Here is a 57,671-nt window from a genome sequence, read left to right as displayed (position 1 = left end):
GCATCGTCGATGCCTGCGACAGTATTCACTATTCCCTGCGCCCAGTTGTGGCACGTGATCTCCAAGACCCGCTGACGCTGGATATTAACACCGCTTTTGCCGCGATGAAGGCAACCTCGAAGCCAATTGGCACCAGCTTCTTTGAGCCAGACAATGTAGAACCCGTCGTCGGGATGTTCGACCAAGCCCTGGGGGGCGAAGGCGCGTTTCGCACGCAACCTTTCTGCTTTGCCTCAGTCTGCCACGTGGTGCCGCCCCTGACACTGGCCGAAGAGGCCTGCGGCGTGATGCGAGAATGCGTGCGGCTGGGGATGCCGTTGCAAATCTGCTCGGCGGCACAAGCGGGCGCGACCAGCCCAGCCTCACTGGCCGGTGCGCTGGCCCAAGGTCTGGCAGAGTCTCTGGCTGGTCTGGTGCTGGTCAACATGATGCAACCGGGCTTTCCCTGCATTCTAGCTTTCCTGCCTTTCATCTCGGACCTGCGCACCGGTGCGATGACCGGCGGGTCGGGCGAGGCAGCGGTGGCCAATGCCGCCGCCGCGCAGTTGCTGCTGAACCTTGATCTGCCGTCGACAGTATCGGCGGGCATGACCGACGCCAAAACAGTCGATGCGCAGTCGGGTTACGAAAAGGGATATACTATCGCACTGGCCGCCCAAGGCGGGGCTGACATGATCAATCTGTCAGTCGGAATGCTGGGGTCGATCATGGCCGCCAGTAAAGAGGCTTTGGTAATCGACAATGATATGTGCGGGGCCATCCTGCGCACGGTGCGTGGGGTCGAGATGTTTGAAGACTCTATCGATCTGGACATGATTGAAAAAGTGGTGACCGGTGAAGGGCATTTCCTGGGCACTGCTCAGACGCTGGACCTGATGACGAAAGAATACGTCTATCCCTCACTTGGCGACCGTCAGAGTGTCAATGATTGGCTTGAAAGCGGCGCACAAACGGTTTGGGATCGCGCCATCGCCCGCGTTGCAGAGATCGAAGCGCAGCCTACACCCTCTCATCTGCCCACCGGGGTCGAAACCGCCCTGCGCGCACGCCTGCCCATTCATCTGGAAAATTAAGTCGATGAAAAATCAAGCCAAAGTAGTAATCATCGGGGGCGGCGCTGTTGGTGTCTCCACCCTGTACCATCTGGCCAAGGCAGGCGTCGCCGATACTTTGCTAATCGAAAAGAACGAATTGACCAGTGGCTCGACCTGGCATGCAGCGGGCAATATCCCGACTTACGCCAACAGCTGGAGCGGGATGCGGGCGGGCAATTATGCATGGCGACTCTACAAGGATCTGGCTTCAGAGGTCGATTACCCGATCACCTACCGTCATACCGGCGCGTTCTGGCCTGCCCATACGCCGGAACGGATGGACTTGTTCCTGCATCTGGTCGGCATTTCCAAAGGGCTGGGCTATGACATGGCGATGCTGACCCCGTCCGAAATGGATGACATGCACCCTTACTTCAGTTCGGGCGACAGCATCATCGGCGGCATCCTCGACCCCTACGAGGGTGACGTGGACCCGTCGCAGCTGACACAGGCATTGGCAAAGGGAGCTCGTGATCGGGGCGCACAGATTGCGCGGTTCACCAAGGTCACCGACATCCGACGCCGCGCTTCCGGAGAGTGGCTGGTCCAAACAGACAAGGGTGATGTGACCTGCGAAATCGTCATCAATGCCGGGGGTTATTACGGTCGCCAAATCGGGGAAATGGTCGGCCAGAAGCTGCCCGTCGTCACGTTGGAACACCAATATCTGGTCACCGAGAACCTACCAGAGCTTGAAGCCAACCCCGAGAACTTCCCTCTTATCCGCGACCCGGACATCATGTACTATCTGCGGCGCGAGCGGAACGGATTGCTCTTGGGTTCTTACGGTCACGAAGGTCGCCCGGCGTGGCTGGACGGGCTGCCGGATTGCTTTGCCAATCAACTCTATCCCGACAGTGTCGATGACATCGCCGAAATTCTCGAGGCCGCGTTGGAACATGTGCCGTTGCTGGGTGAAGCTGGGGTCAGCCGATTCGTGAACGGCCCGATCCCATACAGCCCGGATGGCGCGCCGCTTTGCGGTCCGGCTTTTGGCCTGCCGAACTTCTATCACGCCTGTTGTTTCCCGGTAGGTATCACCCACTCGGCGGCGGCAGCCAAAACGTTGACCGAATGGATCACGGAAGGCGAACCCGAATGGGACATGTCGATGTGGGACCCGCGTCGTTTCAGCGAGGAATGGGCGACCTTCGACTATACCGTCAAACGGGCCAGCGAGCTCTATGAGCATCAGTATGCGATCCCCTACCCTCATCGCCTGTGGAAAGCGGGACGCCCGGTACAATCCACACCGCTTTATGACAGGCTCAAGGCCAAAGGCGCGGTTTTCGGTCAGATCGCAGGGTGGGAACGCGCATTCTGGTTCCAGACGGACCAGATCAAGCATGACGGCCAGCTGAGTTTCCATCACGAGGCTTGGCACGATGCCGTCAAAGCCGAATGTGAAGGCGTGCGCGACAATGTGGGCGTGATGGACCACGGTGGGTTCACACGGTATGAGGTTGAAGGACCAAAGGCGACTGAGTTCCTCGACCATGTATTCTGTGGCGCGATGCCTCCGGTTGGCCGGGTCAAACTGTCCTATATGTTGACGCCCAAGGGTAAAATCTGGTCCGAGGCAACCATCGCGCGGCTGGACGAATACAAATATCTGCTTTGCGGACCCACACTGGCCGATCAACGCGACCATGACTGGTTATCACAATACCTGCCCGATGAGGGCTTGACCCTGATCCGTGGCTCTGAATTTGACGCCGCATTGATGGTCATGGGTCCGAAATCCCGCGAGGTGTTGCAGCCACTCACACAGGACGACCTGTCGAAAGACGCTGCCCCCTGGATGTCGGTGCGTAAAATCACCGTCGCCGGTGTGCCAGCCGTTGCCCTTCGGGTGTCCTATGTTGGCGAACTGGGATGGGAACTGCACATTCGCAGCGCCGATTTGGTTTCGGTCTACACCGCAATCATGGAACAGGGGGTTGAAAAGGGTATGGTCGAATTCGGCTCCTATGCACTGAACGCCATGCGGCTTGAGAAGGGTTATCATGGTTGGGGCGCGGATTTCGGCATCGAATACACCACGTTTGATGCAGGGCTGGACCGATTTGTCAGCAAGAAGAAAAACCATTTTGTCGGCCGCGAAGCGTTTTTGGAGCAAGCCAAACGGCCTAAGGTCTATCACTTCACCGCCTTTGTTTTGGATGGTCACGGCGCGGATACGCTATCTTCGGACCCGATCTGCCGCGAAGGCAAACCTGTGGGCTATGTCAGTTCCGGTGGAACCGGATTCCGCATCGGCAAACGCATCGCACTTGGTTATCTGACCGAGGCGGCACAGCCAGGAGATGTGTACCAGATCGAAGTGCTGGGCGTACAAATCAATGCGACTGTGACCGCTGTGCCATTTTATGATCCCGAAAACGAGCGGCTGAGGGGGTAGCTCCATGGCAAAACCTCATCCCAACCACGTTCAGGTTGCGGTCATAGGTGGTGGCATCGTCGGTTGCGCCATCGCCTATCATCTGGCGAAAGCAGGCTGTTCAGCAGCCCTGTTCGAACGCAAGAAATTGACATCAGGCACCACATGGCATGCCGCCGGGCTGGTCAGCGAAACACAGGGCGTGCCGGTCATGTCTGCCCTGGCGAAATACGGCCTCGACTTGATGGAGAGCCTTGAGGACGAGACCGGCCAGAGCACAGGTTTCAAGCGCAACGGTTCGATGACGCTGGCGTTGACCCAAGCCCGAATGGAAGAGCTGCGCCGCAAGGTGGATTATGCCCATGGCTGCGGCCTGCGCGCGGAAGAGATCAGCCTGGCCGAGGCTCAGGATCGATGGCCGCTTTTGTCGACCCAAAACGCGAAAGGCGCATTCTGGTTTCCTGGTGATGGCTATACCAACCCCATCGACACGACAATAGCGCTGGCCAAGGGCGCGCGGATGCATGGTGTGCAGGTTTTTGAAGACACGCAGGTGACCCGTGTGGTTATCGAAAATGGCCGCGCTACCGGTGTGGAAACCGAACAGGGCTTGGTCCGGGCAGAGCATGTGGTCAATGCAACCGGCATGTGGGCGCGTGAATTTGGTTTGACCCATGGCGTGCAAATTCCTTTGCACTACACCAACCACTATTATGTAGTGACGGACCCGATTGAAGGCGTGACCGGCGACCTGCCGGTTCTGCGGGTGTTGGACGAATACGCCTATTACAAAGAAGACGCAGGCAAACTGCTGATCGGCTGCTCTGAACCCAATGCCACTCCGTGGTTGCCCAAGGGCGGCTTGCCCGAAGCTTTCGAATTCGATGAGTTGCCCTGCGATGAAGAACACCTTCACCCGATACTCGAAGCAGCGATGGAGCGAGTTCCAGCGCTGGCGAGCTCGGGCATTCGCAAGTTCTTCAACGGACCGGAGTGCTTTACCCCGGATGCCAAGCCCTATCTGGGGCCGGTCCCGGAAGTGTCAGGTTACTGGGTCGCTGCCGGTTTCAACTCGACCGGTATTCAGAATGGACCGGGAGCCGGAAAAGCGCTGGCCGAGTGGATCTTGAACGGTCACATGACAACGGACCTGACCGATGTGGACAGCCGCCGCATCGTGCCGGGTCTGAATGCACGCAGTTATACGGCCACTAAAGCGGCGGAAACGCTGGGCCATGCCTATGCGATGCATTGGCCTTATCTGCGCAAAACCAAGGCGCGGCGGCTGCGCCGGACGCCCTATTATGCCCATTTAAGAGGCGCAGGCGCACAGTTCGGCAGCGCCAATGGATGGGAACGCCCCCTTTATTACGGGCGCGAAATGACGGATGGTTTCGGGAACGAGCCCTGGTTCGACGATTGGAAGACCGAGCATTTGACGCTGCGCGGGGATCTTGGCTTGATCGACCTGACCTTTGGTCGTTTCATTGTCGACGGGCAAGACGCGCAGACACAGATGCAACGGCTATGCGGTGCCAACATGGCCGTTGCGCCGGGCGTTTTACTCTATACCCACATGTTCAACCGACAAGGCGGGATCGAGGCGGATGTGACTGTCGCCCGCCTGACCGATACACGTTACATGATCATGGCCTCTGCCAGTGCCGAGCCGCAAACCGAATACTGGCTGAAAACGCAGTTACTTGGCTCTGGAACTTCGGTCGTGAACGCAACGTCGGCCGAGACGACGCTGGCGGTGATGGGTCCACGCGCGAGAGAGTTTTTGACGGACCTGACCGATACTGACCTGTCGAACGACGTCTTCCCGTTTGGTACCTGGCAGGCGCTGCATATCGGGCACGCGCCGATTCGGGCGCAGCGGATCACCTATGTCGGTGAGTTGGGATGGGAATTGCATGTGCCTTCCGAGTATGCCCAGCATGCATTCGAGACGATCATGGCTGCACCGAATGCACCGCGTTTGTGCGGCGGGATGGCAGTGGATAGTTGTCGGATCGAAAAGGGTTTCCGGCACTGGGGACATGATATTGGCCCCTTTGACAGCCCAGTGGAGAGCGGCCTGACTTTCGCCTGCGATTTTTCGACCGAATTTATCGGCAAAAGCGCAATCGAGGCCCGCAAAGCGACAGGAGCTTCAAGCCGCTTGCTTTCCTTCAGGCTGGACGACCCTGAACCGCTGGTCTTCGGGAAAGAGCCGATCTTGTGTGACGGTCAGATCGTCGGACGCCTGACCTCGGCCAGCTATGGCTGGAGCGTTGGTGGAGCCGTGGGTTTAGGATATGTAACCCGACCTGAAGGAATGGCGATGACCGCGCTTGCCGCGCGATACTACCGAGTGATTGTCGCCGGACAAGCTGTTCAGGCACAGGCAAGCCTGCGTCCGCTATACGATCCGGGCAATGAACGGATGCGCGGCTGAGGTCTACAAGCCTTGAACAACGTGTCAGCATTCCTTACCCAGCTCCTTGATCGCAGCCAGCAGACGAGCAATTTCCTGTTCGGTGTTGTAATGGCAAAACGAGATGCGGATGCAATCCAGCAGACCTAACGGATCAAGAACGTTACCCGAGTAATGATCGGCCTTGCGGGTATGTGTGCGGATGCCTTGCTGATTCAGAACGTCGACCACGTCTTCGGATGCTCTGCCCTCGACCACGATGGACACCAGCCCTTCTCGCGCAGGGTTGTCAGCACCAGCCAGAATAGTGACATGATCCATGTCGCACAGCCCAGGCAGGTTGCCGGTGCCATTGATGGCGGTATTGGTCAGGTGTGTCTCATAGGCGTGAATGGCGCGACCTGCCGCCTCGATCCGTTTGCGGTGATCGGTCTCGTCGGACACTTCTCCGCCCAGCCAGTCGAAATAAGACACCACATCCGACGCGGTCGCGTAAGACCCGGCGTCGCGCGTGCCGAATTCCCAACCCGTCGCAGGGGCGTTGATCAGCATATCATGCGGCAAAGCGCTTAGCTTATCCGATATCCACGCGATGCCGTAGCCATGGCGCGAAAACACCTTATAGGGCGAGATTGCATAACCATCGACGTCATAGGCATCGATATCCATCTGTCCGTGGGCCGCGTGTTGGATGCCATCCACGATGATAAGGCAATCCGGTGCAACAGCGCGGATTGCCGCCGAAATTGCTGCCACATCCATGCCCATGCCCGTCACGGGTGAGGCATGAAGAATCGTCGCCACCGCGACATCCGGGGTCATCAGCTCGGCATAGTCCTCGGCCGTGACCAAGCCTGTGTCATCATCATGGGGAACGTTCACATAGTCCAACTCTGCAATCTCGGCCCAGCGGCGCGCGGCACTGCGAGTCGCCGGGTGTTCGATGGACGACCCGATCACCTTGGTGCTTTTGGGGGCAACTAGGCAAGCTGTGCGGATCATGCGGAACAAAAGCTCGGTGCCGCTTTCGCCCGCAAAAAATTGCCCGCTTGAGGCGTTCATGAAAACGGCCAGGTCCTGCTTGGCCTTGTTGATCACGTTCTGTGTGCCTTGTCCTGCCGGGTTGACGCGCCCCGGATTGTCCGGGATCGCGGCATAGAAGGCCGAAGTTTCGGCAACCGACTTCAACGTCAGTGCGCCGCCAGCGTTTTCGAAAAAGATACGCTCGCCCTGAAACGGGCAGTTGTCCACATGCGCGAACCGGTCACGGATGGCGTCTATCAGGGCGGAGTTATTCTGGATCATTGGGGTGTCCTGTACTTAGTCAGAGCGCGCGGCTTACAATCGTGCGGCAAAGCTCGGTCACCGCAATATGGCTTTGGCGCGGGAAACCGTCGACGCTGTCGTCGACGATGCCATGCGTGGAATTGATCAGGCCATTGGCGACCATAGTGTCCAGCAACAGAGCCTCGCGTTCCGGAGTGTGAAGCAGTTTTTCGTCACCAGCACGGGCGGCCATGGCTGCCGCAATTGCGGTGCAGCCCCAATTGGAACAGGCCGCCGTCACCAGCACGTCACAACCGGTTACCGCGCCTATCCCACCACCGCATCCGCATTGGCAAACATCGCCATAAGGCACATGGGTTTTAACATGGTCAGCAACCCTGCCCATGCCGATCTCATTGCCGCCGTCCCCGACGGCAATAACGGGAACGCCGCGTTTCATTGCCAAATCGAACAGGGCATCGACACGCGCGCGTCCCATCCCATAATCGATACCACGCATGGAGTGATAAACACCGAGCTCATTGCGCCCCACCCTTTCGGTCGAAAACAACAGGTCAGGTTTCAGGTTTGACAGAAGTGCTTTGGCCTGCTCCTGCCCACTTTCATCCTCCGTAGCAAAAGGCAGCATGACAATCGTAGCGAGGCTTTTGTCCGTCTTCGCGACGGTAGCCTGCTCCAGCGTCACCGGGAACAGCCCGGCTGCCTGACAGGTGTTGCGGATGGCGGGCAACAATGTCTCTTCGCACAGCATCACGCAAGTTGCGTTACGCGCCAGAACCAAAGCCCGCGCTATCGCCGCCGCACCTGAAGGGCCATCATTCTCGCCCAGTTCAGGCGTGATCCATGCGCGCGAAACCGAGCCGGTGGTCATTACCACCATCCCGCCTTCGGGAACAGCCAGTAATGCGTCAGCCGCCGCGCCGACCAGCGACTCGCCCTGCAAGGCGCGGGCGGCCTCAAACAAATGCTCGACACCGCGTTCGCCGATATCAATATTCACTAAATGGTCCAGCCGGTTGTCCAACCGCAAAATCAAGGCAGAGTTGGTCATTCACAATTCTCCAAACAGAGTTGCTGAGATCCAAGCTTTGTCATGCAGATGATCCGCTGTTTCTTGCATCGCCGACACCAGACAATCTGCCAACGCAGCAGCGCCCCCCGCCCGTGCCACCGCGCCCGAGGTCGGTTTCAGCCGGATCGAGACCCGCCCGCCAGGTTGGCCATGGGTGTTGACCGTCACAATCCCTTTGTCACGCAACATCAGCATACCGATTACCGCGGTCACCTCGGCCGGGACCAGATTTGTATTGTCAGCGGCAGCCATACTCAGAACCACCTCCGTCGCGTCCTGTTCGTCAATCTTCGGACCTAAAGCCGAACGCGTGATACGCGAGACCCCAAGCGCGACCTCAAGCGCATCAGCCAGATCCCGACCATCCTGGGCCTCTTGCAGCAACAGATCGGGCGTGAAGCCCTGCAGACTGCGCATTGCGCCAACGGCAACAGGGGCGCGGGCTTCCATTCCCAACTCACTGGCTTTGGCTTGTACCGGGATCAGCGCCTCGGTTTCCCCGCAGAGCACCCCAGCGCGCGGACCAGACAGTCCGGCCTTGTCGGCGTTTGTTATGACCAGATCCGCGCCAAGCGACAGCGACGGCGCACCGCCCATCAATACCGGACGGAATCGCGCACCATAGGCGTCGTCGAGAAACACCACACACCCCGAGTTCTTTCCTGCTGCGGCGGCATTTCTGATCAGGTCATCGTTCAGCACAGAAAGCTCCGAAGTCACCGGGGTGATCACGAACAGCGCCGGGTTGTCCTCAACCAATGCCTTTTTCACTGCGGCCAGATCATAAACCTCACGCACTGACACGCCCGCCAATCGCGCTCCGCGCAAAACCGAAGCATGGCTGCGATCACCTGGTGCCACAAGGGACAGAACTGGCGTGGCATCACTGTGGGCCAGAACCGTTGCCACGATACCCGCACTTGTTCTGTTGATCACTGCCGCCGCCTCGTGCCCTTGCCCGCCTAGATGAAAAATTGCCGCCTGACGTAGCTCTTCACCAAACAGGCCCGGACCGATCCATTCTTCACACAACACGGTCAAATCGTCCGGCTTGGCGGGATAGAACCGCAGATTACCTGTGCAGATGGCGATCTTGTCAACGCCGTTTTGGGCGACGAAATCGGCAGCAACGCGGCCAGCCTGGGCCAGCCTGCGCACTTCATCCGCTGAACCTCTCAGCAGTGTGCCACGGGCATAACCCACGCTTGGATCTATTGCATTACCGAAACGGTCCGAACTCACGTGCCATCCTCGATATTGATGGTGACGCATTTGCGGTACGTATAAGACTCAAGCGCGCCTTCGATTGAGTATTCGCTGCCCATACCAGATTGCTTGGTGCCGCCATAAGACATGCCGGGGATCTGCCCGCCGCCTTGGTTAACCTGAATCCAACCAGCGTCGATGGCGCGGGTCAAGCGGGTGACCCGGCTGATGTCACGGGTAAACAAAAACGCGGCCAGCCCGTAGTGAGTATCGTTGGCCATGGCAATCACTTCCTCTTCGGTCTCGAAAGGGATGGCGACCATGACCGGCCCGAATACTTCTTCCCGCGCGATCCGCCAATTGTTGCCGATTCCAGTGAGAATAGTAGGATTGGGACAGAAACCATCCGGGTCTTCGTTCGGGGTTTCTCCGATCAGGAATGTCGCACCTTGTGCTTCCGCCTCGGCCACATAAGCGCGGATTTCGCCATACCGTTCGGCATTAACGACCGCACCCATGTCCACGTCGGGATCCAGCGCATCGCCGACCTTCAATGCCGCTGACTTCTCAGCCACTTTGGGCATTAATACATCCCAGATATCCTTGTGTACGAACAAACGCGACCCGGCGGTGCAGCTTTGACCCTGACGGGCAAAGCGCATGGCGTTGGCCACCTGTTGCGCGGTGCCATCCAGGCGTCCATCCGTGATGGCGTCCGGGAAGACGATGGTCGGAGATTTACCGCCCAGCTCCAGAGTCAACTTGGCGATACGGTCGGCAGTGGCCTTGCCAATCAGCTTGCCAACTTCGCTTGAGCCGGTGAAAGACACCTTGTCCACGCCGGGATGTGCAGCCAAGGCCGCACCCGCCTCTTCGCCCAGTCCGGTGACAACGTTGAACACACCCGGCGGGACCAGCCCATCAGCCAACTCAGCCAGTTTCAGGATCGCCAGCGGCGCATCTTCAGCCGGTTTCAGCACCAGGCAATTACCGGTCGCCAGTGCCATCGAAATCTTCACTGCACCCAGCTGCAGGGGCGAATTCCACGGGATGATCGAGCCCACAACACCATGTGGTTCTCGGGTGGAATAGCTGAACAGGCCGGGTCCAAGCGGCAGGGTCTCGCCTTTTTGCTCGACCGCGACACCCCCATAATATTTCAAAACCCCGGCAGCCCCCATTGCCTCGCCCCGCGACTGGGTCTTGATGGCATTTCCACTTTCCGCTGCCAAAACGCGGGCCACTTCTTCGGCGTTTTCTACCAGACGACGGCCGAGTTCCGTCAACAGCTTGCCACGCTCGCTCGCGGCCAATGCGCGCCACGCTGGCAGCGCGGCTCGGGCGGCAGCAACGGCAAGGTCCACTTCGGTTGACGTGCCGCGACCGACCTCACAAATCGGAACGCGGCGCGAGGGGTTTTCGACCACCAGCCGCCCTTGGGGCCAATGCCAGGTACCGTTTATGTAACTTCCAGCCAGACCCGCATCGGGCAGTTTCGGTTCCAGGTGTGTTGTCATCCCTGTTCTCCTCGGCGAACTACAGGTCCAAAAAACGCGCCGCCTGAGAGGGGGCCTGCGACGCTGGGATGGGATGAGAGCGTCAGCCCGACCCCAAAAAAACGATCAGATCTTCGTGCGAACCACCGCCCAGGCATCATCCAACGCACCTTTGAAGCGTTCAGTCGCGATATCGATCTCATCCTCGTTGATGATCAGCGGCGGCATAAAGCTCATCCGGTCGCCAATCGCCCGCAGGTAGAGACCCCGATCATGAGCAAAGTTCTGCACAAGCTCACCCACTTTCCAAGAGGGATCGAACGGTTCACGGTTTTTTGCGCCCTTCATCAACTCAAATCCACAGAACAGCCCGACACCGCGCACTTCGGCCACAAGCGGGTGGTCAGCCATAGAGTGGCATTTTTCGAGGAACCGCGTGGAAACCTTGCGGACATGGCCGACCAGATCGATCTCATCATAGATATCCAGCGCTTCCAATCCCACAGCGGCCCCGACCGGGTGGCCCGCATATGTATAGCCGTGACCAAAAGTACCGACCTCGTCCGAGTTCTTCATCATGTCGGCATACATCTCGTCCTTGAACATCAGGGCCGAGATCGGGAAGAACGCGGCCGACAGAGCCTTGGCGCAGGAAATCATGTCGGGTTCGAGTCCCCAGGTCTGCGACCCCCACATGTTACCGGTCCGGCCAAAACCGCAAACAACCTCGTCGGCCAGAAACTTGATGTCGTATTTGCGCAGAACCGCCTGCATCTCGCGCCAGTAGCCTTCGGGAGGCATCAACGCGCCACCCCCTGAAATCGCTGGTTCGGCAAAGAAGGCCGCCACGGTCTCAGGGCCTTCGGCGAGGATCAATTCCTCAAACTTTTCCGCCATCCGGGCCGAGAATTCTTCTTCGCTCTCGCCATCGATATGAAAGCGATAATAGTTTGGTAGCTCGGTGTGTTTGAAATCTGGCAAAGGAAGTCCAAATTTCGCATGCATATGGGGCTGACCCGACAGCGACACAGTCGCAACCGTGTTCCCATGATAGCCCCGCACCCGACCAATGATCTTGCGTCGGTCCGGCTCGCCACGAGCGGTATTTGTATACCACAACAACTTGATCGCGGTGTCATTCGCCTCGGACCCCGAGCATTGGAACATCACCCGGTTCATGTCGCTGCCATCTTTCGCCTTGGGCGCCATGCCGATCAGGCGCTCACCCAGTTCCGCGACGCGCGGGTGAGAGCGGTTGTAGAAGGTGGGCGCAAAGGGCAACACATCCATCTGCCGTTTCGCAACATTTGACAGCCGCTCATTGTGATAGCCCAGCGACACACAGCCCAGGCCAGAAAATCCGTCAATGATCTCACGCCCTTCACTGTCGTAGATGAAGACCCCGTTGCCATGGGTGATCATGATCGGACCGTTCTCGGAATGCTGTCGCAAATTCGATTGAGGATGCACGTGATGTGCCTTGTCCTGTTCGATGGCGCGTCTGGCGTCAACGTTCATAAAGAGTGCTCCACCTAAAAACCTGGTGCGATTTCACATTTATATTGACTGAATTTCAATTTCGAAGTTTTTTCGATTTCGTGAATTTCCTTCAGGCTAAAATCCCATGAAACCTCTGCTTGACCTGCGTCACCTGCAACTGATTCAGGCGATCAATGAAACCGGTCGTATCACCGATGCGGCCAAGAAGCTTGGGGTGACGCCCTCGGCCTTGTCCCACCGCCTGCGCGAAGCGGAACGTCGGCTGGATGTGCCTTTGTACACCCGGATGCACAAGAAACTGCGCAAGACGCCGGCGGCCGATTACATGGCTGTTGTGGCCGAGCGTATTCTGACTGATCTTCATCGCGCCGAAGAGGACGTGCGCCGCATGAATGCCAATGTGCAGCACGTCGTGCGCCTGTCCGTCGAAGCCTACAGCAATTACCGCTGGTTGCCGTCTTTCATCAAGTTCATGAAATCACATACCGACGGGATCGACATTCAGATCATGGCCGGTGCGCGAAGCGATCCACTGACCGGATTGCTGAACCGGCATCTCGACATTGCGATCACGTCCGGCAACGTTTCGCAGGCCGGGTTGAAAACCATGAAACTGTTCGAAGACCCATTGCTTTACATCATGCCGCCCACACACCGACTGGCGGGACGAGAATACGTTGAAGGCACCGATGTCGCTGGTGAGCCCTTCATCACCTATACAAAAGTGCCCGAACCGGATCGCGAATTCGCGCTGCTGTACCGCCCCACTGACAGCTATCCGAAATGGGCGGCCACAGTCGAACTGCCCGAAGCGATCGTTGAACTGGTTGCCTCAGACCTTGGCACAAGTGTTCTGTCAAGCTGGGCCGTTCAGTCCGCGCTGAAGGAAGGTCGTATCGTTGGGGCCAGTGTGACAAAAGACGGAATCTCAGTTCCATGGCATGCTGTTCTCAGGTCTGAGGATGTGGAGGAAGGCGATCCAATCTTTCAGGTTGCGCAATTGCTGTCAGAATGGTGCAAACTGCCCGAAAGCGGGTTTCACATAACATAGCCGCAAATCCCGAATTGGGATCTGCGGCCATGAACTTAACTTGTGATTAAGCGCACTCAATTCACGCCTTCATTTCAACAACGCAGCCTTCCGCCCTTAGGATCGAAGGGCGGTTCAGCCAGCACCCGTGCTTTATGTGGTTTGCCGATCACCTGGATCACCACTTCATCGCCGGGCTGTGCCACTTCGGGGTTCGCGTAACCGATGGCCAGCGACTTACCCACCGAATAGCCATAGGCGCCCGAAGTCACGCGGCCCACTGATTTGCCATCGGAGGTAAAGATCGGCTCGCCACCTGTGGCGTCGGCATCCTCGGTCACCTCAATCTCGAAGATCGACAGCACCTCGCGCGGGGCGTTGTCTTTGACGGACAGATAGGCGTCCTTGTGCAGGAAATCCTTGTCCAGCTTGATCAGACCGGCCAGACCGACCTCTTGCGGCCAGTACTCCTGAGAATATTCCCGCCCCCAGGAGCCATAGCCCTTTTCGATGCGAAGAGACCCCAGCGCCCGGCCACCGACCGGGCCACCATTCAGTTGCTTCGCCGCATCCAGCAGTGCGGTATACAGCCGGGTCTGATCCGCTTCTGCACAATGCAGTTCCCACCCCAGATCACCGGTAAAGGAGACACGGATGGCCAGGCAGGTCACGCCAGCGACGTCGATAGTGGCCGAGCGCATGAAACGGAACGCTTCGTTCGACAGGTCGGCATTTGTCAGGCGTTGCAACAGATCACGCGCTTTCGGGCCCGCGACGTTGAAGCCTGCGATGCGGTCGGTCGCAACCTCCAGCGTAGCGCCTCCAGGCATCTCGACCATGTTGAAGAAGCGCTGATGATAGCGCTCGGCCATGCCCGAGCCAATCATCATGTACTCGTCATCGGCAACCTTGGTGATGGTGAAATCACCCGCTACGCCCCCGCGCACCGAAATCAGCGGTGTCAGGCAGGACCGTCCGATTTCGACGGGCACACGATTGGCGACCAGCCGGTCCAGCCAGTCATACGCGCCCGGCCCCTTGATCACGTAATTGGCGAAGTTCGAGATATCGATCACGCCTACATGCTCGCGCAGCATCTTCACCTCGCGGCCCACCGGATCAAACCAGTTCTGGCGGGTAAAGCCAGCGGTCTCTTCGATGCCGGGTTGGTCGGCGAACCACAGCGGGTGTTCCCAACCGCAGTTCAGGCCAAAGACACAGCCCATCTCTTTCTGCATCTCATAGGCGGGGCGAACACGGGCGGGACGACCCGCGCTGCGCTCTTCGTTCGGGAAATGGATGGCGAAACGGTGGGTATAGGCATCCTCGACCCGGGCCTTGGTGAATTTCTTGTCGGCCCAGTCGCCAAAGCGCGCCAGATCCCAGGCGAACATGTCATATTGCGGCTCGCCTTCGATCATCCATTGCGCCGCCAGCAGACCCAGCCCCCCTGATTGCGAGAAGCCGGGGATCAGACCGCCGCACAGGAAATAGTTCTTCAGTTCGGGCACCGGCCCCCACAGCATGTTGGCATCGGGCGACCAGATCATCGGCCCGTTGATCACCCGTTTCACCCCGGCTGTGGCGGCAACCGGCACGCGCTCGGTCGCGCGGATCACGTTTTCCATGATACGGTCCAGATCGTCGGGGAACAGATCATGGGCAAAGTCCAGCGGCGTGCCTTCTTCGGCCCAGAACTTCATGTCTTTCTCATAAGCTCCGATCAGCAGCCCGTTGCCTTCCTGTCGGAAGTAGTATTCACCGTCGCGGTCGGCGATCGAGGGCAAACGGCGGCCCAGATTGGCCACTTCGTCGATCGTTTCAGTCACGAAATACTGGTGTTCCGTCGGTTGCAGCGGCAGGGTCAAATCCGCCAGCGCCGCCACTTCGCGGCCCCAAAGGCCGGCAGCATTTACCACCCATTGGGTGTGAATGTCGCCCTTGGGTGTGCGCACGATCCAGCTGCCGTCAGGCTGTTGTTCTGTCCCTGTAACCGGGCAGAACCGTTCGATCGTGGCACCCATTGCGCGAGCCCCTGCGGCATAAGCATGAGGCACGCCGGATGGGTCCACATTGCCGCCATCGGGTTCGTACATGATGCATCGGATGTCATCGAACTGCGCCAATGGATGCAGTTCCTTGGCCTGTTCACGGCTGACCTCGTGGAAGTTCAGGCCATAGAAACGCGCCTTTGCCTCCTGCAGGCGCAGCTGCTGCTCGCGCTCTTCGGTTTGCGCCAGATAGAGCGAGCCGGGCTGGAACACGCCACAGCTTTGGCCGGTTTCCTGCTCCAGCTCTTTATACAGGTTCATCGTATAGTGCTGGATGCGGGTGATGTTGTTGTTGTCGTGCAGCCCGTGAATATTGGCGGCCGCGTGCCAGGTCGAGCCGCTGGTCAGTTCGTCGCGCTCCAGCAAGATGCTGTCGGTCCAGCCCAGCTTGGCCAGATGATAAAGGATCGAACAACCGGCAAGCCCGCCGCCGATCACAACTGCCTGTGCATGCGTTTTCATGAGGGAGTCCTCTTCCTGTGAACGCCTTAGGCGGCGATGGTTTTCATTGCGCCCAGAAACTGCGCAACTTCGGCGACGCTGTTGTAGTGACACATCGAAACGCGTACGCAGCTGTCCATACCAAGCGGCGTCAGGACGTTGCCGGAATAGTGATCCGCCTTGCGCAGATGGGTGCGGATGCACTGTTCGTTGAGCTGTTTGACCACATCCACCGAAGGCACGCCGGCAACACGCAGCGATACCAGGCCTTCGCGCGCCGGGTTGTCGACGCCGCCCAGAATGGTCACTTTCTCCATCTCGGCCAGACCCGGCAGGTTGCCGGTGCCATGAATCATCGCATCGGTCAGCGCCTTTTCCTGCGCATGGATTGCCTCACCCGCCGCCACGAATTTGGCACGGCGGTCAGTGGCGTCGCTGACCTGACTGCCTAGCCATTCAAAATAGCCGACCACGTCCGACATTGTGGCATAAGCCCCGGTATCGCGGGTGCCCATTTCCCAATTATCCGCCGGGCCGTCGATCAGGGCATTATGCTCCAGCCCGGTCAACCGGCCGGAGATCCACGCAACGCCGTACCCATGGCGCGAAAATACTTTGTAAGGCGAGACCACGTACCCGTCGACGTTATAGGCCGTCAGGTCGATCCGACCATGCGCTGCGTGCTGGATGCCATCAACGATAATGAAACAGTCCGGAGCCACCGCGCGAATGGCCTGAGAAACGGCTGCGACATCCACACCCATGCCGGTCACCGGCGAGGTGTGCAGGATCGTAGCCACCTTGGTATCGGGCGTGACAGCAGCGGTATACGCCTCGGCGGTGACCGTGCCGGTCGCATCATCGTGCGGTATCAACACATGGGTCTGCCCGGAAATGCGCGCCCAACGGTCACAAGCCGAACGTGTGGCCGGATGTTCCAGAGTTGATCCCAGAACAACGCCCGCACCCGCTCCCAGACAGGCGTTCATGATCAACCGGAACAACAACTCGGTGCCGCTTTCACCGACAAAGAACTGCCCTCCCGGCGCATTCATGAACACCGCCATGTCTTCTTTGGCCTTGTTGATCACGCGCACCAGCTCGTGACTGCCGGAATTCTCGCGCCCCTGATTGTCAGGGATCGCGGCATAAGCCTGCGACGTGTCTACGACTGTGTTCAGCGTCAGCGCACCGCCTGCGTTTTCGAAGAAGATACGCGGGCCCTGCTGCGGGCAGTGATCGACCTGAGCAAACCGGTCGCGGACTTGCTCGAGCAGTAGAGAGTTGATTTGGGCCATCTAGTACCGTTCATGCAGATGTGTCAGTTCGCCAAGATATATGCGGCTCGCTGCAAAATTTCTCACAAAAAAAACGGGGGCATTGCGGCAGAAATTTACACGGATCTGAGGTTATGTCGCAAAATTCCAGAATGGTTGAGAATTGCTCACTCTTTGGCGCACGTATCCAGCAAGTGTTTTCACCTTAACCATCTCTTTGTTGTTCGGATGCAGATTTGGACGCAGATTACATTGATGAATTCATCGTCAGTCAGTTCAATACGCCACTGGTTTCGTCCCGGGATCATCGCATACGCAGCGCGGGATTGAAAGCTCTTGCGAAATTCCCCGGTAGTGGCCCATCAAATTCCGGCTGCTGATCGCTTGAATCGTGCGGCAGCGGCACCGCCGTCTAAGCGGAGTCTGACATCGGGATGATGTTGTCGCGAAAATCTCTGGTCGCACATATTGGCCGTTGCGCTACCGGATAAATCGTCTTGGCCTAATTCCCAGGCGGATCATCACGGACAAGTTGCGCTTGAATGGTATTGCCAAACGAAATGTTGCCCCGGACCTGGATCTTTGACTGCACAATGCCTCAATAACTGCATCGCAAACAGCCACTTTCCGTTTCGAAAGCGGAAATGGTCGATGCAGGGATATCGGTCTCCGGACGGTTTACAGCGGAGGAAATTTGCTCGTCAGCGGCGTTCCGGTCAGGATACCGGCATTTCTTACCAGAACCGAGGGGTACCGAAGTCTTCTTGTGCCATATGAACCAAATCCGCGCCCGAAATCGCATCCGGGACGTCCAGCTTTAGCCAGTGAAACCGGTCATCCCTGCCCGACTGACGGTCATCAGTCACAAAGCACGCGCCTGTCACTTGCATGCACCCTGCGATGGCATTGGCAATTTCAAACGACTGAGGCAACCGCCCCGGCGGAATCGAGGTGCGGGTGAGGTTCACCACCTCGCCCTTGCTGGCACAACAGGCAGCAAGACCTGCGCGCCCGACCAACCTAACAGTGGACCCCAGATTTGATGATACTGCCGCCACCCGTCCGCCGCAGGGCAGGAAATGCCGCGCGGGACATGAAAAAACCCGCCAGAGGCACTGACCGACACCACCAAGTTCCAATCGGTGTCCGAGGCTCGTCTGCGTTCCCCCGGGGTAGTGGCCCCGGCTACATTGGCCAGGATGTTCAGCGCACCCAATACCTTTTCACGAGCGGTCACCTTTACAGGTGTGACGCCAGCTGTCCCACAGGCCAAGGATATCCTGGCGCAGATCGCTTGCGCGGCCTCTTTCCTCTGCCCGGCCGCCGTCACCTACTGGTTTTGAATCCCGACCCTGGAAAATCTGCCCGCCAATTCCCTACTTGGTACACTCAATTTTGCTTGCAATAGAAACTTTCAAGGTCGCAGGGGTCTGACCTCGGACAGATCTGGGGCAATCAATATCATTTGTGAGAGCATCAGCTTTTGCTTTTCGCTCTTACCTGAAATTATCCGATTTGGGGCGATCGTTGCCGCAGCAAGCGCCTCCTGAAACGGGATCCCCACATGTTCCGAAAGAACCCTTACTGCTTGGGTCAGGCACAAGTCTGCCCCTGCCAAAGTCCCATCCTGTAAAGTCAGCATGCCGTTTTCCCGCCGGATCGGGCGGCCTTCCAACTGAAACTCAGTCTGCGAGGTTCCGGCGACTGCCATTGCGTCGCTGACAAGAAAGATTTGCCCCGGTCCGCGCTTGGCCGCCCAGGCGGCTCGCATTGTGTCGGGATGAACGTGGATGCCATCGGCGATCAACCCTGCCGATAGCGATCCGCAGGATAGTGCCGCGCCGACCAATCCCGGTTCGCGGCTTCCAAGTTGGCTCATCGCATTGAACAAATGCGTTACACACTGCGCCCCTGCTTTGGCAAACGCCAAGCAAGTCTCAAACGACGCGTCCGTGTGGCCCAGAGAGACGATCACTCCTGCGCGTTTCAAGACTTCGACCTGTTTCAGAGTGATATTCTCCGGCGCCAGCGTGACCATCAAGGCAGGCAGGTGTTTTGCGGCGTTAGTTATAATTTCCAGATCGGTTTGCTGCATCGGGCGGATCAAATCGGCATCATGCGCCCCTTTGCGTCGCTCGGACAGGTGCGGACCTTCCAGATGCAGACCCGCGATACCTGGAATACCTGATTGAACAGCTTCCATCGCGGCATCAACAGCAGCCTTGGTTTTCTCGACCGTATCCGTGATCAGCGTTGGCAGAATGCTAGTCGCACCCATCGCCCGGTGTGCCCTGGCGATCCGCGTCAGAGTTTGAACGGATGGGTCGTCGTTAAACATAACGCCACCGCCGCCATTCACCTGCAGATCAACATAGCCAGGGCTAAGGATATTCCCCGACAGATCTTTGATCTGGTCATCTCTCTTTGTCTGAAGCTCGGGCACTATCGCATCCAACACTCCGTTTTTGAACCGCGCGGCGTATCCGTCGCGCAGTTCTGCGCCATCAAAGATCGGACCGCCTGTAAAGGTGATCGAGGAACCGGTCATACCGTTTCCGTCACTTTTTTCAGATGGCGCGGTGTGTCGGGGTCAACCCCGCGTTGCGTGGCCACTTTCTCTACCATTCCATAAAATGAGGCGATTGTTGGTATGGGGTCTGTCATCCAATGCGACGTCCGTACATGCGGAAGAACCGTCGCGCGTTTCACACGGCTGGTCGTGGCAAAAACATCGGCCCCTTTGGAAGTCAGTTCATCTGCAACCTCGGCCAGATTGGCCTCTGCTGCATCCCCGGACGACAGAGTAAGCACAGGAAAGCCGTGATCCACGATGGAAACAGGGCCGTGCAGAACCTCGGCCGCCGAAAAACTTTCCGCGTGAATCTGGCAGGTTTCCTTGAATTTTAATGCGGCTTCGTTGGAGATCGCCAAAGACATGCCGCGCCCCAATGTAAAAAGCGAGCGCCCATCAACGGCATCTGCAACGGCGCTCCAGTCACAGGCGATTGCCTCTGACAGACTGTCTGGCAAGTCATGGATTGAGCGCAACAAAAGATCATCACGCTTCACTTGCGCAATCAACCATAGCCCTGCGACCAGAGAGGTTACGAATGTCTTGGTCGCTGCCACGCTCAGTTCAGGACCCGCATGAATTGGCAGTGTCGCGGTCGCCGCTTCGGCCAAGGCCGAGTCTGTATTGTTCGTGATGGCAACCGAATATGCTCCACCGGATGTAAGCGACTGAACCAGCTGTACAATATCCGGGCTCTGCCCCGATTGCGAAACCGAGATACAGATTGCGTCCTCGCATCGCATATCGACGCCATAGATGGATTTCACCGACGGCCCGACCGACGCCATCGGCAAACCAAGCAGAAGCTCGGATGCGTATTTCAAGAAGCTGCAGGCATGGTCCGAGGATCCCCGCGCCACCGAGATCAGGAACCGCGGATCGCGGGTCCGGATTTCGTCTGCGGTTTGCGCAATCAAACCTGCGCCCTCAGTCAACAGGCGATCTACGGCGTCAGGTATCTCATTGATCTCTTGCCGCATTTGGGTGGTTTTGTCAGACATTTTCCAGGCTTTCAATTTGACAGACGCAGCTCAGCCACAAAATCGTAGGCATCGCCGCGATAGATTGACCGGGTCAATTCAGCGACCCGCCCGCTTTCCAGATAAGATGTGCGTTGAATCCGAAGCCCGGCCGTACCTTCGGCAACATCCAGAAGCTCCGCTTCAGGTGCTTCTAGGTTGATGGCCGAAATTTTCTGGATCGCACGCACAGGTCTGAAACCGGTTTGTTCGAGAACAGAATAAAGCGAACCTGTAACTTCCGTCGGGTTAGGCAGGATATCGAGCGGCAGAGCGGCCCTTTCCAATGCCATAGGGCGACCTCCGGCCTGACGCAAGCGGTGGATTCGGGCGACCTGTTCGTTAGCCGACAATCCCAATGCCATCATTTCCTCCGGCGATGGCAGAAAAATTCCACGCTCCAACCATGTAGAGGTCGTATTGAGGCCACGCCGCTCCATATCTTCGGTGAACGAAGTAAGGTGGGATAACGACTGTTCGACTTTCGCCACAGGCTCCCGAACAAAAGAACCAGAGCCCTGCCTCTGCTCGATCGCGCCCTTGCGCACCAATTCCTGAATGGCCTTGCGCACGGTCACGCGCGACAGGTCGGTTAATTCAGCGATTTCTCTCTCGGGAGGCAGCGAACTGTTGGGCGCGAGGATACCGTCCTCGATCCCTTGTTCAAGGCGCTGACGAAGCTGCACGTACCGTGGCCCTGAGTTTTGCCCTAACCATCCTTCAGGTCGCAGGAAATCAGTTACGTTCATGTTCGACTTCCTCCCGAAAAGCTTGTGCCAATGCAAGTGCGCCGGACAGTGGATCGCCTGCAGGCTGGACCAAAACAGATTGCATGTCCAAAGGCAGATACGGTGCGTAAAGGGGCCCAATTCCCCCTGTCAGACAAATCGGCAATTCAGCTCCCCACCCCATTTTTTTCATCATGTCAGCAAGATAGTCTGCGCCATTCTGCAGAATGGTCATGGCCAGTTTATCACCGCGACCGGAAAACCTGGTAACCAGCGGAGCGAGGGTTCCAAATTCAGAAGGAGTCATCTCAGCGGCCGATCGTACAACTCCGGCGGCGCCGCCATATCGGGACAACAGATCTTGCGCCAATTGCGAAGGTTCGGTCACGTCATCCGTGAACTCCAGCGCTTTGGACAGCGCACGCTTGCCAACCCATTGCGCAGATGCCTGATCGCCGAGAACCGGGCCCCAGCCACCGGCAAGCCGTATCAATCCGCCCTTTTGCATCGCAACAAAAGACCCGGTGCCGCAGTGAGCGACAAACCCGTCCTGTGGCCCTAATGCACCGCGCAACGCTGCCGCCCGATCATCTTCGATCCGAACATGTTGAAACGGCAAGGCCGCCGCGAGCTTTTTGGCAATCGCGTCGCCCGTGATCCCGGCCAAGCCCAGATAAGCGGGCGTTTGCGCTAGCTCGCCCGCAGAAATACCCGACTGAGAAGCAAGAGCTTCCAGGCCGCGTTGCAATTCGATGCAAGCAGCCTCGAAATCAGTAGACACGTTTGCCGCGCCAACCTCGACCCTATGTGTTCCGCTGCCAACATAAACGGCAACGCGGCAACGCGTTCCTCCCCCATCGGCAGCCAGAATCAGAGGTTTTGATGACTTAACCATGTAGAGACCTTTATAATACCTTTTCCGAATTTAGAAGTCCTAAATATAACCAAATCGCAGATTTCCGCGTCAATATCTCGAAAAATAGGGCGAAAAAATAAATGGTAGACTAATGGTATTTAAAAGGTATGATATCGAAAGCTCTTGGGGGAGAATCACGTGATCACGCCAGCGACAGAACAACTGCATCAAGAAGCGATCGGGCTCGATACCCGCCCGCTGACAGAAGTAGCGAACCTGCTGGCACAGTCACAGGCGTCAGCAGCAAGGGCTGCGTTTGGCGCTCTTGCGCCAATCTGCAGCGGAGCGACCGCTATGGCCAACACGATCCGGACAGGCGGCAAGCTTCGATACCTTGCGGCCGGGTCTTCCGGGCTCATGGCTGCATCCGACGCATTGGAGCTTGGCGGGACATTCTCTATTTCCTCAGAACAGATCCGCATTCATATGGCGGGCGGATTGCCGACCACTGCAGAAATGCCTGGCGATGTAGAGGACGCAATTGATGGCCTTGCGCAGGAATTGGCGGATATGCTCACAACCGATACGCTCATCGCAGTCTCTGCCAGCGGCACCACACCCTATACTGTTGCCGCCGCGAAATTGGCCCGCAGCAAAGGAACGCCTGTTATTGGAATAGCAAACAACGCGGATTCGCAATTGTTGCAGCTAGCGGATCATGCCGTGCTGCTGTCCACTCCTCCTGAATTGATTTCGGGCTCAACCCGGATGGGCGCAGGCACCGCCCAGAAAATTGCTCTCAACATGTTGTCGACGCTGATGGCAGTAGAGCTTGGCCATATTCAGGATGGCATGATGATCAATCTGCGGGCAGATAACGACAAGCTACGCGCGCGCGCCAACGGAATTGTTTGCCAACTGACCGGTGTGACACCTGAGCATGCAGATGGTGCATTGAAGGCTGCGAACGGTAACCTCAAATGCGCAGCGCTTGTCGCCGCAGGTGCCAAGTCAGCAAGTGACGCGCAAGCGCTACTGAATGAAACGAGTGATCATCTGCGCCCTGCGATGAACCGGCTGAAACAAAACAACGAAACTATCAACCTGGGAGAAAACGAATGAAACGCAATGTCCTGAGCCTTGCCCTGATGAGCACGGCGTTGGTCGCAAGTGGTGCATATGCACAAGACGCCACCCTGACAATTGAAAGCTGGCGCAACGATGACCTCGCCCTCTGGCAGGACAAGATCATCCCGGCCTTCGAGGCGGCAAATCCCGGTATCAAGGTTGTTTTTTCTCCGTCGGCTCCCGCGGAATACAATGCCGTCCTGAACTCTAAACTTGAAGCAGGATCAGCCGGTGATCTGATCACCTGCCGCCCGTTTGATGCCTCGCTGGCGCTTTTCGAGGCTGGCCATCTGACCGACCTGACCGATTTGGATGCAATGAGTAACTTCTCGGATGTTGCCAAATCCGCATGGCAGACCGACGATTCATCTGCCAGCTTCTGTGTTCCGATGGCGTCGGTGATCCACGGCTTCATCTACAACAAGGACGCGTTCAATGAGTTGGGCATCGAGGTTCCCGCCACCGAGGCCGAGTTCTTCGCCGCACTGGACAAGATTAAGGAAGACGGCACCTATATCCCCATGGCGATGGGCACCAATGACCAATGGGAAGCCGCGACTATGGGCTACAACAACATCGGCCCGAACTACTGGAAGGGTGAAGAAGGCCGTCAGGCTCTGATAAAGGGCGAGCAGAAACTGACCGACCCTCAGTGGGTTGCGCCTTATGCCACTTTGGCGAAATGGGCCGACTACTTGGGTGACGGATATGAGGCGCAGACTTATCCTGACAGCCAGAACCTTTTCACATTGGGCCGCGCCGCAATTTACCCGGCAGGCAGCTGGGAGATCGCCGGCTTCAATACACAGGCCGATTTTGAGATGGGTGCCTTTAAGCCGCCGGTCCAGAATGCCGGTGATACTTGCTATATCTCGGACCACACTGACATTGGAATCGGTCTGAACGCGGCCAGTGAAAACCAAGAGGCCGCCCGAACCTTCCTGGCCTGGGTCGCCAGCCCGGAATTCGCCAGCATCTTTGGCAACGCTGTTCCCGGGTTCTTCCCTCTCTCCAACACGCCGGTCGAGCTGGAAGATCCGCTGGCCAAGGAAATCGTCGGTTGGCGGGATGAGTGCGAAAGCACGATCCGATCGACCTATCAGATCCTGTCACGCGGCACGCCAAATCTCGAAAACGAGACTTGGGGTGCGTCGGTTGCAGCCATTAAGGGCACCGAGGCCCCAGAGGATTTGGGCCAGGAGCTGCAGAACGGTCTGGCCAGCTGGTACGCCCCGCATCAGTAAAGCCTGATACTTGAACACTTCCGGACGCGCCTTGCGTCGCGTCCGGCACTTTATCCCCGGAGATTCCCATGCAAACCCGCCGCATACGCTGGCACATTGCCGTTTTCCTCGCCCCTGCGGTGCTGGTCTACACGGCAGTGATGATCTTCCCCTTGTTCAACACGCTGCGTCTCGCGCTATTCACCGAGGTCGATCAAAACCGCATCTATGTGGGTTTGCAGAATTTCCGCACCCTGTTCTTCGATCCGATCTGGTCTGAGCAATTCTGGAATGCCTTGGGCAACAACTTCTGGTTCTTCCTGGTCCATATGCTGGTGCAAAATCCAATCGGCGTTGCTCTGGCCGCGATCTTGTCACATCCCAGGCTGCGCTTTGCCGCGCTTTATCGGTCGGCGATTTTCATCCCAACGATCCTGAGCTTTGTGATCGTGGGCTTTGCCTGGAAACTGATCCTGTCTCCACTTTGGGGGATTGCACCTTCGATGCTGGATGCGGTTGGCCTGAAGTCGCTGTTCGCGCCGTGGCTGGGAAAGGAAGAATACGCACTGACCACACTGGCACTTGTTTCGGTCTGGCAATTCGTTGGCATCCCGATGATGCTGATCTATGCCGCCCTGCTTTCAATCCCCGAGGAAATCCTTGAGGCCGGAGAGATCGACGGGATCACCGGGGCTTCCGCCTTCTGGAAGATCAAACTGCCTCTGATCCTGCCGTCGATCGGGATCATATCGATTCTGACATTCGTGGGTAATTTCAATGCGTTCGACCTGATTTACGTGTCTCAGGGTGCACTTGCAGGCCCGGACTTCTCAACTGATATCCTCGGCACCTTCATGTATCGCACTTTCTTCGGTTTCCAGTTGCAACTGGGCGACCCGCACATGGGGTCCGCCATCGCTGGTGCCATGTTCGCCATCATCCTTGTAGGTGTCTGCATCTACCTCTTCGGCATCCAAACCCGGATGCGCCGGTATCAGATGTGAGGGTCTGACGATGAACAAAGCTCGCTCAAACCCGTTGAACACCGCCGCCATGCACGGGGCGCTGATACTCTATACGCTGATCGCGCTGTTCCCGGTCTTCGTGATCATCATCAACAGCTTCAAGACACGCCGCGCTATCTTTCGCGAACCGCTCGCTTTACCCGACGCCGAGAGCTTTTCTCTGATCGGTTACCAAACGGTGATGAAGCAGGGGGACTTTTTCCTCTATTTCCAGAACTCACTGATTGTCACCGTAGTTTCGCTGGCGTTCGTCCTGCTTTTCGGTGCCATGGCCGCTTATGCGTTGAGTGAATACAAGTTCAAGGGCAACACTTTGATGGGCCTCTATCTGGCGCTTGGTATCATGATCCCGATCCGCATCGGCACGGTCGCGATTCTGGAAATGATGGTCGCCACTGGTCTGGTGAACACGCTCTGGGCCTTGATCTTCGTCTACACGGCACAAGGGTTACCATTGGCTGTGTTCATCTTGTCTGAATTCATGCGGCAGGTCTCGGACGATCTGAAAAACGCGGGCCGTGTCGACGGATTGTCGGAATACACGATCTTCTTCCGGCTGGTCCTGCCCCTTGTCCGCCCTGCCATGGCGACGGTTGCCGTATTCAACATGATCCCGATCTGGAACGACCTCTGGTTCCCACTGATCCTCGCCCCGGCTGAGGAAACCAAGACCCTGACGCTGGGCAGTCAGGTCTTCATCGGTCAGTTCGTGACCGACTGGAACGCGGTACTGTCGGCGCTCAGCATGGCGATCCTGCCGGTGTTGGTGCTCTACGTCATCTTCTCGCGTCAATTGATTCGCGGCATCACGTCAGGAGCAGTCAAATGACCCGTGTTCTGATCGCTGGGCTTGGCAATATGGGCTTGAGCCATGCACTGGCCCACCACCACCACCCGGACGCGCAGATTGCAGGGCTGGTCAACCGGTCCGGTCACGTGGATCATCCTGATCTGTCGGGCTACCCGGCCTATTCGGATTTTCAGGCTGCATTGGCAGAGACGAACCCGGATATGGTGGTCGTCGCAACCTATTCCGACAGCCACGCCGACTTTGCATGCGCCGCGATGGAAGCAGGCGCGCATGTGTTCGTCGAAAAACCACTCGCTACGACTGTGGCAGACGCCAAACGCGTGGTGGCAAAGGCAGTCGAGACAAACCGCAAACTGGTGATCGGGTACATTCTGCGCCACCATCCCTCGTGGATGCGACTGATTTCTGAAGCGCGCGACCTCGGTGGGCCGTATGTCTTCCGTCTGAACCTGAACCAGCAAAGCAGCGGAGCTGAGTGGAAGACGCACAAGGCCTTGATGCAGACGACGTCCCCGATCGTCGATTGCGGTGTGCACTATGTCGACGTAATGTGCCAGATCGCGGACTCGGACCCTGTGCGCGTGCACGGCATGGGCCTGCGTCTGAGCGATGAGATCGCCGAAGATATGTATAACTACGGCCAGTTTCAGGTGATCTTCGAGGACGGCTCGGTCGGCTGGTACGAGGCGGGTTGGGGTCCGATGATGTCCGAGACAGCGTTCTTCGTGAAAGACGTCGTGTCGCCCAACGGTTCGGTCTCAATCACAGACGGCAACAAAGGCGCGTCAGCGGATATCGATGGGCACACCAAGGTCGGCGGCCTTCTGGTCCATCGCCTTGATGGTGATCAGCAGATCGACATGCCCGATGAACCTGGCCATCAGGAACTCTGTGACGCCGAACAGGCCTACATGCTGCGCGCCATCGCCGAGGATATCGATTTGACCCGCCATATGAACGACGCCGTGCAATCGCTCGCCATCTGTCTGGCTGCTGACGAGAGTATCCGCACCGGCCATCCCATTTCGCTGAACGAGGCTCGCACATGACCGCCCTGACGCTTACGAACGTGAACAAATCCTTCGGCACCGTTGAGGTTCTCAAGGATATCAACATCGAAGTTGACGAAGGTGAGTTCGTCGTCTTCGTCGGCCCCTCGGGTTGCGGCAAATCCACCCTTCTGCGCGTGATCGCGGGGCTGGAGGATGTGACTTCAGGTGAGGTACGTATTGGCGGAGAGCTGATGAACCTCACACCACCCTCCAAACGCGGTATCGCGATGGTGTTCCAGAGCTACGCTCTCTATCCCCATCTAAACGTGCGCAAGAACATGTCACTGGCTCTGAAACAGGAGGGCCAGAGCAAGCAGGTCATCCAAGAGCGTGTTGCCAAAGCCAGCAAGATGCTGAACCTTGAGCCCTATATTGACCGCTTTCCTTCCGAGCTGTCAGGCGGTCAGCGCCAGCGCGTTGCCATCGGTCGCGCCATCGTACGCGAACCAAAACTTTTTCTGTTCGACGAACCCTTGTCTAACCTGGATGCGGCCCTGCGTATGAACACTCGGCTTGAGATAGCTAACCTGCATCAACAGCTCGATGCTTCGATGATCTACGTCACCCATGACCAAACCGAGGCTATGACGCTTGCTGACAAAATCGTGGTGCTGCGCGACGGGCGCGTGGAGCAAGTCGGCAGTCCGATGGACCTTTATAACAATCCCGCCAACCAGTTTGTGGCTGGCTTCCTCGGTGCGCCGTCGATGAATTTCTTTCCCGCCAGTATGATTGGCGAAGGCGCAAACATTACCACCGGCATCCGCCCCGAGGATCTGTTTCTGTCTGATGACGGCCCGGTTACCGCAAACGTCACCCATGTCGAGCATTTGGGCGGCGACACCAATGTGATTGCCATGATGCAGGATCACCAGATCACCGCGCGCCTGTTCGGTCAGCATCAGGTGGATGCAGGTCAGGCCATCCGGTTTGGATATTCACCAAGCAGACTCTATCGCTTCGATCCCCAAGGGACGCGTCTGGAGTAACAACAGGTGAACCCCGTCTTCGTTTGCCCGTCCTTGAATTGGAAAACAGCCTAACTCTAAATCAAGGGATTTCAGAGAGACATGTCATATTCAGAGTCGAAGCACCGCCTATTCAGATCCCATCATTCGATTGTGTCTGGTGAACATGAATTGTTCGGACGGTATATCTGATCTGAAATCAGCCGCGCGACCAGGCAGAGCGCGATAAAACTGGCGTAATCCCGGCTCGACATCCTCGACCACATTTTGGCAGCGCTGACACAAATGCTCGATGCTGCTCTGAGATTGTCGAGTTGCCATCGCCGAAATCAACTCACTATGTCGAGCAACGAGTTCCTGAAAGGCCACACTTTTGAGTAAGGAATGATCTCCCACAAGAACAAAAACGGGTTCCGGGTTGGCTTTACCTTTCAGGTCGACAAAGCCGGCCTCTAAAAGAGCCAGGTCATCTTGCCCGGATTGATGGACTCCGTTTGAGACGACAATGTCATAGTCAACCGTTCGACAGCATTGTTCGATCCGCGCCGAGACATTCACGACATCGCCGATAACTGTATAGTTGAACCGTTTCTGCGAACCGATGTTACCGACGCAAGCCTGACCCGTGGCAATCCCTGTTGCCAGCGCGATGGGCTGACGGTTCAGCATAATGTCTGATGCGTTGAATTCTGCCAAAGCATGCCGCATCCTGAGCGCCGCAAGCGCCGCGCGGCATGGATGGTCTTCAACGGGCAAAGGTGCGTTCCAGAAGGCCATGATTGCGTCACCAATAAACTTGTCGATCGTCCCCCTTTCAACCAGTATTTGATCCCCGATCTTGGAAAAAAGCGCGTTCAACAAGGAAACAAGCTCTGTGGCCGACACGGACTCGGACAGAGACGTAAATCCTCGGATATCTGCAAACATCACAGTTATTTCCTGGGTCTCTCCACCCAATTGCAACTGGTGGCCCGAATTTTCCATTTCATCCAGGATTTCCGGTGCCACGTAGTGGGAAAAAACCTTTCGGATCTCGCGCTTTTCACGCTCGGACGATACGAAAAGATAACCCGCCAGCAGACCGAAATTTGCCATGCCGCCGATAAGAGGGAACGTGGCATCGAACAATACGGATTGGTTCTGGAATACCAGCCAACTGATAATAAGAACTGCGGCCGCCGCGATACCTCCGGCGAAAAAGGAAGCCACGGCCCCAAAGCTGGACATGACAGCAATCACGACAAGCCCAAGAAAGGCAAAGGCAAGCAACTCCTGCGCCGCTGTCACATCAGAACGACTGAGCATTTCATTGGTCAGGACCTGTTCAATCATCTGCGCATGAATTGAAACACCAGGAACGCTTTCACCAAGGGCCGTTTGATGAATATCGAACAAACCTGCTGCTGAGGTTCCTATCAGAATAATCCGGCCTTCAATTTCTGCCCGCAGATCTGGGTCCGCCGAGCCGGTCATGACCTCGTTGGCAGAAATATACAGATCGGGCGTGTCCCGCCGGTATTTCAGCCAAAGCTCACCATTCTCTGTCGTTGGCAACCGGTATCCCCCGACCTCAACTGCCAGCAAGATGCCCGCTTCGTCCGACGCACCCTCGGCAATAATATTGGTTTCTCCCAAGGCGATCCTGAGGGCCTCAATGGACAGGCTTGGCATCGGCCCCTCCGGCCCATTCCAAAGAACCGGCGCGCGACGGACGATACCAGTCCCTCCGATGGGAGAGACATTGACCCCGCCGATACCCGCTGCAGTTCGATCCAACGGTGATGCGATTGGCGTCCAATATGGAACAGAGATCAAACCTGCTGAGGGAGATTCACCAAACTCAACAATGCCCGCTTTGCTGGCGATATGCTCGCCTTCCTCCGACAAACGCGCGGCCACGCCAAGAACTACGGGCCAGTAGGCAATTTCCGTCGCAAGCAACACATCATTGTCCAGTTTTCTGGCATGGTTTTCCACTGTCAGAACTCCCTCCAGACTCGGATCGTTCAGAAGGCGTGATGGCGAATACCGGTCAGGCTCGGCGAATAGCATATCGAATGCGATGGCCGCGGCACCGTATTCACCCAGGTTCTGAACCATTTGCGCCACCACAGTTCGCGGCCAGGGCCATTGCCCCAAATTGGCCAACGAGGCTTCATCGATGTCTACGACGCGAACGGGGAGTTCGGGATTGAACTCTCTGGGAGACAACCTTTGCAAAACGTCGAAATAGATCAGACGGCTCATTCTAACGGGATACGGATCCAAGACACGGATGAAACAACCCAAAAGGACCAGGCCCAGCCCCACCAGACGGAAGGCCCATCGCCCGTTCTTGGTTTTACGTGTCTTTTCTTTCACACCTTCCTCCGGGACAGAAGGACAAGGTCAACTTCATCCAAAGCGGTCCCCGAACGTTTCCTTTTCCGGTTCTTCCCGCTCTGGTTCTTCGCGTTCGGGTTCCTCTTGCTCTGGTTCTTCCCGCTCGGGCTCCTCGTCATCAGGCTCCTCGCGCTCCGGTTCTTCCCGGTCGGGCTCTTCTTGCTCTGGCTCTTCCCTTTCCGGTTCACTTTCTCCCGAAGGCGAAGGACCTGAAGGAGGTCCCGAGCTCGCCGTGCCCGTTGCTTCTTGCCGCTGAGGAGGAGATGACCGGGGTTCTGACCTGTCTGGTTTGACGCGCCGTACAGGTGCGGCTTCCCCGGAACAGCCTTCAACTCTTACCTGCAAGGGCGGCAACAGGCCCTCCTGAGACTGAATAAATGGAAACCCGTTTTTCAGCGCTTGGTCGTATTGTGCCTGATCGGCTGGCCGTCCGACTGTTCCGTTTCCGCCAGTGGCGTACATGCTGCACTGGCGTCCGGAAGACCTGCAGGAACCCTGAGTTCCACACATACGGACCGTTCCCTGCAGAACAAGCATCGCGCTCTGCTTGTCCGATACGACCCACATGTCGAAAGTCGTACCGCGAACGGCCATCGTCGCTGATGGTGTCTTGATCGAATAAGCCCTCTTTCGGCTCTTTCCCGAGATGAACCGAAAACTGCCACCCAGGGCCTGGACAGCAAAGCTTTTGGCTTTGCGATTGCCACGCAGCATGGTCACATCCAGCACCATGCGCGCGTTGGGGCCGATCGCGATCTTGGTCTCGTCCACAAAGACGATTTGGATCACACCAGTCCCATCCGTGGCAATCGCGTCCCCCGACGCGACCTCCATCCCTGAATATACCGGCTGTGCTTTTCCCGCACGAATGAGTTGAGCGCCCTGCTTGGCGCTGATAACTTTTCCAATATTAGCAATCGTTTGCGACGGTATGATCACAACAACGCAAAGAACCAACACAATCTTTAACAAAGACAAACCCGAGCCCCTTCCCCCAATGGGTCCTGATACGTGCAAGTCGCACTGTGCTCGATGTTTGCCCCTCAAAAGCATGTTTATTGTTGTTTTAATTCGCTAAAAATATGGACAAATATGCATTAGTTTTAGCACGCTTAGCAAGTTTTAAGTGAAAGGTTCGTGCCGGCAGGAGTTTTGAGGCGTTTGAATGAAAAAGTGATCAGGTGCTTTTTTGCGCTTGTTGCCGCGTTTCACGCCGCTCTGAAAGGTGGCGATCCATCAAACACAACGTGCAAATATCCGCCTCGTTTTGCGGGTGTGATGAGTGATACCGCGCAGAGTTGAAAAACCTGTTTCGCGTCGTATGTCTTATCTTGAGGGTATTCACATCAACGCGCGCTGACGATCCTTTTACTTCGCCACCCATCGCGGCTCTTTTAAGTGACACATACCTCGGATAGAAACTCAGACGGGTAAGCTAGCAGTCGCTGCCCTGTTGATCCAGCGCTGCAACACGGAGTCCGGTCATGCTATTTCGTCGCATTATTGTAGCAGCCATATTTTTTGGCAGTCTGGCCTCCGCCGCGTTTGCGCAATCTGGCGACAAACCGGAAGCCAGATTACTTGTCGAACTGAATTCGGTTGAGGATGTTGCCGGGTCGTGCAAGTTGACGTTTCTGGTCAAGAATGAAACCGGGCAGTCGATCGATGGCGTAGTGTTTGAAACCGTCATTATTGACGCCGAGGGCAGTGTATTGAACTTCTCACTGTTCAATTTTCGCGACTTGCCGGCCGGTCGGCCCCGTGTACGCCGGTTTAATCTGCAAAACAGAACATGTGACTCCGTCGGGCAAGCCATAATCAATGGCACAAGCTCCTGCGTTGTAGGCGGTTCCGAAAGCGACATATGCGGCAAGACCCTGACGCCGAGCAGCCGGGTAGAAATGGAACTATTGGGATGAGCCCGTTATCCGCACTTCGTGAGATTTTTGCACTTGGCGGGCCGGTCGTCGCGATCCTGATCGCCATGTCGGTTCTGACACTGGCTGTCACTATTTACAAACTCTGGCAATTTGCCATTTGCGGCGTCGGTCGACACAAGGTGCTGTCCGAAGCGCTGGCGGCCTGGGATTCTGGAAACCGCAGCGCTGCACTTGCCAGATTAGCGGATAGCAACAGTTATCTCGCGCCCATTGTTAGCGCGGCGATGGACGCATCAGACGTTCCGGGTGCCGATGACCGGCTGGACGCCGAAGCCGGATTGGTGCTCGCCGGGTTGGAGCGCGGTTTTCGTTTACTGGACACCGTTGCGCAGCTTGCCCCCCTTTTGGGTCTTTTTGGTACGGTTCTGGGCATGATCAGCGCCTTCCAAAGTTTGCAAGCCGCAGGATCATCGGTTGATCCATCGCTTCTTGCAGGCGGGATCTGGGTGGCTTTGATAACCACTGCTGTCGGTCTGGCTGTCGCGATGCCGACGTCAATGGTCTTGTCCTGGCTCGAGAGCCGAACCGCGCGCGAACGTGTTTTTGCAGACAAGGCTCTGCGCACGATTCTGATTCCAGGCCCCTCGATCCAAAGCGCCGCGGGGGCAGCACAGCCCCCGGCCGCCCCAGAACATGCGTAACACCGCGCCTTTTGTGCGGCGGCGCATGTCGATGACGCCTCTTATCGACGTGATCTTTCTGCTTTTGCTGTTTTTCATGCTGTCTTCGACCTTTTCGCGCTTCAGCGAGATTGAGCTGAGCAGTGCACCCACAGGCGGAACAGCCCCAGTGGCACCGTCCGAGCGCTTTTTCGTGCAAATCGGCGCCACGCGTGTCGTTCTGAATGGTCGATCTCTGACGCTTGATGACTTGGCTGATCAGGTTCAATCCGGTCAGGTTCTGGTAAGCCTTGATCCTGATACGTCAGCGCAACGTCTCGTGGATCTTCTCGTTCGATTGCGCGGGCGCGACGGCCTTACCGTCAAGGTGTTGGAGTAAGGCAATGATCCGTTACATCCGGCCAAGTCGAAATCGCGATTCCACTATTCCGCTGATTAACGTCGTCTTCCTGATACTGATCTTTTTTCTGATCACAGGTACGATTGCGCCACCATTGGATCCCAATCTGGATTTGGTGAATACAGCGGATCTTGAAGGCCGGGAACCTCCAGACGCACTTGTTCTTCATGGGGACGGGACGCTGAGCTTTCGTGGCACGCCAATCGACGCTGAAGCTTTCATGGCCGCGCATGGATCGGGACCCGTACGGATCGTTCCAGACAGGAATGCGCCTGCACCTCGGCTAATGGCGATCACAAGCAGTTTGCGCCGGTTGGGTGCACCATCTGTTTTCCTGGTGACCGAACAGGCCCTGGAATGATCAGGCGGTCTGTTTTCGTTGCAATCCTTGCGATTTCGATCTCGGTTCTCGCACATCTCTGGGGCCTGAGCGTCACCGTATCAAACTTGCCCAGTCAGTCTTCAAGTGAAAACCGCACTGACACAATCGAACTCAACAACACGTTCGAAGAGTTTGCCGACGCCGAGTTCGAACCCGTCCAGCCCGAGCCGACCGAGGCACAAAGCCCTCCGGTGGAGTCGACAGTAGAACCGGAGGAAGTCGAAATTCCAACGAGCGATGCACGCGTCGCATCGCCCAACCCGCAGCAGACTTTCGCGCCCGATACCGGCGAGTCGACAATCGTCCAGCCAGAAGCACCTGACGAGGTTGTCGTCGAACCTGTGGAACAGGACCTGGATGACGCAGATGAACCCGTTCAGGCTGAAGGGGCGGCAACCCTCGAGCCGGAAACTGTGGCGGAAACGCCAGTGGAGGCATCTGACGATGCAGCCACCACGGTCGAGCCCGCATCTGTCGAAAAACCGGTCCTCAATGAGCAGCAACAGCTTGCTGCCCTACCGGACGAGATATCCCCGGTTGCCCCGACTAACACTCAAACAGTCGAACCAGTGATACCTGTTGAGATCTTTGAGCCCTTAGAAGAAGACACCGAACTGCCCACAGCTGATGCAGAATCTGACGAGTCTGAACAGGCGTTGGTTTCGTCGCTGCGACCACGCCTCCGCGGCCTTAGTCCAAAACCTGCCCTACGCGGAGCATTGGACCCATCAAGCAGTTTCGAGAACTTGCGATTTCCCGAACAGACAATTGAATCACCTCTCACGACCTATCAAAGACAAGGTGTAGATGTCTTCCGGCAAAGCAGCGGCGCTACCCGATCTGGTGGGCGGGGTCCGGGAAATTCTGATACGACGAACTATGCCGGTCAGGTTCTGGTCCATTTAAATCGGGCACCAATCGTCTATGTTGCAGCCAGCGGGTTCGCGCGCGTATTTTTTCAGATCGACCCCGACGGTACTTTGGCTTGGGTTGATATTGTCGAAAGTTCTGGCTCACCCGACATTGAACGCGCTGCTAAAGAGCAGGTCCGTACTGCTGCACCTTTCCCACGCCCGCCTGGAGGTGTCAGCCGAAAGCTTTCGTTCTACTATCAGATAAGATGATCTGGCGGGTCTTGCTGGAAGATCGCAGTTCGAGGCGGGCATGGGATTTTCGCAATCCAGATACCAAAGCTACAATCGCTTTCTGGTCATAGATTGAAACAGATCTTCTCTTGTTCATTGAACTCAATACCCAAACCTTCGACAAAGGCATGTAGAAGCTGCGATTGGGTGCTGGTGCCAAACTTGCGTAAGCATTGCCACCTCAACTCTCAGAGAGTTGCGGCGCTTCAAAATCCACTTATGCGTTCTATAAGCCAGTACATTGACACCGAACCGATGCCATATGCGGTAACCAGCGTTGCCATTTGACTGATCGGAAGCGCAAGAGATCTCCAGACTATTACCAGAAAAGCCAAAGCCCCGACAAAACTCAGTTGCCCGGCCTCGACACCAAGGTTGAAGGCAAGCAAGGCTGCTGGAATATCGTTGGAGGGTAGTCCAATACCGGCTAAAGCGCCTGCAAAACCAAGACCATGCAAAAGCCCAAACCCGAAACAAACGATCCAGGGTTTCTGTTTTGAAAGCCGGAACCGACCTTCGCCGCCCTTTACGATTTCCATCGCCAGAAAAACGATAGAAAGTGCGATAACGGCTTCGACCGGCGGACCGGGAACATTCAAAACACCGAGCGTGGCCAGCGCCAGTGTTATTGAATGGGCAAGAGTGAAGGCTGTGACTGCACCTACCAGTCTCCAGGGATCACGGACCAGAATAAACAGCGCGAACACAAACAGTAGATGATCCCAACCTTCCAGTATGTGTTCAAAACCCAACTGGAAATACGCGGAAAAAACAGACCATGTCGTCTGTTCTATAGGTATGTTCTGGACGGCTGAATCCGGGGTGAAACGAAGCGTCGATGGCTCAGCCAGCAGGGGCTGTACACGGACCAACACGTCGTTCCTTTGGGCCGCCAGACCTTCAATCTGGATGGGTTGTCCCGCGATATCCGCGCGGCACTCGACTACCCAGGAAGATACCCACGCTCTGCCATCGGAAATTGGGGCGGGGCCGCGCCCCGGCGTGCAGCCATCCGGTAGCACAGCGTCAATTGTCATTGGTTTGCCATTCACATCGGGTATTCGCCAATGAACGCTCCAGGTGTCGGAAGTGATTTGCCGAACTTCCAGATATCCCGGATCAAGCGCATGCGCTGTAGCGTCACCAGCGATCCACGCGAACAGCAGAGCATACAATAAGCAGAGTATGGATTTCATTTGGACTGGTCCGCGAGATCTGGCGCTATGATTTGGTAATTGTCAGCAAGAGTCTCATATTGCGCCCGCGCCAGATCTTCGCTCATGGCGCGACGCCAATCCCGCAGCACCTCACTGTGTATCTCTGGCAAGGGAGGTATCTGACTAGGTTCGACGTCCAACACCTGAACCAGATGGACCCCATAACCCGACTGGATCGGCCCCATCCACTGACCTTCTTCGAGATTGGTAAGACCTTTGGAGAACCCAGTTCCAAAGACCGAGTCGATTACCTTTGTCGCAGTCAAGGGCATCGATGCAGGCAGCAGTGTTGCGCTCTGCCAGTCAGAATTCTCTTGTTTCGCGCGCAGGGCGACCAGTGCCCCTTCAATTTCGACGTCACTTGGCTCTTCACCAAGAAAAACCTGAGTGAAAGCAACCTTGTTGGGTGTTGCGTAGCGTTCCGAGTTTTGTTGGAGAAAGGCCTCCAGATCTTTGTCTTCCGGAACAATAGACGTGGCGATGGCTTCGGTCAGAAAGTCCATCTTCTGGCTCAGCCGAGACCTGATCACACTATCTCCGCGATCCAGGCCAAGCTTTCTCGCTTCTCTAACCAGAACCTCTTCGCGAATTGATGCATCGACCAAGGCTTTTAGTTCGGCATCGCTTGGCTGGCGTTTCCACCTGGCTTCGAATTGTAAAGCTAACAGCGCGGCATCGCTTTCACCTATCGCTATCGTCTCTGGATCCACGACACCGTCGGTTTTCGGGGAAACAATGTGGAACCAAACGAATATGGCAGCTCCGATCAAGAAGAAATGGAACAGAGGTTCTTTCACTACTCGCATGAAGGCTCCTGCGTGAAATGCGATCCGGCTATGTGTACTGATGCTGGCATCGGTCAGCTGAGTATTGCAAGAAACTGTAACTCAGAGCGTTTCGCACGTCAGTTCAAAGTGCCGAGGCAGAGAGTCGCCACCTCGGTCTCTAAATCTGCGCGCAGAAAGAGTCACTCTGCAGGCGTGTACCAAATTGGAGAGGAATACGCGCGTTCCTGATGCGTAAGCACCGCATCCTCTGGCAGGTCCGCACCAAACCTCAGTTTGTCGTACAGCACCCAACGCGGGGTTGGGATTTCGATGGCGCGCACATAATAAAATGCCCGCGCATCTGGATCGAAATCCGGATCGGCCCAAACCGCGACAAGTTCGGCAGTTCCAATTGTGTTGGTCCAACTGGCGGTATCTATGTCCACAGTATTCCCAACGGCTGGGATCTTGCCACTTTGATCGGCAACGCGGTCATCCGACCAAGCCACATCGTAGACTTTCTCTTGCAATGCGCCTTCAGAATCGAGCCAACCTTTCACCACCTGAACGCGATCCAGATTAGCACCAACTGGATCGCGCAGAGCGGCAATCAGGAACTTGGGTGCACCTTCACCTTTACGAGGTCGCAAGTCCGAGCCCATCGGAACGCCCTTGGTATACCCTACATCCGCAAGGAACCTGGTTTCGATATCAGAGTCACTGAAATCCCATCCGCCAAAGAACCGCAGTCCGATCCTGGGGCCGGTTGTTGCATAAGTCTCGCGTCGCTTGAACGCATCGAAAATCGCAGTGCGCGTATTCTCGGTGGCCCAAACCGCAGTGTATCCCGATGCAACAAGAAGGTCGCCAGGAATCTCACCAAGATCATTGGCGATGAAAGGATGATTGACCCGTGAGGAAGAGGGTTCAACACTAACGGATTTTCCAAAAAAGTTGTCTTCTTCGGCAGTCGCCAAAGAAGTATGGCTATCGGTTGCACCGCCCATCCCGAACTTATATGGATTCACGCCGAACTTCTCTTCCAACATCAGGCCGCGCTTCAATGCTTCTCTGGCATATTCGCCAGCCAGCATATCGTCTGTTTTAAGTTCGGTTATGTCGAGGTTGCCGACGTCCCAGTTTTCGTAATCCGCAAACTCATCCTCAGGACTCAAGAATGGGTGTGCTTCGCCATCGCCCTTGATCTGAGTGACTTCGTAGTGGGGCTCCCATTTCGCGCGCGCAGCCACGTATTCCTCGTCGACCTTGCCGCCGTGGTAGGTATCCTCGGTTGGAAACATCCATCCATTCGATAGGTTTCCGTTATGGGCAAAGGCAACTGCACGCCCCCCCGTTTTTTCCTGGTATTCCTCAAGCCAAGCATAGAGCGCCTTTGGGTCCGTGTCGCCATAGGGTGGTTGCGTCACCGGAGGCACCATCTGAAGCGCCCTGATTGGCCCGTCACGCAGCATAACGTTCCGATGTAAATTGAAACCCTTCGGTACAGAGGTCCACTCGAACCCGATGAAAGCTGTAAAACTGCCGGGGTCGTTATGCTGTTCCGCGGCCAGAACGATTTGTTCCCATGTAAAAGAAAATGCGTCTGCACCCGGGCTGTAAGAATCAAGCAATGTTTCTGGCAGGGTCATTTGCGAGAAATTGGTAATGATATCGAACGCGGCTTTCCCGGCCTCGGCACCACCTGCTTTGTAACCTTCGTACCATTCCAAACCTTTTGGATCAGCAAGAACGCCTGGTTTTCCGGCCTGAAGGTCTGGGGCAAATCCCATCAGGTCAGTGTGGTCGGTGAGGACCATCCAATCCAATGGCCGTGCCAGCCTTACAGATTGGCCTGTTGAAGAAATAACCTGCTCACCCTTTGCAAAACGCCAGGCCTCGTCTGGTAACAGGGTGTTGCCAAAGGCGCCTGCGTCCAATGAAAGTCCTGTGTGAAGATGCGTGTCCCCCCACAGAGGGCGTTCAGGGAAGGTCCTGTTGGCATACGGAGAATAAGGCTGTTCTGAAAACAAGCCTTCAGCAGCCTGTTCGCTAGGAACCGCGTCGGCGAGGACACTCGCCGGCGACAATGCCAATGAGATTAAGCATACAGATTTCCGAAACATAGTGGCCTCCCAAATCAATTTTTACTCGGCGGTGTCGATGAATTACATCGCGGCAATAGAACATTCATATTTTTCTATATCACATCAAATTTCTTTTTTTGAAAAATTCCTAGCTCACGGTCTTGTCGCAAGGATTCCAGTCGGAAAATCGGCTGAAGAAACCCACCTGAAACGAAACACTGGCGTCGGAGAGATGCGGCTTCGAGGACCCATAGATCCCATTGCGGCTTCCCAGAAGCAGACATTGAAAAGCGTTTGTTGAAGACTGAACAGCTCAAGGCGCAGCAAAGAGTAGATTATACTCAGGCGCAGTCGCAGACTTATCTGAGAAACATACGCATTTCCCCATTTTCGAGAACAACAGAATAACGAGAATCATGCATTGCGGTTTGAAGCATGGCATGAGCCAGTTCAACGGATGTCACGCCGATGGACGGCACCAGCCTTTGGAGCGGTTTTAAGAGGTAGTTGGTCGCAGCCCGAAGCGGACATTTCCAACCAAACCTTGGAAATCCCAATAACGGGACGGACCCGACTTTTGCTCAAGCAGCCATTGCTGACGCAGCATTCGTTCGCGGGAGCAGCACGAATAACGCTGCGTTGCAACTAACGTCGCCAGAACGGTCATTCTCGGCCGCGGTGAAGCGCAGGTCAAAAGCCGCCTCTTTACTGCAACCAAGGTCGAACATTAACCATTGCACAGGCAAGACCGATGGCGTCGACCGAGCCGCCTTGCAAATCTGGCACTAAATGATCTCAGGTGTTAAATCCTATCGTCAAAACACTAGGGATGAAGTCACGCCATCGGCGCGTTTGGCGATGTTGATTTAGCACAGCCTGAAAGAAAATGTGTCATTGGAACTGAATGCAGTACCGAGGAAACTGTGCAGCCAACAATGTTAGTTCGACGCTTTAAGCCTCGGTCAGGTGTTTCCTGACAGTTGGATCGATCTTATTGCTCTGGATTGGGTATATACCACAAGCGGTTATAGCCTCGCGCGCTGATACACGCTCGTGCAAGCGTTTCCAGATTGTTTTGGCTGCGTAGGGATGCGGGTAAGGGCGCCATGCGACGCCCATAGTCATTCCTCGCAGATACTTCAATTGTTGACGGTGCGCCGAGTACAGGATCGTATTGGCAACGCTGCCTTCGCGCGCGAGCTCGTGTTCAGTCACAAATATCCTGTTTCCCCGCATTGTCACCAAGCCAGCATAGCGCGAAATCTGATGCGTGCTTTTGTCTGGGGATGTGGCAATTTCCCGAGAGCGGATCGTGATAAGCCCTTCAACTTCCTGGATGCGTATTAGCGAGCAGAAGATCTTTCCTTCCCAAGAGGGCGTGCAAAAATATGAATGGTAGAAACCTACGTAACGTCTGAGGTTTTTCTGTTGATCCAGAAAGGGATCCAGAAACGCATCTGTGGGTGTTTTGCCAATTTGTGGCAGGACACCCTTTAGCATGCGTTCAAAGCTTGTTGTTTCCGCGAAGAGTTCAGCCTCGGTCAGATCGAAATGGCGTGCAATGCGGCGCATGTTGTGGGCCGAAGGCAGGCTAGAGCCATTCAGGTAACGATTGAACTGCTGTCTGTTGACGCCGATATCGCGGCAAATCTGCGAAATACTGCCGTGTTCTGCACATAAAGACTTTAGGTTTGCAGAAAAATTCTCTGACACAGGCAAAACCTTTCGCGTTCTGACGCTATCTCGCAACAAATAGCATCAATTCACGCAAGATCGCACAATTTGTTTTCCCTGCAAACTGGTTTCTTCTTCAGCATCAGCTCGCAACAAACAAGCCCGCAAATGCCATTTGAAACCATCGAAAACACATGGATCACACTCCCCGATGGGCGGAGGCTTGCTGCGCGTCTTTGGTTACCTGACACCGGTCCAGCCCCGGCTATTCTGGAATACCTGCCTTACCGCAAACGTGACGGCACTGCGCCACGAGATGAAACAACACACACGGTATTTGCTGAAGCGGGCTATGCCTGCATCCGGGTCGACATTGCGGGCACCGGGGACAGCGAAGGGCAATTCGACGACGAGTATTCCGAGCAAGAATTGCGCGATGGTGAGGAGGTCATGGCCTGGATCGCCGCGCAGGATTGGTGCGACGGCCATATCGGGATGATCGGAATATCGTGGGGTGGGTTTAACGGTTTACAACTGGCCTTCCGGAAACCACCAGCTTTGAAAGCGGTGGTCAGCGTTGCCTCGACCGTAGATCGCTATGCGGACGACATTCATTTCATCGGTGGGTGCCTGCTGAGTGACAACATGAACTGGGGCAGCCAGATGTTTGCTTATCTGACCCGTCCTGCTGATCCGGACCATCGTGCGGATTGGCGTGAGGACTGGCTGACCCGGCTGCAAAACGTACCATTCTCAGCCGCAGATTGGCTGCGCCACCAGACGCGAGATGCATTTTGGCGGGACGGCTCGGTTTGCGAGGATTGGTCCGCGATCCAAACCCCCGTTTTGGCCATCACCGGCTGGGCAGATGCATACGTCAATGCGCCCCCGGCTTTGACGGCCAATCTGACGGTGCCAACCAAGGCCATCATCGGGCCATGGGAACACCGTTATCCTCATATCTCGAAACTCGATCCTGCAGACTTTCATTCCGAAGTGATTGGCTGGTTTGACCGCTGGCTGAAAGGGCAAAAAAATGGGGCCGAGGACCTGCCTGCGTACCGGACATACATGCAGGAACATTTTAATCCGACAGCGCACAATTCTGCCCGGCAAGGTCGTTGGATCGCCGAAACCACCTGGCCGTCGCCGCATGTGTCCGAACAGATCTGGTATTTAGCGCCCGGTGGGTTTTCCCAAGAACCGGCGGCAGGCACGGTCGCAATAGCCTCGCCCAGCCATGTCGGTGGGGAAGGCGGGTATTTCTGTGCAGGCATGCGGATCGACAATGAACTTGCAGGGGATCAGGCAAGGGATGATGCCCTGTCGGTATGTTTTGACAGCGCGCCGCTGCAAGCCCCGTTGGAACTGCTGGGCCGCGCAAAGCTGAGGTTTCGATTCTCGGTGGATCAGCCCGTTGCCCAGCTTGTCGCAAGGCTGTGCGATGTCTCGCCCGAAGGTGTATCGCAGCGCATCAGCTATCGTCCGTTGAACTTGTGCCACTACCGCAGCCACGAAACACCCGAAACCCTGCAACCGGGTGAAATCTATGAGGCCGAAATTGCCCTGAACGAGTGCGCGCATCATCTGCGCGAGGGTCACGTGTTGCGGCTGACGCTGTCGACGTCGTACTGGCCGATCGTCTGGCCAGCACCGCACTCGGCCGAGGTGACATTGCTCTTGAGTGATTGCGCCCTGCATCTGCCAGTGCGCGAAGTAGCGCATGAGATTCAAGCCTCAGAACCCGGCCCGGCGCAGGATTATCCGGTTCTTGCCGCTGAACAATTGCGCCCGCCATCCGCGCAATCCGAGCGCATGGTGACCGACGATGGCCGGGTCGTTTTGGAGACGTTTGATGACTACGGCAAAACGCGTGACCCCTACCATGACCTGATTGTCGGTAGCGATGTGCGCATGCACTACGGCATTCACCCCGATGACCAGGCATCTGCGTGTTTTGAGACCGCCTGGAATTTCACTTTTGAGCGGACGGATTGGCAGGTCGCCATCTCGACCGAATGCCGGATGACCTGCGACGCGCAGAATTTCTACCTTTACCGCAAACTACGCGCCACAGAAGGCGCAGATGAAACCGAAGTTCTGACGAAGGAATGGTCCGAAACCGTTCCGCGCGGACTTCTATGAGCTTAAATCCAAGGGAGGATATTATGAAGATCGAATGGACAAAGGCCAATGTAGGTCGCCGGAAATTTCTGAAAGGCGCAACGGCGCTAGGGGCGGCCACGACGCTGCCGATGGGGTGGGCAGACCGTGCGTTTGCAGCGGATGATGGTGTACTGCGGGTGCGGGCCTATGGCGACGCACAGAACATGGATCCGGCCCATTCCGTTGGTGTCGTCGAGGAGGAGGTTCATGCCTCGATCTACAACAAGCTGATCCAGTACAAACCGGGCGAGGAATGGGGCTGGCAGCTGGATGCCGCCACGATGATCGAGCAGGTCGATCCGACCCATATCAAGTTCGCACTGCGTGACGACATCGGGTTCACCAATGGATTCGGCGCCATGACCGCCGAGGACGTCAAATTCAGCATGGAACGGATCGTGGACGACGCGACCGACAGCCCGAACAAGCCCGATCTGGGGCCTTTCAGCCATGTGGATGTGACCGGTGAGCGTGAAGGCACGATTGTGCTGAACAAACCGTTTGCACCGATCTGGTCGATTGCCCTGCCGTATATTACTGGCAACATTGTCTCGAAAGCGGCGGTCGAAGCCGCCGGTGGCCGGATCGGTGCTGATCCGGTGGCAGAGTCCGGCCCGTATCTGCGTGACAGCTGGTCGCCCAAGGAAAAGACTGTTCTTAAGCGTAACCCCGACTGGAATGGGGATGCCCCCACCTGGGACACTGTCGAAATCTATCCGATTGACGATGAAAACACCGCCGAGATTGCGTTCGAGGCCGGTGAACTGGACGTAACCCGCGTGTCGCTGGGCTCGGTCGAGCGCTATCGCGCCGGGGTTCCCAATGGCGGATCACTGGTTGAGAAACCCTCGCTCTACTATGTCTGGATGGGAATGAATGTTGAACATCCAAAGCTGCAAAATCAAAAGCTGCGGCAGGCGATTCAACACGCGGTGGATGTACCCAGCATTTTGGAGGCTGCATATTTTGGTGCTGCTGAACCAGCAACCGGCATCATCGCACCGGGCCTTGCCGGGCATCGGCCGTCTTCGCTTGTGCCGCCCGCCGCGAATTTTGAGAAAGCGGCGCAATTGCTTGCGGAATCCGGTGAAACCAATGTCACGTTGACCCTCGACACGCTGAACAAGACGACCTTTACGACAACCGCCCAGATCATTCAGGCGACGCTGGCGCAGATCGGGATCACGGTTGAGGTCAACGTTCTGGAATCCGGTGCATTCTGGGCGTCCGGTGACAATGAGAATCTGCAGCTTGTTCTGAACCGGTATTCGATGACTCCGGATCCGTATTATGCCACCTCGTGGTTCACGCCCGAGCAGATCGGCAAATGGAACTGGGAACGCTTTAATAGTCCGGAGTTCAATGAAATTCATGAAACTGCGGCAGCTGAAACGGATATCGCGAAACGGGCGGAAATGTATCAGCGCGCGCAGAATCTGATGGAAGAAAGCGGCGCGTATCGCTTCATCACCCACGAGGCAACGCCGGTCATTCACAGCGCGCGGGTCATTCCTGCTCTGCGGCCAGATGGACTGTCGTTGCTTCGCTATTTCGGCAAGGCGACCTGACCTCCCAAGGTCGAGCAGGTACGGCGGGCGCGTGATGCTCGCCGTGCCAAATTGAACGCCATCAAGCCATAAGGAGCCAGTTGGCCATGCTGAATTTCGCAACCCGTCGCTTCGGGCTGTCGCTGCTCATCCTGTTCGTGGCGGTCACCGTCATGTTCCTGATGATCCGCGCTGTGCCTGGCGATCCGGTCCAGATCATGCTGGGCCCGCGTGCCACGCCCGAGCTTCAGGCCCAACTCACCGCAGCGCTGGGGCTAGATCAACCGATCTGGAAACAGCTTTTGATCTTTTACGGGAATCTTCTTCAGGGTGACCTTGGAACCGATGTCTTTTCGGGTCGTTCCGTGACGGACATCGTGTTCCAGCAATTGCCATACACTCTGGAACTGATTTTTGCGTCGATCCTGTGGTCTGCAAGCCTTGGCATTGCACTTGGTGCCTATGCGGCGGCGCATCCCAACACGCTGATCGACCGGATCGCCGCAGCAATATCCGTTAGCTTCGTGGCTGCCCCGGCCTTTGTTGTCGCTCTTTTAGCGCTGCTAGTATTTGCCGTGCATTTGCAATGGTTTCCCGCCATCGGTGCCGGAGAGGGGTTTTGGGATCGACTGGACCATCTGGTCCTGCCCGCCTTTGCTATCGGCCTCAGCTGGGTTGGCTACATTGCCCGGCTAGTACGCGCCTCCATGCTCGAGGTTATGGGCGAAAGCCATGTACGCACGGCGCGGGCCTTTGGCATCGCCGAACGTCGAGTGGTCATGGTCTATGCGTTGCGCATCGCCATCTTGCCGGTCGTTACCGTGATAGGCGTTGGCATGGGCTTTCTTCTCAGCTCGGCCGTTTTTGCTGAGATTGTCTTTGCCCGACCGGGTCTGGGTAAGTTGGTTATCGACAGCATCACGACCCGCAACTACCCGATTGTCATGGGCTCGGTCCTCATATCAACGGCGCTATTCGTGGTGTCGACGGCCTTGGCAGACCTGATCAATGCGTTGCTCGATCCACGTGCACGCACGGCTCATTGAGGAGAGAGGCACATGGAAAAATCTCGTTCCGAACTGGGTCAGATCATCGTCGGCGTTGCCCGTGACCCGCTTGGCCTTATGGGGTTAATCATCGTCGGTGTAATCGTGTTTTGCGCCATCTTCGCCTATTGGATCGTACCCTATGACCCGATTGCGATGGATATCAAGTCTCGTATGCAAGGTCCGTCTGCTGCGCACCTGCTGGGTACCGACCAGCTTGGCCGCGATACGTTTTCTCGGGTTATCGCCGGGGGTCAGGTCGCGCTCAAGGTGGCGTTGCCCGCCGTGTTCGGCGCGATGGCGATTGGCCTGACGCTGGGCATGATTGCCGGGTATGGGCCGAAATGGCTGGATAACCTTCTGATGCTGTTTTTCGACACCATCAGGTCCTTTCCGACCGTGATGTTCGCGCTGGCAGTTGTTGCCCTGGTTGGGCCCAGCTTGCAGACGGTGGTGTTTGTGGTCATGGCGACCTCGATCCCGACCTATGGGCGCGTGGCGCGGACCCAGACACTGACGTTGCGCAACTCCGAATTTATTCTGGCCGAACGCTCTATGGGGGCCAGCATGGCGCGGATTCTGGGTGTGCATATGCTGCCCAACATCATCGGCGTTCTGGCGGTTCTGGCGGCGATGGATATCCCCACGGTTATCGCGCTTGAGGCTGGCCTGTCCTTTTTGGGACTGGGCGTTAAACCCCCGACACCCAGCTGGGGAGCTTTGCTGAAGGATGGCTATTCGCTGATCCGCCAAACACCGTGGCTGGTGGTGGGCGGGGGCCTGCCAATCATTCTGGCAACGCTTGGGTTCACCTTCCTGGGTGAAAGCCTTCGCGACGTGGTTGACCCGAAACTGAGGAAACAGCGATGACCGACACACTTCTGGAAATCGACCATCTCAGCGTCGACTACGAAACAGGCCGTGGCGATCTTAAGGCCCTGAGGGACATCACTTTCAACGTCAACAAGGGCGAAATCGTCGGTATTGTCGGGGAATCCGGCTGTGGCAAATCCACCCTGATCTCATCCATCCTGCGCCTGACTGCCCCCAATACGCGGTTCCGTGAGGGAGAGGTTCGGTTCAAAGGACAGGACCTGTTGAAGGCGTCCGAGCGCCAGATGCGCGACCTGCGCGGTGCGGACATATCCATTGTCTTTCAGGATCCGATGCAAACGCACAATCCGGTTCTGACCATCGGGCAGCAGATGCTGGACATTCAGCACCGCTCCAAACAGTCAAAGGTGGACAAGTTGACCCACGCGGCCAAGATGCTGGGCGCTGTTGGCATTCCCGATCCCGAAGCGCGCCTGAAGCAGTATCCGCATGAATTCTCGGGCGGGATGCGCCAACGGATCGCCATCGCCATGGCATTGATGTCCGAGCCCGATCTATTGATTGCGGATGAACCTACAACTGCGCTGGATGCAACTCTTGAAGTACAGATCATCGAGCGTCTGCAAGAGCTGCAGCGCGAGTTTCATTGCGCCATCCTGTTCATCTCGCACCACTTGGGAGTGATTGCGGAACTCTGCGACCGGGTGGTTGTGATGTATGCCGGTGCGGTTGTCGAAAGCGGGGACGTGCGAGAGATTTTCCACAATCCCAAACACCCTTACACACGCCGCTTGATCGAGTGTGACCCAGGTCACATCAAGGAACGCGCCCGCGTTTTGCCGACCATCCCAGGTGAAGTGCCCGATCTGGCCAACCTGCCGGGGGGCTGCATTTTCCGGGATCGTTGTGATCAGGCGATGACGCGCTGCGCCACTGAAGTACCGCCATTGGATCAATTGAAAGAAGGCCATCACGCTGCATGCTGGCTGAACCACGAGGAGGTCACATCATGAGCTTGCTGAACGTTGTGGACCTGAACACCAGCTATGGGCCGGTCAATGTGCTGGCAGGTGTCAGCTTTACCGTAGAACCCGGCGAGACCTACGCGTTGGTAGGTGAAAGCGGTTCTGGCAAAACAACCGTTATTCGTGCCATTGCTGGGCTTGCACCTGCGCAAGATGGCTCGGTTACTTTTGAGGGTCAGGAAATCCGCGGAGCGCCGGAAAGTGTCATGCGCCCCCTGCGCAAAGATATGGCAATGATGTTTCAAGACCCAGTCGGAAGCCTGTCGCCACGCCTGACAATCCGCAGTCTGATCACCGAACCCTATCGCATTCAGGGCATGAAGGATCGCGATCTGGATGCCGAGGCGAAGCGCCTGTTGGAAATGGTCAACCTGTCCACGCATTTTGCGGATCGTTACCCTTATCAGCTGTCAGGTGGTCAGGCACGGCGCGTGGGCGTGGCACGAGCGTTGGCGTTGGAACCCAAGCTGATCCTTGCGGATGAGCCGACCGCAGGCCTCGATGTTTCGGTACAGGGCGAGTTGCTGAACTTGCTCAACGATCTTCGCGAACGGCTGGGGCTGGCGATGGTGATCATTACCCATAACCTCAGCGTCGTGCGCCACGTGGCCGACAGAATGGGCATCATGTATCTGGGCCGTTTGGTCGAGGAAGGCTCAACCGAGACGATTTTCAACGATCCGCGCCATCCCTATACGCGGTGCCTGCTGAGCGCCAACCCAGAGCCTGATCCAGATGCGCGATTGGAACGGATTGCCCTCAAAGGGGAACCACCCAGCCTGCTCAAACGGCCTTCGGGGTGCGAATTCCGCGAACGCTGCCCCTTTGCCAAGGATATCTGCACCCAGACTCCACAATGGGAAGTGGACGGCGACCACGGGCTGCGTTGTCTGGCGCCGTTGTCGTAGTAGGAAATTCAATGCCAAGCACACTCTATTTTAATGGCACAATCCTGACGATGGATGGGCAGAACTCGTCACCAGAGGCGGTTCTGACTGAAGGAAACCGAATTCAGGCAGTGGGCACTGAGGCTGATCTGCGCGTACGCATGACGGCGGACTCTCAGGAATACAACCTTCAGGGTCGTACTTTGATGCCCGCGTTTATTGACCCACACGGGCATTTTCCGGATCCGGGGTTTATCCGTCTGTTCCGTGTTAACCTGTCGTCACCTCCGTTAGGAGATTGTAGCCAAATGGCGCAGGCGCTGGACAGGCTGCGAGAGAAGGCCGACGCAACGCCCGAGGGCGAATGGGTCATGGGGGTGTCGTTCGACAATACGTCCATACTCGAGGGTCGAATGCCGACACGGGCCGAGTTGGACGCTGTTTCACAACGCCATCCGATTTGGGTTATTCATGCGTCCGGACACAATGGTGCAGCAAATTCTCTTGCGCTTGAGAGGCGCGGAGTAAACCGTCAAACCCCCGACCCGGAAGGCGGCCGTTTTGGCCGTGACCCCGAAACCGGAGCCCTGACCGGATTGATCGAAGGGCTATCGGCTATGGGTGAAATGGGCGACACGGACTTCCTGATCGACCGCGAAAGATTTTGGCAGGGCTTTGACGCTTGTCGTGACGAATACCTGTCGCACGGCGTGACCTATGCCCAAAATGCGTGGGCGTCGCAAACCATGTTGGACCACTTTGCCAGCCTGCCGGCAGATCAGGATCCGGGAATTGACATCGAGTTGCTACCCGTTGGAAGCTTGGAGCCAGAGCTAAGTACGCAATGGATCGGCACGCATTGGCCAGGCAATCCGCATTTCACACTGGGCCCGCGCAAACTGTTCACTGATGGCGCCTTTCAGTTGCAAACCGCGTATTTGTCTGCCCCGTATTTCAAGCCGGCCAATCCGGATCACCCTTGTGGGATGGTGTATACCTCGCAAGAACAGTTGGATGCCGACGTCAGCAAGCTTCATAGCCAAGGTTTCCAGATTCATTGCCACTGCAATGGTGATGCCGGCGCAGAGATGTTCATAGATGCAGTGAAAAAGGCACTTATAGTGCACCCACGCCAAGATCATCGTCACACTATTATCCACGGCCAGGCCCTGCGGGACGACCAACTAGAGCGTATGGTTCAGCTTGGACTTACTGTCAGCTTCTTTCCCGCTCATGTGTTTTTTTGGGGGGATCGCCATTACGACACCTTCTTGGGGCCTAAGCGGTCTGAGCGGATATCGCCGGCGGCGTCGGCAGACCGGTATGGCGTGCGATACACGATCCACAATGACGCCTCGGTCACTCCGACGCGCCCGATCCATCTGGCCCATTGTGCAGTAAATCGAAGAACCGTTTCAGACCGCGTGCTGGGTGAGGGTCAAAAAATCAACGTTCTGTCGGCTCTGCGTGCACAGACCATCAACGCCGCTTGGCAGGTATTCAAGGAGGGCCAACGCGGATCAATCGAACCGGGTAAAGTTGCGGACTTTGCTGTTCTTTCGCGCAATCCACTGCACGAACCGGACCGCCTGACAGATACACGGGTGCTCGAAACAATTCGCAACGGCCAAAGTGTATTTGCCGCCGCAGATACCGAACAAGAAACCGAGCACACGAAATGACAAACAAGCGAATTGTGATCGCAGGGTTTCAGCATGAAACCAACTGTTTTGGTGTGACAAAAGCCGGTCTGCACGAGTTTGAAATGGCGGATTCCTGGCCCGGTATGTTGCACGATGGACGGGTTATCTCGGGAACCGAGGGCATGAACCTTCCTATCGCTGGATTTGCCGCAGCAGCAAAGGTGGTGGGGTTTGAGGTCTTTCCGGTACTGTGGTGCTCTGCCGAGCCATCCGCCCATGTAACGGATCATGCGTTCGAAACGATTTGTGCGATGATGTTGAGCGGAATTCGGGACGCAGGGCACATTGATGGCGTCTACCTAGATCTCCATGGGGCGATGGTCACCGAAAGCCTTGCTGACGGTGAAGGAGAAATTCTGCGTCGTGTACGTGAAGCCGTCGGTCCCGAAGTTCCAGTGATCGCAAGTTTGGATCTGCATGCCAATGTTTCCGCCGAGATGGTCGAACAGGCAGACTACCTGTCTATTTTTAGAACCTATCCTCATTTGGATATGGCTGAAACGGGCGCACGATGCGTTCCTGTCCTGCAGCGCTTGTTAGCGGGCGAAACACTATACAAGGCATTCCAAACGGTGCCTTATCTTGTCCCCTTGCATGCACAGCATACAGGTTCTGCGCCGTTCAACGAAATTTATCAAATGCCGGCAAGTTTTGAACAGCAGGAAGTCCTGGCTGAAATTGCTCTTGGTTTCACAGCGGCGGACTTCCCCGACACCGGCCCGTCTTGCGTTGTCTACGCATCCAAAGCCGAGAAAGCCGCCGCTGTCGCTGAAGAAATCGTCAACGTGTTTATGTCCCGGGAAGTCGATCTCGATTGCTCGATGTTATCTCTGGAGGAAGCTGTTTTGACATGTCGTCAAAGGCGGGAAAAACCCGTTGTCCTAGCAGATGTCCAAGACAACGCTGGTGCCGGTGGGACCTCAGATACTACAGGGTTGCTGGCGGCACTGATTGAGGGCGGGACGAAAAATGCATTGATGGGTTTGTTCCACGATCCGGAAAGTGCAAAGCAAGCTCATGAAGCCGGTGAAGGTGCATTGGTCAAACTAGCCATCGGCGCAAAGTCCGACTTGGCGGGAAATGTTCCGGTCAAAGCAGAGTTTGAAGTTCTGGCTTTGGGGGACGGCACTTGCCGCTATATCGGCGAAATGTATGGCGGTGGTGTAGCAACACTGGGCAAGACGGCAGCGCTGCGTCTGGTTGGACACGAGGCCGAGATTGATCTCATCGTCACAAGCATACGTAACCAATGTCTGGATCGCGCACATTTCACGCACATCGGGCTGAATCCGACGCGTTATTCGGTGATTTGTGTCAAGAGCACCACACACTTTCGAGCAGACTTCGAACCGATTGCAGGAGATATATTTCCGGTCTCTTCGCCAGGTGCTTTTCTCTGCGACCTGGAAAAAGTTCCTTACAACTGTATAACCAGAAGGTTGCCCTACACTGGCGGCGCTTCATTTAGCCAACACAAAGATATAGGCCCATTGAATTCTGAACATTCCATTCTGAAAGCGTTGCTTCCTTAGTTTTCGAACACAACCGCTTGGCGCTAAATGTTGGAATATCAATTTCGTTCCCCTTTTTCGCTAGCCAGTCATAGAGAACAAACTCGCGATCTGGAGGGTTCTGTTCGGTCACTTGATTGCGTTATAACTATGTAACAGAGGGCGGTCGCCCAGGACGTATTCCCTTGAGTGAGAAAACTTTAACGCAAGCTCAGTTTGTCAGCGACACATAAATTTGATCCTTGTTATTCACTTCAGACATCTTGAATGACCGTTCTATACGCCGCGTGGCAGCGCCAATAATGATGCAGCCGCAGCTATTTTGTCGCTGCGAGTGCGTGCACCGACAAACCAGAAGGAACAGGTTGGGCTCACTGCCAACTTTCTCTGCGACGTGCCCGAGCCGGTGCGTAAGAGCTCTGAGCCGCCATTTCTTAGGAATCTGAGTTGCAAGCGCATTCGTTGGGTTGGCCACCAAGCTGCTGTTCGCCGCGTCAGCAGCACTGCGCCTCACGAGCGGCGGCTATGCGCAGAAAGCGGACCTTGCAAAGTCAAAAGATCGGTCCAAAGCCGACACTTGCTTCATTAAACAACGCTGTAATGCGGCTTCCGCAAAGTAATCATTGAGGCCTGGTCGCACTCATTAGCTCACGAAGCAGTTTCTTTTGCGTCACTCCCCTCATCTGGCTCACGTTGAAGCGCATAAACGAATTCTTGGACTGGGTCGGGCTGAAGACATTTCCCGGGGCAAGCACAACGCCTTGTTTGAGAGCTTCCCGTGCCAGCATCGCCGCCTCCCTTCCGTCTGGCAGCTCACACCATAGGTAAAATCCGCCCTTGGGATTCACGAAGGGCTTGATGTCCAGGGTGTCCAACTCATCGATAGAACGCGCGCGGGCGCGATCCAGTTTGGCCCTCAGCGCGTCCATATGTTTGCGGTAGCCCCCATCGGTGAGGGCTGCGTGCAGCAATTCTGTTACCATCGGGCTCGGCCCACCAAAGCTGATTGCGACCTGAAGGTCGGTAAGGGCGGCAATCCAGCTAGGCCGGGCAGCTATGTATCCGCATCGTAGCGACGCCGAAAGCGTTTTGGAGAAGCTGCCAATCGTAAGAACACGGTCCAGCCCATCCAACGCGGCCAGACGCGGAGACAAGTCCGGCTCGAACTCGGCAAAAATAGCGTCTTCCACGATAAGCAGATCATGGGCCTCGGCCAGAGATAGCACGCGATGCGCGGTCGCTGCTGAGAGCGTCGCGCCAGTTGGATTGTGCAATGCCGAGTTGGTCAGATAGAGGCGGGGACGCTCTTTGCGTAGGACGCTTTTGAATATCGTGAGATCGGGACCATTGGGCGTGTAGGGCACACTAACAAGTGCGACCTGGTGCGCACGCAAGAGGGCTTGAAAATTGAAATAGCACGGATCGTCCAACAGAACTGTATCACCCGGCTTGAGCAGCAATCTGCAGATCAAATCCAGCGCTTGTGACCCAGAATTTGTAAGCAAAACGGTGTTTGGGTCGACGTCTATGTTTTGATTGCCCAACATGCGTGCCACGTGTTGGCGCAGGCCCGCATGCCCCTTAGCATTGCTGTAATCGGTCAATACATTGCCGTTGCTCCGTGCCACATTGCGCATGGCCCGACGCAGTGACTCCAGAGGCATCCAGTCTGACGGCATCCACCCGCATCCGGGCTTCTCCATGCTGTCTTCTGCATCAATGGATTGCCGAGCGACCCAAAGCGGATCAATCTCTCGCTCAAGTTGTGGCCCGGTTTGCGACACGACAAAGGGCTGAACGCGGTCGGAAACAAAGAAACCAGAACCGCGTTGCGCAAAGATAACGCCCTCAGCGGCCAAGACGTCGTAGGCCTCAACTACGGTCGAGGGCGAGACGCCCAATCTACGCGCGAGCACCCGGACAGACGGCAGCTTGGTGCCTGCGCTATATGTACGAGACCGTATCCTGCGTGTGATAAAGTCCATCACGAGGGTGCGACGGGTCGCTTTGGCCATGGTACAATCAATCTGTTTGGGTTCATCTATCGTTACAGTTCGAGTGAACTGTACTGTTCTGTATCTGCATTTACCACATCGCTTCCACTACAAGTTCTAAAAAGGATTATGTGGCGATGACGTCTTCATTATCGGGTTGGGGCAGTGGATTGATCGGTGTGCTGATCTTCAGTGGGTCCTTGCCCGCGACACGAGTGGCCATCAGTGGATTTGACCCTCTTTTTCTGACCTCGGCTCGTGCCGTGCTGGCGACAGCTCTGGCACTGTGTTTGCTAGTCTTATTCAAAGAGCTTAAACCGTCGCTGGCGGATCTGGGATCCCTGATAACAGTGGCCTTGGGCGTCGTGATCGGCTTTCCTCTGCTGACAGCCTTGGCCCTTCAGCACATCACGGCTGCGCATTCAATCGTCTTCATCGGACTTTTGCCCTTGAGCACCGCTGCATTTGGCGCGTTGCGCGGCGGCGAACGTCCGGCCGGAATGTTCTGGGTGTTTTCCGTCTTGGGGAGTGCGGCCGTCGTTGGTTTTGCCTTCACGCAAAGTGTAGAAGTGTCCCTTATTGGAGACCTGTTTATGCTGGCGGCCATCGTCGCCTGCGGATTGGGCTACGCCGAAGGGGCGCTGCTCTCGCGTCGATTGGGCGGCTGGCAGGTGATTTCTTGGGCGCTTGTCTTGTCATCACCGTTCATGGCGATTCTCGCAATCTTCACATGGCCTGACACATTTGCCGATTTGAGCCTGCCTGTCTGGCTTAGTTTGGGATACGTCTCCATTTTTTCGATGCTGGTTGGATTTGTGTTTTGGTATCGCGGTCTGGCTCGCGGGGGCACAGCGGGTGTTGGGCAGCTACAACTGCTTCAGCCGTTTTTCGGCTTGATCCTTGCAGCGGCCTTACTAGCGGAACCGGTCGCGCCTTCGATGATCGGGGTAACGGTTTTCGTCGTGATTTGCGTGGCCGGTGCAAAGCACTTCGCGTAACGGCCCAGAGCCGACCTTGGACCAGGAGTCACATTGCTGCGGTTGTGTTCGTCAAAGCTGCCGTTCGTGCTTAGTACAGCATTTCTGTAGTTAGAATATTCGTAACGCGGATCGACCCGGCATCTGAGTTGAACAGAACATCTATTGTAAAGGAATGCTCTAAACTCAAGGGCGGTCTACTACAAAGTTCGGTACTATCCCTGCCTTCTTGATAGCTGCTTCAACATCGTGCCCTGCAAAAAAACCAAATCCTGAGATGAGTGCCGAAACTATTCCGGCATTTCGTGCTCCCAAAATGTCGGTGTGCAGGCTGTCGCCGACCATCAGAACTCGGGACTTGTCGATGCACCCGAGACGTTCGAAAACAAGATCATAAATGTTGCCAAAAGGCTTTCCAAAGAACTGAGGAGCGACACCTGTTCGATCTGCCAGTCGGTGGGCAAAAAGACCGGGCTCCTTGGAAAATCCGTACTCGCGAGGAGCGACTATGTCAGGGTTGCCGACCATTATAGGGCGGGGACGCTCTAGCAAGGCGGTCTCCAACATGGCTTGACGCGTTTCGGTCCAAGCGGCTGACCCGATCATCAGAAACCCGTCGGCAGTTTTGTAGGGTGTCGGATCATCCTCCAGATAGGATAGCTTCAGCCCCTCCAAATCGCGAAGACCGGCACTGGGAGTCGCCATCAATCCCCAATGAAACTCACTTTGGCTGTTTAGTTCAGACAGCAATGTGGCCCGACTGGTGATCACGTCCTTTGGTGCAAAGTCGTAACCAAGCCTTATATATTTCTCCAAAAGAGTGGCGTGCGGAAACCCCGCGGCGTTTGACACGACCAGAACACGTTTGCCGGCTGCTTTCAGTGTCCTAATCCGATCTGGTGTATCTGGGATCGCCGTATCACCAATATTGAGAACTCCGAAGGCATCAAGGAGGAATACGTCGAATTCATGAGCTATGTCCTCCAGAGTCTCTACTCGACGATAGTTCACTTCAGTTGTTCTGGTTTCGGGAAGGCGATGTCGTACAGCCTCGTAGGCATTGAAAGCCTCTTGTGCAGAGAACTCGGTCAAATGATGGCCCCTCGTACTTTCGCCGAAACCCATTCGCTGATCATAACGGCGACGAGAATGACAATCAGGATCAGGCTGACTTGTGGCCACGCCAGAACGTTGAGAGAGGCTGACAGTTGCAACCCGATGCCACCGGCACCAACCAGGCCCAGAACCGTGGACTCGCGGATATTGATATCCCAACGAAATACTGAAATGCCGGCAAACGCGGGCAGGATTTGCGGAACGATCCCGTACGCCATGATCTGCCAACGCGAAGCACCGGTCGCCGTGATCGCTTCGACCTGAGTGTGATCAATTTCCTCGATCGCTTCATACAGAAGCTTTGCACAGAACCCGATCGAACGAATAGCGATCGCTATGACACCAGCAAAAACGCCCGGACCTATGATTGCGATCAATAGCAGCGCCCAGATCAGCGAGTTGATGGAGCGGGTTGAGACAATGACCAACAGGGCAATGGGCCGGATGAACAAAGCTGACGGGGTGGTGTTGCGTGCCGCTAGAAAAGCCACCGGTACAGCCAAGCAAAGCGCGATGATCGTACCCAAGGTGGCGATGTTCAGCGTGTCCCAAATCGGGCGGCCCAACTGGGTGATGTAGTCCCATTTGGGAGGCGTTGCCCGAGTCCAGATATCGTTGGCAATGCGGGGCGCATCCCAGACGAAGAACCAAGTCGTCGATTGCGAGATAAGCTGCCAGCAGTAAACAAAAACCGCGACACCCAAAAGCCAGCCAAACCAGCGAACAAGGCTTTGACCCATCGTCCGCCTGCGCCAGATCTGCGCATCGTCACGTTCAATAACCGGCATTACTGAACCCTCGCGCGGATAATTCCCGAAAGGTATTCAAGTGCCATGACGATCCCAATGATGAGGATTAGAATGGCTGCTGCCGTGTCGTATTCATAGCGATCAAACGCAGTGTTCAGCGTTGCACCAATGCCGCCAGCCCCTACCAGGCCGAGAATTGCACTTTCTCGGAAATTGATGTCGATCCGATATATGGAAAGTCCCACAAGTCGGGGCATAATCTGTGGTTGAACTCCATAGTTGATCCATTGTGGCCAACGCGCGCCAGACGCCTTAATGGCCTCGGCCTGAACCTTGTCCATGGCTTCGATATCTTCGGCCAGAAGTTTAGAGAGGAATCCGATGGTCGCGAAGGAAAGCGTTAAAAACCCGGCCAGCGGACCAAAACCGAAGATTGCCACTAGCAAAATGGCGACGATGATCTCTTGCAATGCCCGACTGATGGCGACAATGCCACGGCAAATCATGTAGATTGGCAATGGGGCGATATTGCGTGCAGCCCCCAGTCCAATCGGGATCGAAATCAAAATGCCCACAACCGAAGCGGTCACGGTCATAACAATACTCTCCAGCAGGCCGCTCAAAATGTCTGACCATCGCGAAATGAAGTCCGGGCTGGTAAACGCAAGTACGAACGCCCACCCCCGATCCAGCCCTTCATAGACCCGCCCCCAATCAACATCGATGGTCATGAAGGCCGCGATTAGGTAGGCAAAAAAACCAAGAAATAACGCCCAGCGGAGCAAGGGATTTTTAACAAAGGCTGGCTTGCGCCAGCCTTTTCCAAGCATGTCATCCAGTTCTCGATAGCTCATTCTGCAGCCTCGACAT

Annotated in this window: 47 protein-coding genes (2 of these 47 cut by a window edge); 24 read left to right on the top strand and 23 right to left on the bottom strand. The window is 56.2% G+C overall.

The window, feature by feature from the left end:
- The 3 genes in view from Q0816_RS17925 to Q0816_RS17915 are tightly spaced (at most 4 nt apart) and all read left to right on the top strand, a layout consistent with a single transcriptional unit that may run on beyond the window.
- Positions 1 to 1,073 carry the 3' portion of a trimethylamine methyltransferase family protein gene (locus Q0816_RS17925; protein ID WP_298853158.1) on the top strand. It extends 424 nt beyond the left edge of the window, so 1,073 of the gene's 1,497 nt are visible here — the last part of the coding sequence; its start codon lies beyond the left edge, outside the window; its stop codon occupies positions 1,071 to 1,073.
- Positions 1,074 to 1,077: 4 nt separating this feature from the next.
- Positions 1,078 to 3,495, top strand: coding sequence for an FAD-dependent oxidoreductase (locus tag Q0816_RS17920; protein WP_298853156.1), 2,418 nt, complete (start codon positions 1,078 to 1,080; stop codon positions 3,493 to 3,495).
- Positions 3,496 to 3,499: 4 nt separating this feature from the next.
- Positions 3,500 to 5,914, top strand: a complete 2,415-nt coding sequence (locus tag Q0816_RS17915) for an FAD-dependent oxidoreductase (protein ID WP_298853154.1) — start codon at positions 3,500 to 3,502, stop codon at positions 5,912 to 5,914.
- Positions 5,915 to 5,938: 24 nt separating this feature from the next.
- On the opposite strand, the gene Q0816_RS17910 is transcribed toward Q0816_RS17915, so the two are convergent.
- The 5 genes from Q0816_RS17910 to Q0816_RS17890 all read right to left on the bottom strand — a co-directional run bounded on the left by Q0816_RS17910 (position 5,939) and on the right by Q0816_RS17890 (position 12,472).
- Positions 5,939 to 7,198 carry an aminotransferase class V-fold PLP-dependent enzyme gene (locus Q0816_RS17910; protein ID WP_298853152.1) on the bottom strand — a complete coding sequence of 420 codons (1,260 nt, stop codon included), beginning with the start codon at positions 7,196 to 7,198 and terminating at the stop codon, positions 5,939 to 5,941.
- A 19-nt stretch (positions 7,199 to 7,217) separates the two neighbouring features.
- A complete protein-coding gene (locus Q0816_RS17905; RefSeq protein ID WP_298853150.1) occupies positions 7,218 to 8,231 on the bottom strand; it encodes a glutamate cyclase domain-containing protein in 1,014 nt (337 codons plus the stop codon).
- Positions 8,232 to 9,494: a hypothetical protein gene (locus Q0816_RS17900; RefSeq protein WP_298853148.1), complete on the bottom strand. Its 1,263-nt coding sequence runs from the start codon at positions 9,492 to 9,494 to the stop codon at positions 8,232 to 8,234.
- A complete protein-coding gene (locus Q0816_RS17895) occupies positions 9,491 to 10,975 on the bottom strand; it encodes an aldehyde dehydrogenase family protein (protein WP_298853146.1) in 1,485 nt (494 codons plus the stop codon). The genes Q0816_RS17900 and Q0816_RS17895 overlap by 4 nt, the downstream gene beginning before the upstream one ends.
- A 105-nt stretch (positions 10,976 to 11,080) precedes the next feature.
- On the bottom strand, positions 11,081 to 12,472 hold the full coding sequence (locus Q0816_RS17890) for an aminotransferase (RefSeq protein ID WP_298853144.1): 1,392 nt from the start codon (positions 12,470 to 12,472) through the stop codon (positions 11,081 to 11,083).
- 106 nt (positions 12,473 to 12,578) lie between these two features.
- Here Q0816_RS17890 and Q0816_RS17885 point away from each other — a divergent pair, with 106 nt between their 5' ends.
- Entirely contained in the window at positions 12,579 to 13,505 is a 927-nt protein-coding gene (locus tag Q0816_RS17885; protein ID WP_298853142.1) for a LysR family transcriptional regulator, read from the top strand.
- A gap of 74 nt (positions 13,506 to 13,579) precedes the next feature.
- Here the strand turns inward: Q0816_RS17885 and Q0816_RS17880 are convergent, their stop codons facing one another.
- The 7 genes from Q0816_RS17880 to Q0816_RS17850 all read right to left on the bottom strand — a co-directional run bounded on the left by Q0816_RS17880 (position 13,580) and on the right by Q0816_RS17850 (position 22,467).
- Positions 13,580 to 15,997, bottom strand: coding sequence for an FAD-dependent oxidoreductase (locus Q0816_RS17880; RefSeq protein ID WP_298853140.1), 2,418 nt, complete (start codon positions 15,995 to 15,997; stop codon positions 13,580 to 13,582).
- A gap of 26 nt (positions 15,998 to 16,023) precedes the next feature.
- A complete protein-coding gene (locus Q0816_RS17875) occupies positions 16,024 to 17,274 on the bottom strand; it encodes an aminotransferase class V-fold PLP-dependent enzyme (RefSeq protein WP_298853137.1) in 1,251 nt (416 codons plus the stop codon).
- 713 nt (positions 17,275 to 17,987) lie between these two features.
- Positions 17,988 to 18,221 (bottom strand): hypothetical protein, encoded by a 234-nt coding sequence (locus tag Q0816_RS17870; RefSeq protein WP_298853135.1) that lies wholly within the window; start codon positions 18,219 to 18,221, stop codon positions 17,988 to 17,990.
- Between the two features lie 446 nt (positions 18,222 to 18,667).
- Positions 18,668 to 19,801 carry an N-acetylglucosamine-6-phosphate deacetylase gene (nagA, locus tag Q0816_RS17865; RefSeq protein WP_298853132.1) on the bottom strand — a complete coding sequence of 378 codons (1,134 nt, stop codon included), beginning with the start codon at positions 19,799 to 19,801 and terminating at the stop codon, positions 18,668 to 18,670.
- Entirely contained in the window at positions 19,798 to 20,826 is a 1,029-nt protein-coding gene (locus Q0816_RS17860; protein WP_298853131.1) for an SIS domain-containing protein, read from the bottom strand. The genes nagA and Q0816_RS17860 overlap by 4 nt, the downstream gene beginning before the upstream one ends.
- Before the next feature lie 11 nt (positions 20,827 to 20,837).
- Positions 20,838 to 21,593 carry a GntR family transcriptional regulator gene (locus Q0816_RS17855; RefSeq protein ID WP_298853129.1) on the bottom strand — a complete coding sequence of 252 codons (756 nt, stop codon included), beginning with the start codon at positions 21,591 to 21,593 and terminating at the stop codon, positions 20,838 to 20,840.
- Entirely contained in the window at positions 21,580 to 22,467 is an 888-nt protein-coding gene (locus tag Q0816_RS17850) for a BadF/BadG/BcrA/BcrD ATPase family protein (RefSeq protein WP_298853127.1), read from the bottom strand. Before Q0816_RS17850 ends, Q0816_RS17855 begins: the two co-directional genes overlap by 14 nt.
- A 159-nt stretch (positions 22,468 to 22,626) precedes the next feature.
- On the opposite strand from Q0816_RS17850, the gene Q0816_RS17845 reads away from it, so the two are divergent.
- From Q0816_RS17845 to Q0816_RS17820, 6 genes are all read left to right on the top strand, one after another.
- Entirely contained in the window at positions 22,627 to 23,550 is a 924-nt protein-coding gene (locus tag Q0816_RS17845; protein ID WP_298853125.1) for an N-acetylmuramic acid 6-phosphate etherase, read from the top strand.
- Positions 23,547 to 24,800: an ABC transporter substrate-binding protein gene (locus Q0816_RS17840; RefSeq protein WP_298853123.1), complete on the top strand. Its 1,254-nt coding sequence runs from the start codon at positions 23,547 to 23,549 to the stop codon at positions 24,798 to 24,800. Before Q0816_RS17845 ends, Q0816_RS17840 begins: the two co-directional genes overlap by 4 nt.
- 68 nt (positions 24,801 to 24,868) lie before the next feature.
- Positions 24,869 to 25,783 carry a carbohydrate ABC transporter permease gene (locus Q0816_RS17835; protein ID WP_298853121.1) on the top strand — a complete coding sequence of 305 codons (915 nt, stop codon included), beginning with the start codon at positions 24,869 to 24,871 and terminating at the stop codon, positions 25,781 to 25,783.
- A 10-nt stretch (positions 25,784 to 25,793) separates the two neighbouring features.
- Positions 25,794 to 26,633 carry a carbohydrate ABC transporter permease gene (locus Q0816_RS17830; protein WP_298853118.1) on the top strand — a complete coding sequence of 280 codons (840 nt, stop codon included), beginning with the start codon at positions 25,794 to 25,796 and terminating at the stop codon, positions 26,631 to 26,633.
- Positions 26,630 to 27,664 carry a Gfo/Idh/MocA family oxidoreductase gene (locus Q0816_RS17825; RefSeq protein WP_298853116.1) on the top strand — a complete coding sequence of 345 codons (1,035 nt, stop codon included), beginning with the start codon at positions 26,630 to 26,632 and terminating at the stop codon, positions 27,662 to 27,664. Before Q0816_RS17830 ends, Q0816_RS17825 begins: the two co-directional genes overlap by 4 nt.
- Positions 27,661 to 28,656, top strand: coding sequence for an ABC transporter ATP-binding protein (locus Q0816_RS17820; protein WP_298853114.1), 996 nt, complete (start codon positions 27,661 to 27,663; stop codon positions 28,654 to 28,656). Before Q0816_RS17825 ends, Q0816_RS17820 begins: the two co-directional genes overlap by 4 nt.
- Before the next feature lie 108 nt (positions 28,657 to 28,764).
- Here the strand turns inward: Q0816_RS17820 and Q0816_RS17815 are convergent, their stop codons facing one another.
- Complete coding sequence (locus Q0816_RS17815; RefSeq protein WP_298853111.1) at positions 28,765 to 30,996, bottom strand: CHASE2 domain-containing protein; 2,232 nt, start codon at positions 30,994 to 30,996, stop codon at positions 28,765 to 28,767.
- A 33-nt stretch (positions 30,997 to 31,029) separates the two neighbouring features.
- Positions 31,030 to 31,995 carry a FecR domain-containing protein gene (locus Q0816_RS17810; RefSeq protein WP_298853109.1) on the bottom strand — a complete coding sequence of 322 codons (966 nt, stop codon included), beginning with the start codon at positions 31,993 to 31,995 and terminating at the stop codon, positions 31,030 to 31,032.
- Between the two features lie 506 nt (positions 31,996 to 32,501).
- On the opposite strand from Q0816_RS17810, the gene Q0816_RS17805 reads away from it, so the two are divergent.
- The 5 genes from Q0816_RS17805 to Q0816_RS17785 are packed head-to-tail and all read left to right on the top strand — an operon-like array spanning position 32,502 to position 35,483.
- Entirely contained in the window at positions 32,502 to 32,936 is a 435-nt protein-coding gene (locus Q0816_RS17805) for a hypothetical protein (protein ID WP_298853107.1), read from the top strand.
- Positions 32,933 to 33,598, top strand: coding sequence for a MotA/TolQ/ExbB proton channel family protein (locus tag Q0816_RS17800; protein WP_298853104.1), 666 nt, complete (start codon positions 32,933 to 32,935; stop codon positions 33,596 to 33,598). The genes Q0816_RS17805 and Q0816_RS17800 overlap by 4 nt, the downstream gene beginning before the upstream one ends.
- A gap of 31 nt (positions 33,599 to 33,629) precedes the next feature.
- Complete coding sequence (locus tag Q0816_RS17795) at positions 33,630 to 33,956, top strand: biopolymer transporter ExbD (RefSeq protein ID WP_298853101.1); 327 nt, start codon at positions 33,630 to 33,632, stop codon at positions 33,954 to 33,956.
- 4 nt (positions 33,957 to 33,960) lie between these two features.
- On the top strand, positions 33,961 to 34,338 hold the full coding sequence (locus tag Q0816_RS17790; protein WP_298853099.1) for a biopolymer transporter ExbD: 378 nt from the start codon (positions 33,961 to 33,963) through the stop codon (positions 34,336 to 34,338).
- Positions 34,335 to 35,483 carry an energy transducer TonB gene (locus tag Q0816_RS17785; protein ID WP_298853097.1) on the top strand — a complete coding sequence of 383 codons (1,149 nt, stop codon included), beginning with the start codon at positions 34,335 to 34,337 and terminating at the stop codon, positions 35,481 to 35,483. Before Q0816_RS17790 ends, Q0816_RS17785 begins: the two co-directional genes overlap by 4 nt.
- Before the next feature lie 227 nt (positions 35,484 to 35,710).
- Here Q0816_RS17785 and Q0816_RS17780 read toward each other — a convergent pair whose 3' ends face one another.
- The 4 genes from Q0816_RS17780 to Q0816_RS17765 all read right to left on the bottom strand — a co-directional run bounded on the left by Q0816_RS17780 (position 35,711) and on the right by Q0816_RS17765 (position 41,285).
- The gene (locus Q0816_RS17780; protein WP_298853092.1) at positions 35,711 to 36,700 is read right to left on the bottom strand and encodes a HupE/UreJ family protein; all 990 of its coding nucleotides are present in this window, start codon (positions 36,698 to 36,700) and stop codon (positions 35,711 to 35,713) included.
- Complete coding sequence (locus tag Q0816_RS17775; protein WP_298853090.1) at positions 36,697 to 37,527, bottom strand: peptidylprolyl isomerase; 831 nt, start codon at positions 37,525 to 37,527, stop codon at positions 36,697 to 36,699. Before Q0816_RS17775 ends, Q0816_RS17780 begins: the two co-directional genes overlap by 4 nt.
- A 161-nt stretch (positions 37,528 to 37,688) precedes the next feature.
- On the bottom strand, positions 37,689 to 39,611 hold the full coding sequence (locus Q0816_RS17770; protein WP_298853088.1) for a DUF3604 domain-containing protein: 1,923 nt from the start codon (positions 39,609 to 39,611) through the stop codon (positions 37,689 to 37,691).
- Positions 39,612 to 40,523: 912 nt separating this feature from the next.
- On the bottom strand, positions 40,524 to 41,285 hold the full coding sequence (locus tag Q0816_RS17765) for a helix-turn-helix transcriptional regulator (RefSeq protein ID WP_058272938.1): 762 nt from the start codon (positions 41,283 to 41,285) through the stop codon (positions 40,524 to 40,526).
- 129 nt (positions 41,286 to 41,414) lie between these two features.
- Here Q0816_RS17765 and Q0816_RS17760 point away from each other — a divergent pair, with 129 nt between their 5' ends.
- From Q0816_RS17760 to Q0816_RS17725, 8 genes are all read left to right on the top strand, one after another.
- Positions 41,415 to 43,391 carry a CocE/NonD family hydrolase gene (locus tag Q0816_RS17760; RefSeq protein WP_298853083.1) on the top strand — a complete coding sequence of 659 codons (1,977 nt, stop codon included), beginning with the start codon at positions 41,415 to 41,417 and terminating at the stop codon, positions 43,389 to 43,391.
- A 23-nt stretch (positions 43,392 to 43,414) separates the two neighbouring features.
- Positions 43,415 to 44,980: an ABC transporter substrate-binding protein gene (locus tag Q0816_RS17755; protein ID WP_298853081.1), complete on the top strand. Its 1,566-nt coding sequence runs from the start codon at positions 43,415 to 43,417 to the stop codon at positions 44,978 to 44,980.
- 86 nt (positions 44,981 to 45,066) lie between these two features.
- On the top strand, positions 45,067 to 46,005 hold the full coding sequence (locus tag Q0816_RS17750; protein ID WP_298853079.1) for an ABC transporter permease: 939 nt from the start codon (positions 45,067 to 45,069) through the stop codon (positions 46,003 to 46,005).
- A 12-nt stretch (positions 46,006 to 46,017) separates the two neighbouring features.
- Positions 46,018 to 46,875: an ABC transporter permease gene (locus tag Q0816_RS17745; RefSeq protein ID WP_170400275.1), complete on the top strand. Its 858-nt coding sequence runs from the start codon at positions 46,018 to 46,020 to the stop codon at positions 46,873 to 46,875.
- Positions 46,872 to 47,852, top strand: a complete 981-nt coding sequence (locus Q0816_RS17740) for an ABC transporter ATP-binding protein (protein WP_298853070.1) — start codon at positions 46,872 to 46,874, stop codon at positions 47,850 to 47,852. Before Q0816_RS17745 ends, Q0816_RS17740 begins: the two co-directional genes overlap by 4 nt.
- Positions 47,849 to 48,772 (top strand): ABC transporter ATP-binding protein, encoded by a 924-nt coding sequence (locus tag Q0816_RS17735; protein WP_298853069.1) that lies wholly within the window; start codon positions 47,849 to 47,851, stop codon positions 48,770 to 48,772. The genes Q0816_RS17740 and Q0816_RS17735 overlap by 4 nt, the downstream gene beginning before the upstream one ends.
- An 11-nt stretch (positions 48,773 to 48,783) precedes the next feature.
- Positions 48,784 to 50,433 (top strand): amidohydrolase, encoded by a 1,650-nt coding sequence (locus Q0816_RS17730; protein WP_298853066.1) that lies wholly within the window; start codon positions 48,784 to 48,786, stop codon positions 50,431 to 50,433.
- Positions 50,434 to 50,447: 14 nt separating this feature from the next.
- Positions 50,448 to 51,986, top strand: coding sequence for a M81 family metallopeptidase (locus tag Q0816_RS17725; RefSeq protein ID WP_298853065.1), 1,539 nt, complete (start codon positions 50,448 to 50,450; stop codon positions 51,984 to 51,986).
- Between the two features lie 599 nt (positions 51,987 to 52,585).
- Here the strand turns inward: Q0816_RS17725 and Q0816_RS17720 are convergent.
- Positions 52,586 to 53,980, bottom strand: a complete 1,395-nt coding sequence (locus Q0816_RS17720) for a PLP-dependent aminotransferase family protein (protein ID WP_298853063.1) — start codon at positions 53,978 to 53,980, stop codon at positions 52,586 to 52,588.
- Between the two features lie 116 nt (positions 53,981 to 54,096).
- Here Q0816_RS17720 and Q0816_RS17715 point away from each other — a divergent pair, with 116 nt between their 5' ends.
- Positions 54,097 to 54,957 (top strand): DMT family transporter, encoded by an 861-nt coding sequence (locus Q0816_RS17715; RefSeq protein ID WP_298853061.1) that lies wholly within the window; start codon positions 54,097 to 54,099, stop codon positions 54,955 to 54,957.
- A 165-nt stretch (positions 54,958 to 55,122) separates the two neighbouring features.
- On the opposite strand, the gene Q0816_RS17710 is transcribed toward Q0816_RS17715, so the two are convergent.
- The 4 genes in view from Q0816_RS17710 to phnC are tightly spaced (each overlapping or abutting the next) and all read right to left on the bottom strand, a layout consistent with a single transcriptional unit that may run on beyond the window.
- Positions 55,123 to 56,061 carry an HAD-IIA family hydrolase gene (locus Q0816_RS17710; protein ID WP_298853059.1) on the bottom strand — a complete coding sequence of 313 codons (939 nt, stop codon included), beginning with the start codon at positions 56,059 to 56,061 and terminating at the stop codon, positions 55,123 to 55,125.
- Positions 56,025 to 56,840: a phosphonate ABC transporter, permease protein PhnE gene (gene phnE / locus Q0816_RS17705; protein WP_298853057.1), complete on the bottom strand. Its 816-nt coding sequence runs from the start codon at positions 56,838 to 56,840 to the stop codon at positions 56,025 to 56,027. Before phnE (Q0816_RS17705) ends, Q0816_RS17710 begins: the two co-directional genes overlap by 37 nt.
- Positions 56,840 to 57,655 carry a phosphonate ABC transporter, permease protein PhnE gene (gene phnE / locus Q0816_RS17700; RefSeq protein ID WP_298853055.1) on the bottom strand — a complete coding sequence of 272 codons (816 nt, stop codon included), beginning with the start codon at positions 57,653 to 57,655 and terminating at the stop codon, positions 56,840 to 56,842. Before phnE (Q0816_RS17700) ends, phnE (Q0816_RS17705) begins: the two co-directional genes overlap by 1 nt.
- Positions 57,652 to 57,671, bottom strand: partial view of a phosphonate ABC transporter ATP-binding protein gene (gene phnC / locus Q0816_RS17695; RefSeq protein WP_298853053.1) — the 3' portion only. 775 nt of this gene lie beyond the right edge of the window; 20 of the gene's 795 nt are visible here — the last part of the coding sequence; its start codon lies beyond the right edge, outside the window; it ends in the stop codon at positions 57,652 to 57,654. The genes phnE (Q0816_RS17700) and phnC overlap by 4 nt, the downstream gene beginning before the upstream one ends.

The sequence above is a fragment of the uncultured Ruegeria sp. genome (genome assembly GCF_947497005.1).
In the GTDB taxonomy this organism is placed as follows: domain Bacteria; phylum Pseudomonadota; class Alphaproteobacteria; order Rhodobacterales; family Rhodobacteraceae; genus Ruegeria.
Note: the sequence above shows the minus strand (reverse complement) of the source record. Positions and strands in the feature narration are given on the sequence as shown.

Coding starts and splice junctions, on each gene's coding strand:
- Q0816_RS17920 (WP_298853156.1), top strand. CDS start 1,078: ATGAAAAATCAAGCCAAAGTAGTAATCATCGGGGGCGGCGCTGTTGGT.
- Q0816_RS17915 (WP_298853154.1), top strand. CDS start 3,500: ATGGCAAAACCTCATCCCAACCACGTTCAGGTTGCGGTCATAGGTGGT.
- Q0816_RS17910 (WP_298853152.1), bottom strand. CDS start 7,198: ATGATCCAGAATAACTCCGCCCTGATAGACGCCATCCGTGACCGGTTC.
- Q0816_RS17905 (WP_298853150.1), bottom strand. CDS start 8,231: ATGACCAACTCTGCCTTGATTTTGCGGTTGGACAACCGGCTGGACCAT.
- Q0816_RS17895 (WP_298853146.1), bottom strand. CDS start 10,975: ATGACAACACACCTGGAACCGAAACTGCCCGATGCGGGTCTGGCTGGA.
- Q0816_RS17890 (WP_298853144.1), bottom strand. CDS start 12,472: ATGAACGTTGACGCCAGACGCGCCATCGAACAGGACAAGGCACATCAC.
- Q0816_RS17885 (WP_298853142.1), top strand. CDS start 12,579: ATGAAACCTCTGCTTGACCTGCGTCACCTGCAACTGATTCAGGCGATC.
- Q0816_RS17880 (WP_298853140.1), bottom strand. CDS start 15,997: ATGAAAACGCATGCACAGGCAGTTGTGATCGGCGGCGGGCTTGCCGGT.
- Q0816_RS17875 (WP_298853137.1), bottom strand. CDS start 17,274: ATGGCCCAAATCAACTCTCTACTGCTCGAGCAAGTCCGCGACCGGTTT.
- nagA (WP_298853132.1), bottom strand. CDS start 19,801: ATGACCGGTTCCTCGATCACCTTTACAGGCGGTCCGATCTTTGATGGC.
- Q0816_RS17860 (WP_298853131.1), bottom strand. CDS start 20,826: ATGTCTGACAAAACCACCCAAATGCGGCAAGAGATCAATGAGATACCT.
- Q0816_RS17855 (WP_298853129.1), bottom strand. CDS start 21,593: ATGAACGTAACTGATTTCCTGCGACCTGAAGGATGGTTAGGGCAAAAC.
- Q0816_RS17850 (WP_298853127.1), bottom strand. CDS start 22,467: ATGGTTAAGTCATCAAAACCTCTGATTCTGGCTGCCGATGGGGGAGGA.
- Q0816_RS17840 (WP_298853123.1), top strand. CDS start 23,547: ATGAAACGCAATGTCCTGAGCCTTGCCCTGATGAGCACGGCGTTGGTC.
- Q0816_RS17835 (WP_298853121.1), top strand. CDS start 24,869: ATGCAAACCCGCCGCATACGCTGGCACATTGCCGTTTTCCTCGCCCCT.
- Q0816_RS17830 (WP_298853118.1), top strand. CDS start 25,794: ATGAACAAAGCTCGCTCAAACCCGTTGAACACCGCCGCCATGCACGGG.
- Q0816_RS17825 (WP_298853116.1), top strand. CDS start 26,630: ATGACCCGTGTTCTGATCGCTGGGCTTGGCAATATGGGCTTGAGCCAT.
- Q0816_RS17820 (WP_298853114.1), top strand. CDS start 27,661: ATGACCGCCCTGACGCTTACGAACGTGAACAAATCCTTCGGCACCGTT.
- Q0816_RS17805 (WP_298853107.1), top strand. CDS start 32,502: ATGCTATTTCGTCGCATTATTGTAGCAGCCATATTTTTTGGCAGTCTG.
- Q0816_RS17800 (WP_298853104.1), top strand. CDS start 32,933: ATGAGCCCGTTATCCGCACTTCGTGAGATTTTTGCACTTGGCGGGCCG.
- Q0816_RS17795 (WP_298853101.1), top strand. CDS start 33,630: ATGACGCCTCTTATCGACGTGATCTTTCTGCTTTTGCTGTTTTTCATG.
- Q0816_RS17790 (WP_298853099.1), top strand. CDS start 33,961: ATGATCCGTTACATCCGGCCAAGTCGAAATCGCGATTCCACTATTCCG.
- Q0816_RS17785 (WP_298853097.1), top strand. CDS start 34,335: ATGATCAGGCGGTCTGTTTTCGTTGCAATCCTTGCGATTTCGATCTCG.
- Q0816_RS17780 (WP_298853092.1), bottom strand. CDS start 36,700: ATGAAATCCATACTCTGCTTATTGTATGCTCTGCTGTTCGCGTGGATC.
- Q0816_RS17775 (WP_298853090.1), bottom strand. CDS start 37,527: ATGCGAGTAGTGAAAGAACCTCTGTTCCATTTCTTCTTGATCGGAGCT.
- Q0816_RS17770 (WP_298853088.1), bottom strand. CDS start 39,611: ATGTTTCGGAAATCTGTATGCTTAATCTCATTGGCATTGTCGCCGGCG.
- Q0816_RS17760 (WP_298853083.1), top strand. CDS start 41,415: ATGCCATTTGAAACCATCGAAAACACATGGATCACACTCCCCGATGGG.
- Q0816_RS17755 (WP_298853081.1), top strand. CDS start 43,415: ATGAAGATCGAATGGACAAAGGCCAATGTAGGTCGCCGGAAATTTCTG.
- Q0816_RS17750 (WP_298853079.1), top strand. CDS start 45,067: ATGCTGAATTTCGCAACCCGTCGCTTCGGGCTGTCGCTGCTCATCCTG.
- Q0816_RS17745 (WP_170400275.1), top strand. CDS start 46,018: ATGGAAAAATCTCGTTCCGAACTGGGTCAGATCATCGTCGGCGTTGCC.
- Q0816_RS17740 (WP_298853070.1), top strand. CDS start 46,872: ATGACCGACACACTTCTGGAAATCGACCATCTCAGCGTCGACTACGAA.
- Q0816_RS17735 (WP_298853069.1), top strand. CDS start 47,849: ATGAGCTTGCTGAACGTTGTGGACCTGAACACCAGCTATGGGCCGGTC.
- Q0816_RS17730 (WP_298853066.1), top strand. CDS start 48,784: ATGCCAAGCACACTCTATTTTAATGGCACAATCCTGACGATGGATGGG.
- Q0816_RS17720 (WP_298853063.1), bottom strand. CDS start 53,980: ATGGCCAAAGCGACCCGTCGCACCCTCGTGATGGACTTTATCACACGC.
- Q0816_RS17715 (WP_298853061.1), top strand. CDS start 54,097: ATGACGTCTTCATTATCGGGTTGGGGCAGTGGATTGATCGGTGTGCTG.
- Q0816_RS17710 (WP_298853059.1), bottom strand. CDS start 56,061: ATGGGTTTCGGCGAAAGTACGAGGGGCCATCATTTGACCGAGTTCTCT.
- phnE (WP_298853057.1), bottom strand. CDS start 56,840: ATGCCGGTTATTGAACGTGACGATGCGCAGATCTGGCGCAGGCGGACG.
- phnE (WP_298853055.1), bottom strand. CDS start 57,655: ATGAGCTATCGAGAACTGGATGACATGCTTGGAAAAGGCTGGCGCAAG.